Annotated in this window: 55 protein-coding genes and 1 other annotated feature (1 of these 56 only partly in view); of the genes, 20 read left to right on the forward strand and 35 right to left on the reverse strand. The window is 71.3% G+C overall.

Annotated elements, in window-relative coordinates:
- Positions 1 to 370: 370 nt before the first annotated feature.
- From ABD297_RS06500 to fabG, 3 genes are all read right to left on the reverse strand, one after another.
- Entirely contained in the window at positions 371 to 2,632 is a 2,262-nt protein-coding gene (locus tag ABD297_RS06500) for a tetratricopeptide repeat protein (protein ID WP_344254020.1), read from the reverse strand.
- Between the two features lie 39 nt (positions 2,633 to 2,671).
- On the reverse strand, positions 2,672 to 3,433 hold the full coding sequence (gene fabI / locus ABD297_RS06505) for an enoyl-ACP reductase FabI (RefSeq protein ID WP_344254021.1): 762 nt from the start codon (positions 3,431 to 3,433) through the stop codon (positions 2,672 to 2,674).
- 80 nt (positions 3,434 to 3,513) lie between these two features.
- The gene (gene fabG, locus ABD297_RS06510) at positions 3,514 to 4,248 is read right to left on the reverse strand and encodes a beta-ketoacyl-ACP reductase (RefSeq protein ID WP_425581139.1); all 735 of its coding nucleotides are present in this window, start codon (positions 4,246 to 4,248) and stop codon (positions 3,514 to 3,516) included.
- Between the two features lie 115 nt (positions 4,249 to 4,363).
- Between fabG and ABD297_RS06515 the strand changes: the two genes are divergently transcribed.
- A complete protein-coding gene (locus tag ABD297_RS06515) occupies positions 4,364 to 4,654 on the forward strand; it encodes a DUF3099 domain-containing protein (RefSeq protein ID WP_344254023.1) in 291 nt (96 codons plus the stop codon).
- A complete protein-coding gene (locus ABD297_RS06520) occupies positions 4,651 to 4,899 on the forward strand; it encodes a hypothetical protein (RefSeq protein WP_344254024.1) in 249 nt (82 codons plus the stop codon). The genes ABD297_RS06515 and ABD297_RS06520 overlap by 4 nt, the downstream gene beginning before the upstream one ends.
- 48 nt (positions 4,900 to 4,947) lie before the next feature.
- On the opposite strand, the gene ABD297_RS06525 is transcribed toward ABD297_RS06520, so the two are convergent.
- Both ABD297_RS06525 and moaA read right to left on the reverse strand, forming a co-directional pair.
- Positions 4,948 to 6,420, reverse strand: a complete 1,473-nt coding sequence (locus ABD297_RS06525; RefSeq protein WP_344254025.1) for a carboxylesterase/lipase family protein — start codon at positions 6,418 to 6,420, stop codon at positions 4,948 to 4,950.
- Between the two features lie 68 nt (positions 6,421 to 6,488).
- Complete coding sequence (gene moaA, locus ABD297_RS06530; RefSeq protein ID WP_344254026.1) at positions 6,489 to 7,511, reverse strand: GTP 3',8-cyclase MoaA; 1,023 nt, start codon at positions 7,509 to 7,511, stop codon at positions 6,489 to 6,491.
- A 73-nt stretch (positions 7,512 to 7,584) separates the two neighbouring features.
- Between moaA and ABD297_RS06535 the strand changes: the two genes are divergently transcribed.
- Positions 7,585 to 8,466: a hypothetical protein gene (locus ABD297_RS06535; RefSeq protein WP_344254027.1), complete on the forward strand. Its 882-nt coding sequence runs from the start codon at positions 7,585 to 7,587 to the stop codon at positions 8,464 to 8,466.
- Positions 8,467 to 8,708: 242 nt separating this feature from the next.
- Here the strand turns inward: ABD297_RS06535 and ABD297_RS06540 are convergent, their stop codons facing one another.
- From ABD297_RS06540 to ABD297_RS06550, 3 genes are all read right to left on the reverse strand, one after another.
- Positions 8,709 to 8,918, reverse strand: coding sequence for a hypothetical protein (locus tag ABD297_RS06540; protein ID WP_344254028.1), 210 nt, complete (start codon positions 8,916 to 8,918; stop codon positions 8,709 to 8,711).
- Between the two features lie 182 nt (positions 8,919 to 9,100).
- Positions 9,101 to 9,409 (reverse strand): hypothetical protein, encoded by a 309-nt coding sequence (locus tag ABD297_RS06545; RefSeq protein WP_344254029.1) that lies wholly within the window; start codon positions 9,407 to 9,409, stop codon positions 9,101 to 9,103.
- A 48-nt stretch (positions 9,410 to 9,457) separates the two neighbouring features.
- Positions 9,458 to 9,748, reverse strand: a complete 291-nt coding sequence (locus ABD297_RS06550) for a hypothetical protein (protein ID WP_344254030.1) — start codon at positions 9,746 to 9,748, stop codon at positions 9,458 to 9,460.
- Between ABD297_RS06550 and ABD297_RS06555 the strand changes: the two genes are divergently transcribed.
- The 6 genes from ABD297_RS06555 to ABD297_RS06580 all read left to right on the forward strand — a co-directional run bounded on the left by ABD297_RS06555 (position 9,747) and on the right by ABD297_RS06580 (position 14,028).
- Complete coding sequence (locus ABD297_RS06555) at positions 9,747 to 9,914, forward strand: hypothetical protein (RefSeq protein WP_344254031.1); 168 nt, start codon at positions 9,747 to 9,749, stop codon at positions 9,912 to 9,914. The two genes, ABD297_RS06550 and ABD297_RS06555, sit on opposite strands and share 2 nt — an antisense overlap.
- Before the next feature lie 173 nt (positions 9,915 to 10,087).
- A complete protein-coding gene (locus ABD297_RS06560; protein ID WP_344254032.1) occupies positions 10,088 to 10,618 on the forward strand; it encodes a YdeI/OmpD-associated family protein in 531 nt (176 codons plus the stop codon).
- 255 nt (positions 10,619 to 10,873) lie between these two features.
- Positions 10,874 to 11,740 carry a class I SAM-dependent methyltransferase gene (locus ABD297_RS06565; protein WP_344254033.1) on the forward strand — a complete coding sequence of 289 codons (867 nt, stop codon included), beginning with the start codon at positions 10,874 to 10,876 and terminating at the stop codon, positions 11,738 to 11,740.
- Positions 11,737 to 12,267 carry a hypothetical protein gene (locus ABD297_RS06570; protein WP_344254034.1) on the forward strand — a complete coding sequence of 177 codons (531 nt, stop codon included), beginning with the start codon at positions 11,737 to 11,739 and terminating at the stop codon, positions 12,265 to 12,267. Before ABD297_RS06565 ends, ABD297_RS06570 begins: the two co-directional genes overlap by 4 nt.
- Before the next feature lie 96 nt (positions 12,268 to 12,363).
- Positions 12,364 to 13,149, forward strand: coding sequence for a polysaccharide deacetylase family protein (locus ABD297_RS06575; protein ID WP_344254035.1), 786 nt, complete (start codon positions 12,364 to 12,366; stop codon positions 13,147 to 13,149).
- Positions 13,150 to 13,233: 84 nt separating this feature from the next.
- Positions 13,234 to 14,028 carry an SURF1 family cytochrome oxidase biogenesis protein gene (locus ABD297_RS06580; RefSeq protein ID WP_344254036.1) on the forward strand — a complete coding sequence of 265 codons (795 nt, stop codon included), beginning with the start codon at positions 13,234 to 13,236 and terminating at the stop codon, positions 14,026 to 14,028.
- 61 nt (positions 14,029 to 14,089) lie between these two features.
- On the opposite strand, the gene ABD297_RS06585 is transcribed toward ABD297_RS06580, so the two are convergent.
- Positions 14,090 to 15,553: a wax ester/triacylglycerol synthase family O-acyltransferase gene (locus ABD297_RS06585; RefSeq protein WP_344254037.1), complete on the reverse strand. Its 1,464-nt coding sequence runs from the start codon at positions 15,551 to 15,553 to the stop codon at positions 14,090 to 14,092.
- A 166-nt stretch (positions 15,554 to 15,719) separates the two neighbouring features.
- Here ABD297_RS06585 and ABD297_RS06590 point away from each other — a divergent pair, with 166 nt between their 5' ends.
- The gene (locus ABD297_RS06590; protein ID WP_344254038.1) at positions 15,720 to 16,085 is read left to right on the forward strand and encodes a VOC family protein; all 366 of its coding nucleotides are present in this window, start codon (positions 15,720 to 15,722) and stop codon (positions 16,083 to 16,085) included.
- A gap of 51 nt (positions 16,086 to 16,136) precedes the next feature.
- Here the strand turns inward: ABD297_RS06590 and ABD297_RS06595 are convergent, their stop codons facing one another.
- The 7 genes from ABD297_RS06595 to ABD297_RS06625 form a co-directional block, all read right to left on the reverse strand.
- On the reverse strand, positions 16,137 to 18,074 hold the full coding sequence (locus ABD297_RS06595; protein ID WP_344254039.1) for an ABC transporter ATP-binding protein: 1,938 nt from the start codon (positions 18,072 to 18,074) through the stop codon (positions 16,137 to 16,139).
- Between the two features lie 130 nt (positions 18,075 to 18,204).
- The gene (locus ABD297_RS06600) at positions 18,205 to 18,978 is read right to left on the reverse strand and encodes an enoyl-CoA hydratase/isomerase family protein (RefSeq protein WP_344254040.1); all 774 of its coding nucleotides are present in this window, start codon (positions 18,976 to 18,978) and stop codon (positions 18,205 to 18,207) included.
- A gap of 42 nt (positions 18,979 to 19,020) precedes the next feature.
- A complete protein-coding gene (locus ABD297_RS06605; protein WP_344254041.1) occupies positions 19,021 to 19,221 on the reverse strand; it encodes a hypothetical protein in 201 nt (66 codons plus the stop codon).
- A gap of 90 nt (positions 19,222 to 19,311) precedes the next feature.
- Positions 19,312 to 20,025: a hypothetical protein gene (locus tag ABD297_RS06610; RefSeq protein WP_344254042.1), complete on the reverse strand. Its 714-nt coding sequence runs from the start codon at positions 20,023 to 20,025 to the stop codon at positions 19,312 to 19,314.
- 38 nt (positions 20,026 to 20,063) lie between these two features.
- Positions 20,064 to 21,662 (reverse strand): ABC-F family ATP-binding cassette domain-containing protein, encoded by a 1,599-nt coding sequence (locus ABD297_RS06615; RefSeq protein WP_344254044.1) that lies wholly within the window; start codon positions 21,660 to 21,662, stop codon positions 20,064 to 20,066.
- A 29-nt stretch (positions 21,663 to 21,691) separates the two neighbouring features.
- Positions 21,692 to 22,012 (reverse strand): hypothetical protein, encoded by a 321-nt coding sequence (locus ABD297_RS06620; protein ID WP_344254045.1) that lies wholly within the window; start codon positions 22,010 to 22,012, stop codon positions 21,692 to 21,694.
- Positions 22,009 to 23,124, reverse strand: coding sequence for a DNA polymerase III subunit beta family protein (locus ABD297_RS06625; protein WP_344254046.1), 1,116 nt, complete (start codon positions 23,122 to 23,124; stop codon positions 22,009 to 22,011). Before ABD297_RS06625 ends, ABD297_RS06620 begins: the two co-directional genes overlap by 4 nt.
- Before the next feature lie 81 nt (positions 23,125 to 23,205).
- Here ABD297_RS06625 and ABD297_RS06630 point away from each other — a divergent pair, with 81 nt between their 5' ends.
- The 4 genes from ABD297_RS06630 (at position 23,206) to uvrA (ending at position 30,797) form a co-directional block, all read left to right on the forward strand.
- Positions 23,206 to 25,899 carry an MGH1-like glycoside hydrolase domain-containing protein gene (locus tag ABD297_RS06630; protein WP_344254047.1) on the forward strand — a complete coding sequence of 898 codons (2,694 nt, stop codon included), beginning with the start codon at positions 23,206 to 23,208 and terminating at the stop codon, positions 25,897 to 25,899.
- 120 nt (positions 25,900 to 26,019) lie between these two features.
- Entirely contained in the window at positions 26,020 to 27,138 is a 1,119-nt protein-coding gene (locus tag ABD297_RS06635) for a lipid II:glycine glycyltransferase FemX (RefSeq protein ID WP_344254048.1), read from the forward strand.
- A gap of 6 nt (positions 27,139 to 27,144) precedes the next feature.
- The gene (locus ABD297_RS06640) at positions 27,145 to 28,161 is read left to right on the forward strand and encodes an alanine racemase (RefSeq protein WP_344254049.1); all 1,017 of its coding nucleotides are present in this window, start codon (positions 27,145 to 27,147) and stop codon (positions 28,159 to 28,161) included.
- Between the two features lie 131 nt (positions 28,162 to 28,292).
- Positions 28,293 to 30,797 (forward strand): excinuclease ABC subunit UvrA, encoded by a 2,505-nt coding sequence (uvrA, locus tag ABD297_RS06645; RefSeq protein WP_344254050.1) that lies wholly within the window; start codon positions 28,293 to 28,295, stop codon positions 30,795 to 30,797.
- Here the strand turns inward: uvrA and ABD297_RS06650 are convergent.
- The 4 genes from ABD297_RS06650 to ABD297_RS06665 form a co-directional block, all read right to left on the reverse strand.
- Positions 30,791 to 31,690: a universal stress protein gene (locus tag ABD297_RS06650; protein WP_344254051.1), complete on the reverse strand. Its 900-nt coding sequence runs from the start codon at positions 31,688 to 31,690 to the stop codon at positions 30,791 to 30,793. The two genes, uvrA and ABD297_RS06650, sit on opposite strands and share 7 nt — an antisense overlap.
- 3 nt (positions 31,691 to 31,693) lie before the next feature.
- Positions 31,694 to 33,511 (reverse strand): amino acid permease, encoded by a 1,818-nt coding sequence (locus tag ABD297_RS06655; protein WP_344254052.1) that lies wholly within the window; start codon positions 33,509 to 33,511, stop codon positions 31,694 to 31,696.
- A gap of 351 nt (positions 33,512 to 33,862) precedes the next feature.
- Positions 33,863 to 34,447, reverse strand: coding sequence for a dihydrofolate reductase family protein (locus ABD297_RS06660; protein WP_344254053.1), 585 nt, complete (start codon positions 34,445 to 34,447; stop codon positions 33,863 to 33,865).
- Between the two features lie 208 nt (positions 34,448 to 34,655).
- Positions 34,656 to 35,273: a maleylpyruvate isomerase family mycothiol-dependent enzyme gene (locus ABD297_RS06665; RefSeq protein ID WP_344254054.1), complete on the reverse strand. Its 618-nt coding sequence runs from the start codon at positions 35,271 to 35,273 to the stop codon at positions 34,656 to 34,658.
- A gap of 413 nt (positions 35,274 to 35,686) precedes the next feature.
- On the opposite strand from ABD297_RS06665, the gene ABD297_RS06670 reads away from it, so the two are divergent.
- On the forward strand, positions 35,687 to 36,157 hold the full coding sequence (locus ABD297_RS06670; RefSeq protein WP_344254055.1) for a UPF0158 family protein: 471 nt from the start codon (positions 35,687 to 35,689) through the stop codon (positions 36,155 to 36,157).
- Positions 36,158 to 36,470: 313 nt separating this feature from the next.
- Positions 36,471 to 37,747, forward strand: a protein-coding gene (locus ABD297_RS06675; RefSeq protein WP_344254056.1) for an IS3 family transposase whose coding sequence is annotated in 2 segments (ribosomal slippage) — positions 36,471 to 36,759 and positions 36,759 to 37,747 — 1,278 coding nt in all. Because the reading frame shifts where the segments join, the coding sequence is not laid out codon by codon here.
- Positions 36,749 to 36,904: a sequence feature (AL1L pseudoknot), on the forward strand. It overlaps the preceding gene by 156 nt.
- A gap of 45 nt (positions 37,748 to 37,792) precedes the next feature.
- Here the strand turns inward: ABD297_RS06675 and ABD297_RS06680 are convergent.
- The 5 genes from ABD297_RS06680 to ABD297_RS06700 all read right to left on the reverse strand — a co-directional run bounded on the left by ABD297_RS06680 (position 37,793) and on the right by ABD297_RS06700 (position 42,374).
- Entirely contained in the window at positions 37,793 to 37,978 is a 186-nt protein-coding gene (locus ABD297_RS06680; protein WP_344254057.1) for a hypothetical protein, read from the reverse strand.
- A gap of 348 nt (positions 37,979 to 38,326) precedes the next feature.
- The gene (locus ABD297_RS06685) at positions 38,327 to 39,109 is read right to left on the reverse strand and encodes an alpha/beta fold hydrolase (RefSeq protein ID WP_344254058.1); all 783 of its coding nucleotides are present in this window, start codon (positions 39,107 to 39,109) and stop codon (positions 38,327 to 38,329) included.
- A gap of 103 nt (positions 39,110 to 39,212) precedes the next feature.
- Complete coding sequence (locus tag ABD297_RS06690) at positions 39,213 to 39,530, reverse strand: hypothetical protein (RefSeq protein ID WP_344254059.1); 318 nt, start codon at positions 39,528 to 39,530, stop codon at positions 39,213 to 39,215.
- A gap of 336 nt (positions 39,531 to 39,866) precedes the next feature.
- On the reverse strand, positions 39,867 to 41,177 hold the full coding sequence (gene dctA / locus ABD297_RS06695; protein WP_344254060.1) for a C4-dicarboxylate transporter DctA: 1,311 nt from the start codon (positions 41,175 to 41,177) through the stop codon (positions 39,867 to 39,869).
- 63 nt (positions 41,178 to 41,240) lie between these two features.
- Positions 41,241 to 42,374, reverse strand: a complete 1,134-nt coding sequence (locus ABD297_RS06700; protein ID WP_344254061.1) for a PrpF domain-containing protein — start codon at positions 42,372 to 42,374, stop codon at positions 41,241 to 41,243.
- Positions 42,375 to 42,493: 119 nt separating this feature from the next.
- Here ABD297_RS06700 and ABD297_RS06705 point away from each other — a divergent pair, with 119 nt between their 5' ends.
- Positions 42,494 to 43,405: a LysR family transcriptional regulator gene (locus ABD297_RS06705; RefSeq protein WP_344254063.1), complete on the forward strand. Its 912-nt coding sequence runs from the start codon at positions 42,494 to 42,496 to the stop codon at positions 43,403 to 43,405.
- Between the two features lie 272 nt (positions 43,406 to 43,677).
- On the opposite strand, the gene ABD297_RS06710 is transcribed toward ABD297_RS06705, so the two are convergent.
- The gene (locus ABD297_RS06710) at positions 43,678 to 44,463 is read right to left on the reverse strand and encodes an oxidoreductase (RefSeq protein ID WP_344254064.1); all 786 of its coding nucleotides are present in this window, start codon (positions 44,461 to 44,463) and stop codon (positions 43,678 to 43,680) included.
- Positions 44,464 to 44,465: 2 nt separating this feature from the next.
- The gene (locus tag ABD297_RS06715; RefSeq protein WP_344254066.1) at positions 44,466 to 45,266 is read right to left on the reverse strand and encodes an alpha/beta hydrolase; all 801 of its coding nucleotides are present in this window, start codon (positions 45,264 to 45,266) and stop codon (positions 44,466 to 44,468) included.
- 214 nt (positions 45,267 to 45,480) lie between these two features.
- Here ABD297_RS06715 and ABD297_RS06720 point away from each other — a divergent pair, with 214 nt between their 5' ends.
- Positions 45,481 to 46,491 (forward strand): LysR family transcriptional regulator, encoded by a 1,011-nt coding sequence (locus tag ABD297_RS06720; protein ID WP_344254067.1) that lies wholly within the window; start codon positions 45,481 to 45,483, stop codon positions 46,489 to 46,491.
- 9 nt (positions 46,492 to 46,500) lie between these two features.
- Here ABD297_RS06720 and ABD297_RS06725 read toward each other — a convergent pair whose 3' ends face one another.
- Together ABD297_RS06725 and ABD297_RS06730 are read right to left on the reverse strand one after the other, a co-directional pair.
- Positions 46,501 to 47,415, reverse strand: a complete 915-nt coding sequence (locus ABD297_RS06725) for a hypothetical protein (RefSeq protein ID WP_344254068.1) — start codon at positions 47,413 to 47,415, stop codon at positions 46,501 to 46,503.
- Positions 47,416 to 47,535: 120 nt separating this feature from the next.
- Entirely contained in the window at positions 47,536 to 48,798 is a 1,263-nt protein-coding gene (locus tag ABD297_RS06730; protein WP_344254069.1) for an amidohydrolase, read from the reverse strand.
- 117 nt (positions 48,799 to 48,915) lie between these two features.
- On the opposite strand from ABD297_RS06730, the gene ABD297_RS06735 reads away from it, so the two are divergent.
- Both ABD297_RS06735 and ypfJ read left to right on the forward strand, forming a co-directional pair.
- Positions 48,916 to 50,019, forward strand: a complete 1,104-nt coding sequence (locus ABD297_RS06735; protein WP_344254070.1) for a helix-turn-helix transcriptional regulator — start codon at positions 48,916 to 48,918, stop codon at positions 50,017 to 50,019.
- A gap of 45 nt (positions 50,020 to 50,064) precedes the next feature.
- Positions 50,065 to 51,012 carry a KPN_02809 family neutral zinc metallopeptidase gene (ypfJ, locus tag ABD297_RS06740; protein ID WP_344254071.1) on the forward strand — a complete coding sequence of 316 codons (948 nt, stop codon included), beginning with the start codon at positions 50,065 to 50,067 and terminating at the stop codon, positions 51,010 to 51,012.
- On the opposite strand, the gene ABD297_RS06745 is transcribed toward ypfJ, so the two are convergent.
- The 6 genes in view from ABD297_RS06745 to sufD are tightly spaced (at most 16 nt apart) and all read right to left on the reverse strand, a layout consistent with a single transcriptional unit that may run on beyond the window.
- A complete protein-coding gene (locus ABD297_RS06745) occupies positions 51,005 to 51,637 on the reverse strand; it encodes an acVLRF1 family peptidyl-tRNA hydrolase (protein ID WP_344254072.1) in 633 nt (210 codons plus the stop codon). The two genes, ypfJ and ABD297_RS06745, sit on opposite strands and share 8 nt — an antisense overlap.
- Before the next feature lie 16 nt (positions 51,638 to 51,653).
- Positions 51,654 to 51,980 (reverse strand): metal-sulfur cluster assembly factor, encoded by a 327-nt coding sequence (locus ABD297_RS06750; protein ID WP_344254074.1) that lies wholly within the window; start codon positions 51,978 to 51,980, stop codon positions 51,654 to 51,656.
- Entirely contained in the window at positions 51,977 to 52,459 is a 483-nt protein-coding gene (sufU, locus tag ABD297_RS06755) for a Fe-S cluster assembly sulfur transfer protein SufU (RefSeq protein ID WP_344254075.1), read from the reverse strand. Before sufU ends, ABD297_RS06750 begins: the two co-directional genes overlap by 4 nt.
- Positions 52,459 to 53,763, reverse strand: a complete 1,305-nt coding sequence (locus ABD297_RS06760) for a SufS family cysteine desulfurase (protein ID WP_344254076.1) — start codon at positions 53,761 to 53,763, stop codon at positions 52,459 to 52,461. The genes sufU and ABD297_RS06760 overlap by 1 nt, the downstream gene beginning before the upstream one ends.
- Positions 53,764 to 53,768: 5 nt before the next feature.
- Positions 53,769 to 54,545 (reverse strand): Fe-S cluster assembly ATPase SufC, encoded by a 777-nt coding sequence (gene sufC / locus ABD297_RS06765; protein WP_344254077.1) that lies wholly within the window; start codon positions 54,543 to 54,545, stop codon positions 53,769 to 53,771.
- Between the two features lie 3 nt (positions 54,546 to 54,548).
- Positions 54,549 to 55,425 carry the 3' portion of a Fe-S cluster assembly protein SufD gene (sufD, locus tag ABD297_RS06770; protein WP_425581140.1) on the reverse strand. The gene runs 422 nt beyond the window's last position, so the window shows 877 of its 1,299 coding nt (coding positions 423–1,299); its start codon lies beyond the right edge, outside the window; the stop codon is at positions 54,549 to 54,551.

Raw genomic sequence — 55,425 nt, forward strand, 5'->3', positions numbered from 1 at the left:
TCATCGTGATGATTCCGTTCGAGAGATCTGTGGAAGGTGAACTCGAAGGATCACGCGGTGGCCGCTCCTACGTCCACGACCGGGACGAACTCGGCGACCGCGCTACACCACTATCGGGGACTTAACTGTCGACTGGTACAACCACAACCGGCTGCACTCCTGGTGCGGCGACGTTCCCCCGGCCGAGTACGAGGAGCATTACTACCGTCAGAACACCGACACGGACACCGCCGAGTCGGCACAACCCAGCCTCCACTAAACCCGGAGCGGTTCACCCCAGTGCGCCAGCGCGCCAACTCGGCCCCGGCGAGACTCGCGCGCCCCGACCCCGATGCGCCAGCGCGCCAGCTCAGCCCGGGGGGGATCGACGTCAGTCGGCGGCGGGTGCGAGCTCGTCGGCGTAGGCCCGCAGGGCGCGACGGTAGGCCTGGGTGTCGACGTCGGTCGTTGCCTCGAGCGTGCCTCTGATGAGGTCGGCGACCGCCTGACGCTCCTGACCGAGGTCGGCCTGCACCAGGGCGCGCAGCATCAGCGCGGCGGTGTTGTGCGGCCGGGCCTCCAGCACGTCGGCGAGGAGGGCCTGGGCCTCGGCGGCGCGTCCCACGACGCGCAGGCTCGAGGCGAGCTGGAGCTGGGCGCGGTGCCGGTGCGGCTCGCGAAGGCCGCCCGCAAGGGCCTCCTCGTAGAGGCCGATGGCGCCCTGCTCGTCGCCCATGGCGTCCTTGGCGCCGGCCAGCTCGAAGACGAGCCGGGCATCACCGGGGTGGTCGTCGACGAGCTGCTGGGCGGCCCCGAGCCGGGCTGCCTCGTCGGTGGTCTCCCACAGCGCCGCGATCTCCGCCTCGAGCTCGTGCTCTCCGCGTGCGGCGACGACCTTGCGGCGGATCGCCCGGGCGTCGTCGACCTTGCCGCCGTGGTCGCGGATCCAGGCGTCCACCTGCGTCCGCTCCGCGTGGCACATCAGGGCGATGACGTCGCCCTCGAGCGCGTGCGGCACGAGGGCCTCGAGGGCCTCGAGCTCAGTGCCGTAGCCGGGCACGTCGAGGACGCCGACCTTGGCGAGCCCCTCGCGGAACAGCGCGAGCAGGTCGTCGGCCTCGCGACCGCGCAGGTAGTGCTCGGCGACCTTGAGGGCGACCTCCTCGGCGCCCCGTCCGGCGATCTCTCCCATCGCGACGATGGCCTCGTCGGCGCGGTCACCGGCGCAGCCGAGGCCGAGCCGGACGGCGCCGCCGGGGGCGGCCAGTCCGCGCGAGACCTCGAGCAGCGCCTCGAGCCCGGCCTCGTTGTGGGCCATGTCCATGATGACCGTGGCCTTGCCGCCACTCGCGAGGGGCAGCGAGTAGGTGTTGAGGCGTCCCCAGTTGTGCTCCGGGTCGGGCGCGAAGGTGCGCAGTCCCTCGACGACCGCCGAGCGGGGCACACCGAGGCCGAGCGCAGCGGCCGCGCCGGTCAGGGCGTTGGCGATGTTGTTGTGCGACAGGCCGCTCAGGGTCATGGGGACGTCGACGATCTTGACGAGCCGGTCGGGGTCGCCGTTGGGCGAGAGCACGACGATCTCGCCGTCGAGGACGGTGATGCCGCGGCCGCCGGAGTTGATCGACTCCCACAGCGCGGGTGATGCCGGGTCGAGGCTGAAGGCCCACGGCTTGGCCTTGATGCCGAAGCGCATGGCCCACACGCGCGGGTCGTCGCCGTTGAGCACGACCCAGCCCTGGGGCTTGGTGACCGTCGTGACGATGGCCTTGACCTCGGCGAGCTGGTCGAGGGTGTCGATGCCCTGCAGCCCGAGGTGGTCGGCGCTGACGTTGGTGACGACGCTGACGTCGTTGGCCGTGACGCCCATGCCCTTGAGCAGCATGCCGCCGCGGGCGGTCTCGAGGATGCCGATGTCGAGGCCCGGCGTCTCGAGGACCCCGCGAGCTCCGGCAGGCCCGGAGAAGTCGCCCTCCTCCTTGGTCTCGCCCATGACGACGACGCCGTCGGTCGAGCTCCACGCCGTCGTCAGACCGGCGCTCATGCACATGTGGGCCATGAGCCGGGTCGTCGTCGTCTTGCCGTTGGTGCCGGTGACGGACGCGACGGGCACCGTCGGCGTGATGACGCTGGGGCCCGGACCGTCCGGCGCCGCGAGGATGACGGCAGCAGCCGCCTCGATGACCTCGTCGGCGCGCCGGGACGGGTCGAGCAGACCTGCCATGACGGCGCCGAGCTGCTCCCCCGCCACCCGGCCGCGGGTGCGGTGCACCCAGGGGAAGGCCAGCACGACGTCCTCGACGGTCTGACCGGCCCGAACGCGTACGCCCAGGCGTCCGGCCCCGATCTCGGTGCCCACCCGACGGGTGACCGTGCGGATGACCCGCATGACGAAACGCTGGCGCAGCGCCGTGCCGCGCTTGCCGGGGCGCGCCGACCGCATGCCCAGCCTGCGGGCCAGGGCCTCGGCGTCGGTGCGCTTGAGGTCGAGGTAGCCGGGGACGTGCAGAATGACCTTGATCGTCGGGCGCGCGAAGTAGAGGTTGGGCCCGTCGAGCACCCTCACCTCGTCGACCCGTACCTGGGCCACGGGGGCCGTGGCGTCAGCCGGGTCGGTCGGCGTCAGGGGGCTGGACTCGGTCCCGGCGTGAGGCATGGGGAGGACTCTAGCGAGAGCGGCGGAGGCCCTGCGACGTCACTGCCCCATGGCGTGTACGCCGCCGTCGACGTGGACGATCTCCCCTGTCGTGGCAGGGAACCAGTCCGACAGCAGGGCCGCGCAGGCCTTGGCCGCGGGTACCGGGTCGTTGACGTCCCAGCCGAGCGGGGCGCGGTCGTCCCAGACCTTCTCGAACTGCTCGAAGCCGGGGATCGACTTCGCCGCGGTCGTGCGGATCGGACCGGCGGCGACGAGGTTGCAGCGCACGTCCTTCGGCCCGAGGTCGCGCGCGAGGTAGCGGTTGGTCGACTCGAAGGCCGCCTTGGCGACGCCCATCCAGTCGTAGACCGGCCAGGCGAACTTGGCGTCGAAGGTCAGCCCGACGACGCTGCCGCCCTCGGTCATCAGGGGCAGGGTCGCCACGGCCAGGGACTTGAGGCTGTAGGCGGAGATCTGCAGGGCCGTCGAGACGTCCTCCCACGTGCCCTCGAGGAAGTTGAAGGCCCCCTGCGGCGCGAAACCGATCGAGTGCAGGACGCCGTCGAGCCCGTCGACGTGCTCCCGCAGGCGGTCGGCGAGGGTGTCGAGGTGCTCCTGGTCGGACACGTCCAGCTCGATCACGACAGGCGTCTCGGGCAGCCGCTTGGCGATGGTCTGGGTGATCTTCATCGTCCGGCCGAAGGAGGTCAGCACGACGGTCGCGCCCTCCTGCTGGGCGATCTTCGCCACGTGGAACGCGATCGAGCTGTCCATGAGGACACCGGTGATGAGGAGCTTCTTGCCTTCGAGGATTCCCATGCCTGCGACTTTCTCGAGTGGGTGGGGAGGCTTGCTGCACAAGGGGTTACGCGGCATACGTTGGTATGCCGTGGGTGGGGTCAGTGCCCCATGCCGAGGCCGCCGTCGACGGGGATCACTGCGCCCGTGATGTAGGCGGCGTCGTCGCTCGCGACGAAGCGCACGACCGACGCGACCTCCTCGGGGGTGGCGAAACGGCCCGCCGGGATGTTGGCGAGGTAGGCCTTCTTCTGCTCGTCCGGGAGGACGGCGGTCATCTCGGTGTCGATGAAGCCGGGGGCCACGACGTTGGCCGTGATGCCGCGGCCGCCGAGCTCGCGCGAGATGGAGCGGGCGAGGCCGACGAGGCCCGACTTGGACGCGGCGTAGTTGGCCTGTCCCGGGGACCCGTAGAGCCCGACGACGCTGCTGATGAGCACGATGCGGCCCCGGCGCTTGCGGATCATGCCGGTCGCGGCGCGACGGGCGCACCGGAAGGCGCCGGCCAGGTTGGTGTCGATGACGGAGTCGAACTCGTCGTCGCTCATGCGCATCAGGAGCGTGTCGCGGGTGATGCCGGCGTTGGCCACGAGCACCTCGACGGGACCGCCGAAGATCTCCTCGGCAGCCGTGAAGGCGGCGTCGACGGAGGCCGAGTCGGTCACCTCGCAGGTGACGCCCTGCAGGCCCTCCGGCGGCTCTCCCGAGCGGTACGTGATGACCACGTTGTCGCCGGCGTCGGCGAAGGCCCGGGCGATCGCCAGGCCGATGCCGCGGTTGCCTCCGGTCACGAGTACGTTGCGCGCCTCGGTCGTTGACACAGTGCGTTCCTCCATCCGTCCGGCCGTGGCCGGGTCGCTTCCGGGTCGCTGCCCTGCCCCGAAACCTAACGGACTACCGAAGGGTAGACAGCACGGCGGCACGCGGCTCGGACAGGCTTATGGTTGATGGGTGCCAAGAGCCAAGAACGACCCCGTGGTGCACACCGTCACCTCGGCCTCGACGTCATCCACGGACGACCAGGACCAGCGCGTCCGGCGCTACCTCACGATGATGGGCATCCGCGTCGCGTGCTTCGGCCTCGTCTTCGTCACCTCGGGCTGGGTGCGGTGGACCGCCGTCGTCGCCGCCGTCTTCATCCCCTACGTCGCCGTCGTCCTCGCGAATGCCGTGAGCCCCCGTCAGCCCGGCAGCATCCAGTCGGTCGTGCCGCGGGACGACACGCAGCGCCTCGAGCGGTGAGCGGGCCGCTCTCGGCCGCACCGCAGGGCGGCACCGACCTCGACCACGTGTGCAGCGCCAAGGGGTGCCGGGCAGCCGCCGTGCACGCGGTCGTCTGGAACAACCCCAAGCTCCACACCGCCGATCGGCGGAAGGTCTGGCTGGCCTGCAACGACCACCAGAAGTCCCTCGCCGACTTCGTGGCCCTGCGCGGCTTCCTCATCGAGGTCGTCCCCGTCGGGCAGCTGGCCGACACCGACGGCTGAGCCTGCCTTCGCGGCCGGCGCGGCTCGCCCACGGCACTGGGCCTGACCTCAGCCCCAGAGCGCGAGCTCGTCCGCCCGAGGCCCCTCGACGACCGAGGACTCGACGTCGAAGGTCATGACCGTGGGCCGCTCGGGCGTCCACGCCGGCCACCCGGCGTCGCCGGTGCTGCCGAAGCGGACCCAGGCCCGATGCATCTGCGTCGCGAGAGCGGCCGGAGCGGCGTCGCCCACCATGGCTCTCGCACCGTCGAGCATGTCGAAGACGAAGCCCAGCTCGAGGGCATGACAGGCGCCCAGACCGGCGACGGGCGTCTGCCAGCCGAACTCGTAGACCTGGACCGGGCCACCGGCAGCGTGCTGGGCGGCCGCGAGACGGGCCGCGGGCGCCCGGAAGCCGGCGTCGGTGAGGATCGCAGACGCCACGTGGCCGGGTGCTGCGGCCGGCCGGTTCGCGGCATACGTCTCGACGGCGTGCTCGGGCCAGCCGTAGCGCTGGGCGAGGAGCGGCAGGACCTGCGCGGTGACGCCGGCGGCGACGCCGGTGGGCACGAGGAAGAGCCGGAACTCCTCCCGCGTGGTGCCGATGAGCAGGGGTATGCCGGCTGCCGAGCCCGCGCGGACGAGGTCCTCGGGCACCCCCGGAACGATGTCGCCGTCGATGACCGGGAAGAGGCTCATGATCCCGAGACCGCCGCGCAGCACCGACGCACCCCAGCGCTTCGGGTCGGGGTCGGACTGGATGGCCAGGCCCACCGCGGACTGCGCGGCCACCACGGCCTCGGGGTCGAGCGCGGCGAACGCCTCGGCGGTCGCGGGCACGCCGAGGTGCGCGGCGATCTCGGCGCTGACGCGGCGCGCGTCCTCGAGCGTGCAGACGGCCGTGCCGCCGCCGCTCTGGATCGCAGCCCGGTGGAACAGCCCGCGGGCGGCAGGCGAGGCCATGAGAGCGGCGACGCTCATGCCGCCGGCCGACTCACCGAAGATCGTGACGTCGTCGGGACGTCCCCCGAAGGCGGCCGCGTTGTCCCGGACCCACTCCAGGGCGGCGACCTGGTCACGCAGCCCCAGGTTGGTCGGGGCGCCGTCGAGCACCGCGAAGCCCGGCACCCCGAGTCGGTAGTTGATGCCGACGACCACGACGCCGTCGCGCGCGAAGGCCGCGCCGTCGTAGGTGGGGACGGAGTTGGCGCCGCGCACGAAGGCACCCCCGTGGATCCAGACCATGACCGGCAGCCCGCTCGCCCCCTCGGGGGCCCACACGCTGACGTTGAGGTAGTCGTCCCCGGGCGAGACGGAGCTCGGCAGCACGGTGTCCATCGGCGCGGGGTAGGCCGACTGCGCCGCCGTCGGGCCGTGCTCGGTCGCAGGGCGCTCCCCCGTCCAGGGGACGACGGGCTGGGGGGCCCGGTAGCGGTCCGCTCCCACTGCCGGTGCGGCATACGGCATCCCGAGGAAGGCGTTGACGCCGTCCCGGTTCACGCCACGGACAGAGCCACCAGAGACACGCACCACGGGGTCCATGGCCTCATCAAACCAGTCGCGGGCGACCCGATCCGCGCCGGGGCGGCGTGGGCCCGCGGCCGCCGCTCTCAGCCGCCGATGGCGGACATCGGGCGGTCGGGCTGGACGAAGTCGGGGTCGCCGATGCCGTGCCCGCGCCGCTTGCGCCACATCTCGCCCCGCATGAGGCCGAGCAGCTCGTCGTCGGTCGCGCCCTCGCGCAGCGGGCCGCGCAGGTCGGTCTCGGTCGTCGAGAACAGGCAGTTGCGCACCTGCCCGTCGGCGGTGAGGCGGGTGCGGTCGCACGCGGCGCAGAACGGGGAGCTGACGCTCGCGATGATGCCGACCGTCTGGGGTCCGCCGTCGACGAGGAATCGCTCGGCCGGGGCGCTGCCGCGGTCGGCCGCGGGCAGCGGGGTCAGCTCCCAACGCTGCGAGAGGCGCTCGCGGATCTCGTCGGCGGAGATCATCTGGCTGCGGTCCCAGGCGTGCTGCGCGTCGAGCGGCATCTGCTCGATGAACCGCAGCTCGTAGCCGCGCTCGAGGCACCACGCGAGGACGTCGGCGACCGAGTCGTCGTTGATGCCGCGCATCGCGACGGCGTTGACCTTGACGGGAGTCAGGCCGGCGTCGGCCGCGGCCTTGAGGCCCGCCTCCACGTCGGCGAGCCGGTCACGTCGGGTCAGCTGCGTGAAGGTGTCGGAGTCGATGGTGTCGAGGCTGACGTTGACGCGGTCGAGCCCGGCCTCCTTGAGGCCGATGGCGACGCGCTCGAGGCCGACGCCGTTCGTCGTCATGGCGATCCGCGGTCGCGGCTCCAGGGCGGCGATGCCGGCGACGAGGTCGACCAGGGAGCGACGAAGCAGAGGCTCGCCCCCGGTGAGGCGCACCTGGGTGATGCCGTCGCGGACGAAGAGGCCGATGATCCGTAGCATCTCCTCGTCCGTCAGCATCTCGGCCTTGGGCATCCACGGCAGACCTTCGGCCGGCATGCAGTAGGTGCAGCGAAGGTTGCAGCGGTCGGTGACCGAGACCCGGAGGTCGCGGGCCCGCCGGCCGAACTGGTCGGCCAGGCCTGCCGGTCGGACGCTCGGGTCGGGAAGGCGGGTCATGCGCTCCACTCTAGGCCGGTCGCGCGTGGACCCGGCCCGGCCCGCCGGACACGACCGGCGAGGAGTTGGGACGATGACCACTGTGGACGAGGTTCTTTCTGACGTACGTGTGCCTGCGCGGCAGCGGAGCGCGATCGAGTGGCTCGCGGCGTGGTGCTCCAGCCGAGCGGACGTGTCGTCGCTGTCCGTGGGCTGTTCGATCGGTCGCGGGGTCGCCGACGAGCTGTCCGACGTCGACGCGGCGATCGGTGTCGTGTCTCCGACCGGGCGCCCCGGACGAGACGTGGTCGAGCGCGTGGAGACCGCGCTCGTCGCCTCGTTCGGTGAGGCCGGTGACGTCGTCGACGTGCTGCGGGACGGCTCCACCTCGGACGACTTCGTGATCCGGCGCGTCTTCGTCCAGTACGCGGACCGGCTGCAGCTGGACCTTGCCGTGATCGCCGAGGAGGACGTGCGCCGCGGTGATGCCGCGCCGGACTTCGTCCCGGTCTACCGGGCCGGCGTCACGCCTTCGCCGGTGCACGCGCAGCGATCCGCGTACGCGGTGTCGGCCGAGCAGGTCCACGAGTGGGTGTTCCGCGGATGGCGTGCCTTGCTCGACGCCGACAAGTACCTGCGGCGAGGGTCGCTGTGGGAGGCGCATGGCCGGTTGCACGAGGCGCGAGCCTTCATCTGGCAGGTGCGGGCTGCCGCGCAGGGCACGTCGTATCCACAGCACGGGCTGCCACAGGTCCTCGACGACAGCCCCGATGACCTGCCGCCGGGCATCGAGGACACGGTGGCCGGACTCGACGCCGTCGAGCTGCGACACGCCCTCTCGGCGGCGAGCACGGTGCTCACCGCCTGCACCAGTGCGTGCTCCCAGCGGTTCGGCTCCGAGCCCCGGATGGCCGCGTACGCCCGAACGGTCCTTGACGATCCTGGGCGGGTCGAGGGCTCACTGCCGCCGCGCTGAACCCGAAGGCCCCGTGACGACTCGGACCCGGCCACGGCGACGGCGCGCTCACCAGGGGCACGGTGGCAACACCGGACCCTGTCGCACTGAACGTCATTCTGCGCCGCGAAGGGGCTCCACCCCGAGGACGGTCAGCTACTGACGGAGGCGAGCTCGCGATCGGCGCGAGTGAGACACGCGAGCGCCCGGACGCTCTCATACGAACCAGCCTTGGTCCCCGCTGCCTCAGCGTGAGCGGCCTCCTAGAGCGCAGCGCTCTCGGAGAGTCCTCTGGCACCGGCTTCGATCGCCAGCAGCGCCAACGCCTCGACGCTCTCCCACGAACCCGCTCGAAGACCCGCCGCCGCGTCGAGGGCGCGTTGCAGAGGGGGTCGTCCGTCCAGCTGCTTTCCCATCCGGCTGATCTCCTTCGTAGCCTGGCCGACCGGCGCCCACCGGCGCTCGACGCTCATGGTGCCGTACTCGAGCGTCGGGGCATCACATCCCGAACATTCCGACACGCGCGTATGCCGCAGACGACCCCTCGAGTGGGCTCCCCACGGGACCCGTCGAGCTGTCGAGGTGGCATCGAGTCACGGGGACGTCCCTCCCTGCCGCTCGTCCGACGATGCCTGCCCGTGCCGCCGCGGCAGGCTCACGGCGCGGGGTGTGGGCCGCCAGGTGGCGGAGGGCCGTTCAGCGCTGTGACGATCAGCTGACCGAGCTCGGCAACCTCCTCGTCAAGGGTCTTCAGCGGGTCTTGGCGCAGGTCCAGGGCGCTGGGGGCGCTGACCGGACGGCCGGACGTGCGCCGGATGGCGAGGGAGGCGCCCGGAGGGAAGAGCGTGAGGTTCCACGTGACCCCGTCGTAGTCGGCCGCAGACGTTCGGCGCCCGTGCACGAGGACCAGTGTGGGCTCAGCGGACTCGACGCGCGGCCGGGCCGTCGTGCTCCCCAGTCGCATGGCCCGATCATGGCGCACTGCAGACGATGCCGCCGCATCACGACCGTGTCAGGACGCAAAACGCTGACGTGGAATCGCCGGCGCATGCCGCCACTGGCGCTCGCCGACGCCTACTGTGACGCCTGAGCGCCCCCGTGCCGCGGCCACCACCACCCTTGGAGACGCCATGACCACACCATCGAACCCGCCGGCCAGCAGCCCTGAGTCCTCGCGGAACCCGAACCCGGCGCGGCTGTCGACCGGGGTCATCATCATGCTGCTCATCACCATGTTCGCCTCGTGCTCGGCAGCCAGCAGCGCGCGGGACGCCGCCGACAACGCCGCAAACAACCAACCCATGACCGACACCTCCGGACTGGCCACCACGCAGGAGATCCAGGCCATGTGCCGTCTGCTGGGCGCCGTCGCGAGCAAACAGGGCACGGACGTGACCGCGCTGTTCAAGGACAACCAGACGGGGACCATGTGCGAGCAGGCCGCCATCGAGTCCAGCGCTCCCCGCTGACCGCCTGGCAACGGGTACACCAGGGCAGCTGCAGCACGCGACCGAACCGCACGAGTCGACCGAACCGCAGGACCTCACCCCGACGAGTCGAGCGCCGCATACGCACCACGGCGTGTCTTCCGGTCGACAGGTCGATCCGGACGCCCGATGCCGCGGGCCCAGAGCAGAACCGCGTGGCCGGGCGGCCGGTGACCCACCGTGGCCTTGTCCTCCTGCCGTCGAAGGAGCAAGTGATGACCACTGCTGGGCCCAAGAGCGCGACCTTTGAGACCACGTTGACCGCTAGCGGCAACAACACCGGCATCGTGGTGCCGGACAGCGTCATCGAGCAGCTGGGCGCCGGCAGGCGTCCTCCGGTGCTGGTGGACGTGAACGGCCATGAGTACCGCAGCACCGTGGCCGTCATGGGAGGCCAGCACCTCATCGGTGTCAGCTCGGCCATACGCGCGGCAACCGGACTGGCGGCCGGTGATGCGATCCGGGTGACCCTGACGGTCGCAGACTCTCCGCGCACCGTCGAGGTGCCTGCGGACCTGGCAGCCGCTCTGGACGAGCACGAGGGGACCCGCCAGTTCTTCGACGCGCTGTCCAACAGCCTTCAGCGCTACCACGTGGACACCATCAACGCGGCGAAGTCCCCCGACACGCGGCAGCGACGCATCGACAAGGCGATCAGCCTCTTCCAGGAGGGCAAGCGCCGATAGCCGGCAGCGGCCGAGTCATCGCGCGACCTCCCCACAGCCCGCAGGCAGCGCCACCGGTTCAGCACCACCATGCAGACGCACATCGTCGTGCCGGCGGACGTCCAACTGCTTCCCCTCCGTCACGAGCACAGAGTCGGTCACGGAGCCGTCGCACACTCGCACCTGCCCCTGTCGTGCTCCGAACGTTTGGAACCGACTCCGTGTCCACGGCAGCAAATGCACCGGCAGCGCCGCCCGACTCTGTTGACTGTGCTCATGCGGTCAGGGGAACTCGAGATCACCGATCTGCTGTGGCCGTTGGATGAAGCGGGTGCGCGGCTGCCCGTCGTCCAGGCGGAGGCGGTGTCCCTCCTGTCGGACCGCGGTCAGCACGGCGCCGCGCGCATTCTCGCCCGGATGCCCAGCCGGGACGGTTGCGTCGACGAGGCGTATCTCGACGCGCTGGCGGTGCGGGTCCATCACGAGCTGCAGAGGTTGGGCGAGGAGCTGCAGATGGACCGCCGCGTGGCCGCGTTGCTGGAGGGGCCGCTCCGTCTCCTCCAGGCCTCCGGCACAGGTCCCGTGCGCGTCGTCGACGTCGGATGCGGCACCGGTCACGTCGTCCGCGCGGTGGCCGCCCACCGGCACTTCTCCCCCGACGTCGAGCTCGTCGGGGTGGACCTGAACCCGGTCCTGATCGACGAGGCCCGCCGCCTCGCCAGGCTCGAGAGCCTCGACTGTGAGTTCGTGACCGGCGACGCGTTCGCACCGGGCATCGCCATCACCGATCCCGCGCGGACCATCGTCATCTCCACCGGCCTCCTGCACCATCTCGGCGAAGCGGACCTGACCGAGCTGTTCACGGTCCAGGCTCGACTGGGCGTGGCCGGGTTCGCGCACTGGGACATCGCCCCCTGCATGTGGTCGACGGTTGGCGCCTGGCTCTTCCACCAGGCTCGCATGCGCGAGCCCGTCTCGCGCCACGACGGCGTCCTGTCGGCACGACGGGCCCACTCGGCTCAGACCCTCCTGGCTGCCGCCCGCGCCGCCGCGGCCGGCTACGCCCCGACGGTCCTCGAGGGGCCACGCTGGTACCCGCGCGCGCTCGACGTGCTGCGCCCCATCGTCGGGACGCTCTCGTGACGGCCCTCGTGCTGACGGCCCTCGCCGCGCTCGCCCTCGTGGACGGAGCCTGCAGCGGGTTCCGATCCGCGCTCGGCCGGACCGGGCTGGTCGACCACGCGGCACTCGACCGGAGAGCCACGCTCCTGGGTGTCCGCACGGTGCTCCTCTGCCTGCCTGCCTGCTCGGTCTTCGCCGTCGACGTGGTGGGGGCCGGAACCCCCGTCGAGACGTACGCCGTCGCCGGCGAGGTCATGCTCATCGTGCTCGTCCCGTACGCGGTGGTCGTCCTGCTCGCCCTCGGCGCGTATGCCGTCCTGGGCTGGAGGCAGAAGTACGTGGCGATGGCGCTCGTCCTCGGTCCGTTCACCCTCGTGCGACCGCTCGTTGCGGTCGGCGCCGCCGTGGCCGGGGCGTACGCCGCCCCGTCATCAGCAGTGGTCGCCACCATCGCGCTGGCGACCGTCGCCGTCCTCCTCGTCGAGCCCGTGGCGGGGCGCGGGTGGGCGGGAGGGGCTGGACGGGTGACTGCAGGGGCCGGGTTCTGACCGCCGACCGCACGAGCCTTCCGGCGACCCTTGCGGCGGCCCTTCGCGGCGCGCGGTCACAGGGGATCCTCACGAACGCGTCGTAGCGTCGCCGGCGTGGAACGCCGTGTCTTCCTCGCCTCCATCGCTGCGGCTGTCGCCGCCGGCCTGGCTGCCTGCAGCACCGATTCGCCGCCCGCCGCGCAGCCGTCCACCGGTGCCGGGTCGTCAGGAGCCCTCGGCGCCGGTCCACGTTTCGCCGCGCCCCGCGGGCTGACGCGGGTCCCCGTCCCGCACGGCACGCTCTTCCGCCTGCCCGGTGACTCGAAGACCGTGGCGCTGACGGTCGACGACGGCACCAGCTCGAAGGTCATCGAGGGCTACGCGACGCTCGCTCGCGACACCGGCCTGCGCCTGACCTTCTTCTGCAACGGGGTCAACTCGGGCTGGACGACGCACTCGGACCTGCTGCGCCCGCTGCACGACGACAACCAGATCTTCATCGCCAACCACACCTGGTCGCACCCGAACCTGCTGCGTCTGTCGTCCGCCGAGGTCACGGACCAGGTGCGTCGCAACGAGGTCTTCCTCCAGAACACCTACGGCACGTTGGGCCGGCCCTTCCTCCGGCCTCCCTACGGCTACCACGACCAGCGTCTCGACGCCCAGCTCGCCGACCTCGGCTACCCGGCCGTGACCATGTGGCTCGGCAGCCTCGGCGACTCGACGGTCGTGACGCCCCAGGCCATCGTCGCCAACGCGAAGCAGTGGCTCCTGCCGGACCACATCGTCATCGGGCACGCCAACCACCTGCCCGTGACGAAGGTGTACGGACAGCTCGTCGAGATCATCCGCGCCCGGGGACTCCAGCCCGTGCACCTCGGGGACATCTACCAGGTGTGAGCTGCGAGGGTGGGCTCGCTCGCTGCCGCAGGTCCACATCGGGCCGATGCCCGGGTGCGCCGCGCAGGCGGGTACCGTCGATGCGTGGTTCGACTCTGGTTGACGCGGCGCTGGCTGCTCGGGACCCTCGTCGCGGTCCTCTTCGGGGTCGCCTGCTTCTACCTCGGCCTGTGGCAGTGGCACCGGCACGTCGAGCAGCGCACCAAGGTCGATGCCATCGCCACGAACTACGGCGCGGCCCCGGTCCCGCTGAAGCCCTCCCTCGTCGAGTCACCGCTCCCCGCCGAGCAGCAGTGGACGCGGGTGTCCTTCACGGGGACGTATGCCGTGGGGACCGACCTGCTCGTGCGCAACCGGACGATCGACGCGACCGTGGGCTTCGAGGTGCTGACCCCGATGCAGACGGAGGGCCTGACGCTGCTCGTCGACCGGGGCTGGGTACCTAACGCCGCGGATGCCGAGACGAGCCCGCCCGTCGACCCGGCGCCGTCGGGCCCGGTCCAGGTCACGGGCTGGCTGCGCACGGGCGAGGTGAGCCTCGGCCGCGACCTGCCGCCGCCGCAGCTCGCGAGCGTCAGCCTCGCCGACGCCCGGGCCCGGGTGCCGGAGCTGAGCGCCGTGGACACCTACGTCGTCCTGGGTGCCCAGCAGCCGTCCGCCGTCACGGGTGCCCACCCCCTGCGCCTGCTGCCCAAGCCCGAGGAGGACCTGGGACCGCACCAGGCGTACGCCTACCAGTGGTGGCTCTTCATGCCGGGTGGCCTCGTCTTCATCGTCTTCGCGCTCCGTCGCGAGGCGGCTGCCGTCCGGGCGGCCGGACCGGACGCCCCTCCGGCGCGGGTCAAGAAGGTGCGGATCTGGGACGAGGAGGACGCCTGAGCCGCAGCGGCGGGGCGAGCCGCGGTTCCTGGGCCCGCCGGCCACACCCCCGGCAGCCTGCTCACGGCCGGGAGGCCACGGCCTCGACCGGAGGCGCCAGCAGGCACTCGAGCTCACCACCCACGGCCTCGACGAGGCGGTCCGCGTCGGGCAGCGCGTCGTCGTCGGCGGTGACGGCGATCGTCAGGCAACCGGCATACGACACCATCGCCGTGCAGGAGCGGATCTCCTGCGCCGTCGGCACGTAGGGCAGCATCGCCAGGACCCGGCGCCCGGCGAGGTAGCCGACGGTCGACGGCCCCTGCAGGTTGGTGGCCACGACGTTGACGCGCCCCTGGCCCGCCCGTCCGTAGCGGCGCGCGCCCCAGGCGAAGAGCGGCGCCGGGATGTGGTCGGCCGCCCGCAGCAGGGCGGCTGTGGCCCGTGGCACCCCCTCGGCCTTCTGGGCCGCGGTCCGCGCAGCGACCAGGCGCAGACGGGCGTCGGTCTCCGGGACGTCGACCGGGAGCTCGACGAAGAGTGCCGAGGCCAGGTTGCCGAGCCGGGCGGGACGGCGCAGCGACCGGTTCGAGACGGGCACGATCGCCCGCAGACCCACGTCGGTCAGCGCGTCGCCCCGGCCGAGGAGGAAGCGTCGGTAGCCACCGGCCAGGGCCGCGAGGTAGAGGTCGTTGACGGTGCAGTGCGCAGCCCGGGAGGCCTGCACGGCCCGCGCCAGGTCGGCCTCGACCCAGCCCCACGACCGTCTGGCGGAGAGCGGTCCGCTGAGCACCGACGGAGGCAGGTCGGGGCGCAGGACCTGGGCCAGACCGAGGCGCAGCTCGGCGGCCCGCCGCCGCGTCTCGCCCGGCCTGGCGACGACCTGCAGGAGGAGACGGACACCGCGAACGGGCAGGTGGACGAGCCAGGACGCGAGATCGGCCAGCAGCGCAGTCCTCGACGGGACGCGGTGGGGAGCGCCCTGCACCGCGTCACGCGAGAGGGCGTCCTCGGCGTCCACGACGTCTCCGGGCTCGCTGGCGTCTCCGGCGGTCCCGGCGTCCGAGGCGTCCGGGGACTCGGTGAGCAGCCGCCGGACGAGGTCGGCGCCGGTGCGTCCGTCCACCATCGTGTGGTGCGCCTTGAGGACGACCGCCCAGCGCCCGGCCGACAGGCCGTCGACCTGCCACAGCTCCCAGAGCGGACGGCGGGGGTCCATGGACGCCGCCATGATCCGGACCACCTCGGCGCTGAGCTCGGACTCCCCTCCGGGGGCTTCGAGGACGACGTGGTGGAGGTGCTCCTCAGGACGCAGCTCACCGGCGTCGACCCAGATGGGCCGGCCGAGGTCGAGCGGCATGCGCATCACCCTGCTGCGAGCGACCGGAGCGGCAGACAGCCTCGCGACGACCCGGTCGCGGAGCTGCTGGGGGTCCGGTGAGGGACCTTCGAGGACGAGCACGGACCCGACGTGCAGGGACTGCGCCGCCGTCTCCATCGGCAGGAAGATCGAGTCGAGCGCACTGAGCCGACCGGCCCTGGTCACAGGACCAGTCTCGCAGCCGCCCCGGCGTCACGAGGGCGCTTCGGCGCGTTGGAGGTGCGTGCCACGCAGCGACGGTGAGAGGCTCGGGGTCCGGCGTCGCTGCCCGTCAGCCACCGCGGCCGGACGCCTCCGGAAGGAGGCCCCATCCCCCAACGAGGAGCACTGCATGGACATGCGCCTGGAGCTCGTCCCGCTGCCGACGACGGACGTCGACCGGAGCAAGGCCTTCTACACCGAGGGTCTGGGCTTCGTCCTCGACCACGACGTGGAGCCCGGCAACGGCATGCGGGTCGTGCAGCTGACGCCTCCCGGGTCGAGCTGCTCCATCGTCATCGGGGTCGGCATGAGCTCTCCCGATGCGCCCCGCGTGCAGAACCTGCACCTCGTCGTGGACGACATCGAGCAGGCTCGCGCGATGGTGGTGGGCAACGGCGTCGAGGTCTCGGCCGTGCAGGACATGGGCGGCGTGAAGTACGCCCACCTCAGCGACCCGGACGGCAACACCTGGGCGCTGCAGCAGCTCTCGCGTTGACAGCCCCCGAGGGGCTGCCCAGAACGTGTCGCTGTCGTCGACCGCTCCGGCTCAGACGCGTCCGAGCAGCTCGCTGTCCTCCGTGGCCTCGTCGGCCTCGTCCGTCGCGTCGACCACTCGGTCGTCCAGGCGCTCGGCGCGCTCGACGGCCTTCTCGTCGAACTGGGTCGCGTGCAGGTCGGCGTACAGCCCTCCGGCAGCGAGCAGCTCGGCGTGGCGGCCGGTCTCGACGACACGACCGTGCTCGAGCACGACGATGAGGTCGGCCTGACGGATCGTCGAGAGACGGTGCGCGATGACGATGGAGGTGCGGCCCTCGAGGGCGGCGTCGAGGGCACGCTGCACCTTCACCTCCGACTCGGAGTCGAGGTGGGCGGTCGCCTCGTCGAGCACGACGACGTCGGGTGCCTTGAGCAACAGGCGGGCGATCGCGAGCCGCTGCTTCTCGCCGCCGCTGAGGCGGTGGCCGCGGTCGCCGACCACGGTGTCGAGGCCCTCGGGCAGCTCGGCGACGAGGTCGCTGATCTGCGCCGCCTGCAGGGCCGCGTGGATCTCGGCGTCCGTCGCGTCGGGCCGGGCGTAGAGCAGGTTGGCGCGGATCGTGTCGTGGAAGAGGTGCGCCTCCTGCGTGACGACCCCGACCCGGTCGCGCAGGGACGTCATCGTGACGTCGCGCAGGTCGAGACCGCCGACGCGCACCGTGCCCTCGCTCGGGTCGTAGAGCCGCGAGACGAGCGAGGTGAGGGTCGTCTTGCCGGCCCCGGACGGCCCGACGAGTGCGACGAGGTGCCCGGCCGGGGCGTCGACGGTGATGTCGTGCAGCACGACACCGCTGCCGCGCCGGTCGCCTGAGGCCACCGACTCGAGGGAGGCCAGGGAGACCTCGTCGGCCGAGGGGTAGCGGAACGACACGTGGTCGAGCTCGACCCCGAGCGGACCGGCCGGGAGGGAGACGGCGCCGGGCCGCTCCTTGACGAGCGGCTGGAGGTCGAGCACCTCGAAGACGCGCTCGAAGGAGATGAGCGCCGTCATGATGTCGACGCGGACGTTGGACAGCGACGTCAGCGGTCCGTAGAGCCGGGCCAGCAGCGCCGCGAGGGCGAGCAGGGTGCCGACCGAGAGCGTGCCGTTGACGGCCATGACACCGCCGAAGCCGTAGACCATCGCCGTCGCGAGCGCCGCGACGAGCGTCAGCGCCGCCATGAAGATGGTGCGGTTGAGCGCGATCTGGATGCCGATGTCACGCACCCGGCCGGCACGCTCGGCGTACTCGGCCTCCTCGCGGGCCGGCTGCCCGAAGAGCTTGACGAGCAGCGCGCCGGCGACGTTGAAGCGCTCGGTCATGCGGGTGCCCATGTCGGCGTTGAGCGTCATCTGGCGGTGGGCCAGGCTCGCCAGCCGCTTGCCCATGAGCTTGGCCGGCACGAGGAACAGCGGGACGAGCAGCAGCGAGCCGAGCGTCAGCTGCCAGGACAGGGCGAGCATCGCCCCGACGACGAGCACGACCGAGACGACGTTGGACACCACGTTGGACAGCACCGACGTAAACGCCTGCTGCGCCCCCACGACGTCGTTGTTGAGGCGGGAGACGAGCGAACCGGTCTGGGCTCGCGTGAAGAACGCGATGGGCTGACGCAGCACGTGCCCGAACACCTGGGTGCGCAGGTCGTTGATGAGGCCCTCGCCGATGCGCGAGGAGTACCACCGCGACACGACGGTCAGGCCGGCGTCGACGACGGCGATGGCGGCGACCACGAGCGAGAGACGCACGACGACCGACGAGTCCTTGGGGATGACGCCGTCGTCGACGAGGCTCTTGAGCAGCAGGGGCACGGTGACCACGAGCACCGAGTCGAGGACCACGACCGCGAGGAAGGTGACGATGGCCCGGCGGTAGGGCCGGGCATAGGTGAGGACCCGACGCCGGGTGCCCGGCGACAGGCTCCGCTCGGCCACTGACGAGTCGCGCGACATCGATCGCATCGCCATCCACGGCTGCATGCCCAAGGTGAGACCTCCTGTAGTCCCTTGATCCAACCGCGAGGGACCGACAGCGATTCCCCGAGGCCTGGGGAACCCGGGGGTGCGCCTGCCGCAGACCCCTGCCGTCGCGGGCCGGTCAGTCGCCGGGGCGCCCCAGCATGGTCTGGAGCAGACCTGTCTGGGCCTCACGCTCGCGAGCGAGCTGGGCACCCCGGTCGGCGTCGACCGCGCCCCTCAGCAGCGGCTTGAGGGCGCGCAGCGCCGCGGCCGGCGCAGCGAGCAGGGCGTCCACGAGCGAGCCCGTCGCCTCGTCGAGGTCCGCGGCCGGTGCGAGGGAGCCCACGAGTCCGATGCTCTGCGCCTCCGGGGCCGAGACCTTGCGTCCCGTCGCGCAGATCTCCAGGGCGCGGGCGTAACCGACGAGGTGGACGAGCGGACCGGTGCCGGCGAGGTCGGGCACGAGCCCGAGGCTCGTCTCACGCATCGCGAACCACGCGTCGAGCGCCGCCACCCGGAGGTCCGCGGCGAGGGCGAGCTGGAAGCCGGCGCCGATGGCGTAGCCGTGGACCTGTGCGACGACGACGGCCGGACACTCGCCCCACGCGGTGAAGCCCTCCTGGTAGGCCGCGATGCCGCGCTGGATATCCTCCGCCCCTCCGGCCGCGAGCTGGGCCACGCTCTCCTCCCCCGGCACCCCCTCGGGAGTGAACATGGCGGTGTCGATCCCGGCGGAGAAGGCGTCACCGGCCCCCTTGAGGATCACGACGCGTACGTCCTCGGGGACAGCCCGGGCCTCCTCGGCGAGCGCGGCCCAGAGGGAGGGTGTCTGCGCGTTGCGCTTCTCCGGGTGGTCGAGCGTGAGGGTGCGGACGGGCCCGTCGGTCTCGACGAGGAGGTGCGGATGCGTCATGCCCGCAGGCTACCCGCGGGTCACCGGGTCGTCCCGTGGGACTCAGGCGGCTGCCGACACTCCCGCCGGGGTGGGCAGGACGACCCGCAGGACGCCCCACCCGCTGACCGAGGCCGGCTGCACCAGCTCGACGCGGAAGACCCGGGCACAGTCCAGGCACGACCACGCGGAGGTGGGGTCGGGGAACGGCGTCACGTCGTCGCCCGCGCAGAACGGGCAGCTGAGGTGGTGGTCGGTGGGCATGTCGTCGAGTGTCCCGACCGGGACACCTGAAAGCAATAACCCTCCATTATGTGGATAGACACCTTTGATTATGAATGCCGTGCTCTTCCGTCACTGCCCCAGGGCGCCGATCGCGCGCGCGACGACGAGGAGCGAGGTCAGCAGGGCCGCCGTGGCCTCGAGGCCCATGAGCGCCTTGGCACGCCCGGTCAGGGGCATCGTGTCGGTGGGGCTGAAGGCACTCGAGTTGGTCAGCGACACGTAGAGGTAGTCGATGAACTCGGGGCGCCAGTTGCTGCGCACGCTCGACGTGGCCGAGACCTCGAGCACCGCGTCCTGGTTCTCGTCCTGGGAGAAGCGCCAGTCGGCCGTCGGCATCCGGTCGCGGGCGACCGTGTGGCGCGCGACCGGGCCACCCCGGTCGATCTCCCAGAACAGCAGGCCGAAACCGATGACGTTCGTGAGCCACACCTGCATGCCGGCCAGCAGCAGGGGCATCCCGTCCGGCTTGCCGGAGGTCAGCGCGCGCACGAGCATCGCGAGCGCGACGAGGTTGGTGGCGATGACGAGGCAGGCCAGCGTGATCGACGTGCCACGCGACCAGCGGGTCTGGCGGACCAGGCGGCGGGGGTTGGTGACGAGCAGCGCCCCGAGCAGCACGAGCTCGACGGCGGGGATGGCCAGGCGGGGTCCCACGAGCAGGCTGTCGGGCAGGACGGCATACGCCAGGGCGGCGACGACGACGGCGAGCGCGGGCCACAGGCGGTTCTCCCCCGCGCCCGAGCGGGTCTCGTGCCGGCTTCTCCGCGGCCTGCTGCCTGCCATGGCGTCAACGTACCCACCCGGAGGCGGCTCCACGGGGCTCAGGCGAGGGAGATGAGGTCCTTGTAGTCGGGGCCCCACAGGTCCTCGACGCCGTCGGGCAGGAGCAGGATGCGCTCGGGCTCGAGCGCGTCGACGGCCCCCTCGTCGTGGGTCACGAGCACCACGGCACCCTCGTAGGTCTTGAGCGCGCCGAGGATCTCCTCGCGCGAGGCCGGGTCGAGGTTGTTGGTGGGCTCGTCGAGCAGCAGGACGTTGGCCGCCGACACGACGAGCAGCGCCAGCGATAGCCGCGTCTTCTCGCCACCGGACAGCACGCCCGCCGGCTTCTGCACGTCGTCACCGGAGAAGAGGAACGAGCCGAGCACCTTGCGCACCTCGGTCTCGCCGAGCTCGGGCGCCGCCGACTTCATGTTCTCGAGGACCGAGCGGGTCACGTCGAGGTTCTCGTGCTCCTGGGCGTAGTAGCCGAGCCGCAGGCCGTGGCCCGGCTCGACCTCACCCGTGTCGGGGGTGTCGACGCCGGCGAGCATCCGCAGCAGGGTCGTCTTGCCGGCGCCGTTGAGCCCGAGCACGACGACCTTGCTGCCGCGGTCGATGGCGAGGTCGACGTCGGTGAAGACCTCGAGCGAGCCGTAGGAGCGGGACAGGCCGGAGGCGCGCAGCGGCGTCTTGCCGCAGGCGGCCGGCTTGGGGAAGCGCAGCTTGGCGACCTTGTCCTGGACCCGCTCGCCCTCGACCCCGGCGAGGAGGCGCTCGGCTCGCTTGGCCATGTTCTGGGCGGCCGTCGCCTTGGTGGCCTTGGCGCGCATCTTGTCGGCCTGGGCGAGCAGGGCGCCGGCCTTCTTCTGGGCGTTCTGCAGCTCGCGGCGGCGGCGCTTCTCGTCGGTCTCGCGCGACTGGAGGTAGGTCTTCCAGTTGACGTTGTAGACGTCGAGCGCCGAGCGGTTGGCGTCGAGGTGGTAGACCTTGTTGACGACGGCGTCGAGCATCTCGGCGTCGTGGCTGATGATGATGAGCCCGCCCTTGTAGGCGCGGAGGTACTCCCTCAGCCAGACGATCGAGTCGGCGTCGAGGTGGTTGGTCGGCTCGTCGAGGAGCAGGGTCTCGTTGCCGGAGAAGAGGATCCGCGAGAGCTCGACCCTACGGCGCTGACCACCGGAGAGCGTCTTGAGCGGTTGGCCGAGAATGCGCTCGTCGAGGCCGAGCGCGCTCGCGATCGAGGCGGCCTCCGACTCGGCGGCGTAGCCGCCCTGCGCCTCGAACTCGGTCTCGAGCCGGGCGTACTTGCGCATCGCCTTGTCGCGGACCTTCTCGTCGTCGCTGCCCATCCGGGTCTCGGCCTCGGACCGCTCGCGGACGATGGTGTCGAGGCCGCGCGCCGACAGGATGCGGTCGCGGGCGAGGATCTCGAGGTCGCCGGTGCGCGGGTCCTGCGGGAGGTAGCCGACGGCACCGGTGCGGGTCACCGTGCCCGCGGCGGGCTGGCCCTCGCCGGCGAGCACCTTGGTCAGGGTCGTCTTGCCGGCACCGTTGCGGCCGACGAGGCCGATGCGGTCGCCGGAGTCGATCCTGAAGCTGGCGTCCTCGACGAGCAGGCGCGCTCCCGCACGCAGCTCGATCCCGGTGGCGACGATCACGGCATTCCTCCTATCGGTGCCGCACTACGTCAGCGGCCGGACAACCCCACCAGTCTAGGAGCCGCGGAGGGGTGCTCTCGACGCGATATCGCCTGGGCGGCCTCGTGGCACTGCGCGCAGTCGCACGTGCGGGACGCGTGCGTCGTGCCCGTGTTGCGCTGGGTGCCCGGCTCCCACAACGGCTCGCGAATGCCGTGTGGCGAGCTGAACGTCGGCAGCAGGGTCGGTGCGGGGTCGGGGTCAGCGGTCCCGGCGCGGCAGCACCGGCACGGCGTGTAGCCGCCGTTGCCGCCCTGGTGCCACGCGGTCTGGTGCGTGCACCCGCCGCAGAGGTGGACGAGCACGCTCACGGCCGCAGGCCGTCCGGCGCCACCGGCATGAGCACGGAGAAGCCGGCGCCGTCGCCGCGGATGGCGAGGGGCCGGTGCGGGCCGTCGAGCACGAGGGTCGGCCGGGCCCCGGCGACGGCGAGCGCCTCGTGGAGGAACGTCGGGTCGACGAGCACGTCGGCGACGGCCGCGTCGTCCGGCGCGGCGAGCTGCACGCGGCCGTCCAGGACGACGAGGCCCACCGACTCCGTCCCGAGCGGCAGCTGCGACCGCAGTCCTCCGGCGTCGGCAGCGCCCCGGTCGGGACCGCCACCGACGACCGCCCGGTAGTCCGGGAACGACCCCGGCACCACGGCGGTCGCGAACAGCTCGCCACCCACGCGCGCACCGAGCTGGCCGGCGTCCACGTCGAGCACCACCTCGGTGTCGGCAGCACAGGCCCGGCACGCGGCCGCGACACGGTCGGCCCAGTCCACGGGGACGACGGCCGCGAGCCGGTCGCCCACCGGCACCGAGGAGGCGATCACCCGGGATCCCACGACCGGAGCCCAGCCGACCGCGAGCCGGTAGCGGTCCGAGGCGACACAGCGCACCTCGCCGTCGCCCACCTCGACGAGCATCCCGGTCAGCACGCTGAGGTCCGGGCCGCCGGGGGCACCGGCGACCGGCTCCCCCGGTGCCACCGCGAAGCGGACCGCCCCGATCGCCGCTGCGAGCTCACCGGCCCGCACGCCGACCCGCCGCGACGCGCCGACGGCGCCGTCCCGCTCTGCGAGCAGGGCCAGAGTGCGGCGGATCTCCGCCCGCGCGTCGGCGAGACCGTCGACGAGCCGCTGCTCGTGCGCGGCGACGACGTCGGCGGCAGCGCCCGACGCACCGCGGGCGTCCTCGTCGAGCACGAGCGCGACCTCGGCGAGCGGCATGCCGACCCGGCGCAGCGACGCGAGGAGACGGGCCGCCCTGACCTGCGACACGGCATACCTCCGGTAGCCCGTCAGGGCGTCGACGTCGGCGGGCACGAGCACGCCCTCACGGTCGTAGAAGCGCAGGGCGCTCGCGGTCAGCCCGCTGCGGCGGGCGACCTCTCCGATGGTCAGCAGGCGGTCCGGCTCGGACGGGGCGGGGTCAGGCATGGGGAGAAGACTGGGCCCTCGACCGGGTCGAAGGTCAAGACCCGTAACGACGTCGACACATCGATGCAGCACCATGTCCCCATGAACAGCCCCCTCCCCCCGGGTGAACCGCTCGGTGCTGAGCACGCGCGGCTCCTCGACTCCCCCGGCCACGACGCCCCGTGGCGCCTCTGGGGGCCCTACCTCTCGGGCCGGCAGTGGGGCACGGTCCGCGAGGACTACTCGGCCGAGGGCAACGCGTGGTCCGAGTTCCCCTTCGACCAGGCCGTCTCGCGCGCCTACCGGTGGGGCGAGGACGGGCTCGGCGGCATCAGCGACCGGTTCGGCTTCCTCAACTTCTCGGTGGCCCTGTGGAACGGCAGGGACCCGATCCTCAAGGAGCGCCTCTTCGGGCTGACCAACGAGGAGGGCAACCACGGCGAGGACGCCAAGGAGTACTGGTGGGCCCTCGACGGCACGCCGACCCACTCGTGGATGCAGTGGCTCTACCGCTACCCGCAAGCCGAGTTCCCCTACGAGCAGCTGCGCCGCGAGAACCGCGAGCGCACCCGTGACGAGAGGGAGTTCGAGCTCGGCGACACCGGCATCCTCGACGCCAACGAGTTCTTCGACGTCACGATGACGTATGCCAAGGCCGGCCCCGACGACATGTGCATCCGCATCTCGGCGACCAACCACGGCCCGGCCGCCGCACCGCTGCACGTCCTGCCGACCGTGTGGCTGCGCAACACGTGGAGCTGGGGCGTCGACGACCGCGTCACCGAGCTGCGCGAGATCCGCCGCAACGGCCGGCCGCCCCGCGGCTACCGGGCCGCCGAGGTGAGCCACGGCTTCCTCGGCCGCTACGTCCTCGCCGCGTCCGGCGCGCCGACGGCACTCTTCTGCGACAACGAGACCAACGCCCGGGCCGTCTTCGGCGAGGCGGCCCACGCCGGGCACTCGCTCTACCCGAAGGACTCGATCAACCAGCGCGTCGTCCACGGCCGCCGGCACGCGGTCAACCCCGGTGGCTACGGCAGCAAGTGCTCGTTCTGGTACCGCTGGGACTCCGTCGAGCCCGGCGAGACCGTGAGCGTCGACCTGCGGCTCGCCCCGGGCGACCCGTCGCTCGAGTGGTTCGGCGAGCCGTTCGAGGAGGTGCTCGGCGCCCGCGCGGCCGAGGCCGACGAGTTCTACGGCCACGTCATCGACGCCTCCCTCGACGAGGCGGACCGGCACGTCGCCCGACGGGCGTATGCCGGGCTGCTCTGGGGCAAGCAGCTCTACCGCTACGACGTGCGCCAGTGGATGGAGGGTGACCCGGTGGGGCCCGCCGTCGCCGAGTCGCGCAGACACGGGCGCAACGAGCACTGGAAGCACCTCGCGCTCGCCGACGTCATCTCGATGCCGGACGAGTGGGAGTACCCGTGGTTCGCCGCGTGGGACCTCGCCTTCCACACCATCCCGCTCGCCCACGTCGACCCCGAGTTCGCCAAGGAGCAGCTGCTCCTCATGTGCCGCGAGTGGGCCATGGCCCCCAACGGCCAGCTGCCCGCCTACGAGTGGGAGTTCGGCGACGTCAACCCGCCGGTGCACGCGTGGGCGGCGTGGCACGTCTACCGGATCGACGGCTACCGCGACCGAGAGTTCCTGACCCGGGTCTTCACCAAGCTGCTGCTCAACTTCGCGTGGTGGGTCAACCGCAAGGACGCCAACGGCTCCAACCTCTTCGAGGGCGGCTTCCTCGGGATGGACAACATCGGGCTGTTCAACCGGTCCGCTCCCCTGCCGCCGGGCTTCCGGCTGGAGCAGTCCGACGCGACGAGCTGGATGGCCTTCTACTGCCAGCAGATGCTGAAGATCGCGCTCGAGCTCGCCCGCACCGAGAAGGCCTGGGACGACGTGGCGACGAAGTTTCTCGAGCACTTCCTGTCCATCGCCCAGGCGATGCGCCACTTCGGCTCGAGCGACAAGAGCCTGTGGCACGAGGAGGACGGCTTCTACTACGACGTCCTCGTCCAGCCCGACGGCCGCGCCCCGCACATGCGGGTGCGCTCGATGGTCGGCCTGCTGCCGATCCTCGGCGCCACCGAGATCCCCTCGTGGGTCGTCGACGAGTGCCCCGACGTGACGAGCCGCTTCCAGTGGCTGCAACAGCGCCGCCCCGAGCTCGTCAAGCCGCTCCTGGCCCGCGACGACGGCAAGATGCTGCTGACCCTCGTGCCGCCGAAGCGGCTGCGCCGCATCCTCGAGCGGATGTTCGACTCCGAGGAGTTCCTCTCGCCGTACGGCATCCGCTCGCTGTCGGCGGCGACGCGGCAGGCGGTGACGGCGACGCTCGGCGGCGAGACCGTCTCGATCGAGTACGAGCCCGGCGAGTCGCGCACCGGCATGTTCGGCGGCAACTCCAACTGGCGCGGGCCCGTCTGGTTCCCCACCAACGTGCTGCTCGCCGACAAGCTGCGCACCTACGGCCGCTACTTCGGCGACGACTTCCGCATCGAGATCCCGACCGGCTCCGGCGACTGGCGCACCCTCGACGAGGCCGCCGACGTCATCGACGGTGGCCTCACGGCGCTCTTCCGTCCCGTCGACGGCCGACGCCCCTCCGACGGCAAGCGCATCGAGGCCTCGCCCGACCCGCTGTGGTCGGAGCACCCGACGTTCTCCGAGTTCTTCGACGGAGACACCGGGGAGGGCCTCGGGGCGACGCACCAGACGGGCTGGACCGCCCTCGTCGCACACCTGCTCAACCCGAGACTTCCCCCTGACCCACGCACGATGGGCTGGGCGTGAGCGACACGGCATGCGCGCTCGCGGGGGCGTCGTGGCGTGCTCGCGGCACCCGAGGGCGTATGCCGCGTGGCGGGCGAGGCGTGTCGGGTGACCGGTCACGCTCCGGTAGCGTGAGCCAGCGTGAACTCGCCCATCTCCGTCCGTGACATCAGTGCCGCCGAGCACCTCGCGTGGCTGCGCACCCAGCCGTCGGCGAGCTTCCTGCAGACACCGGCCTGGGCCGACGTCAAGAAGGAGTGGCGCGCCGAGTCGGTCGGCTGGTTCGAGGGCGAGCAGATGGTCGGCGCCGCGCTCGTGCTGCACCGGTCGCTGCCGAGGATCAAGCGGTCGCTCGCCTACGTGCCCGAGGGGCCGTGCATCGACTGGTCCTCGCCGCGGCTCGTCGAGCTCCTCCGCGCCCTGCGTGACCACCTGAGGTCGAAGGGCGCGTTCGCGCTGCGGATCGGGCCGCCCGTGGCCACGCACCGCTGGCGCACCGCGACGATCAAGGCCGCCATCGCCGACCCCGCCGTGCGCCGCTACGACGAGGCGACGCCCGACGTCGTCGAGCCGGTGGGGACGGCCGTCGTGGCGCAGCTGCAGCGGCTGGGGTTCAAGCACCTCAGCCCGGACGACGGCTTCGCCGCCGGGCAGCCGGAGTACGTCTTCCAGGTGCCGCTCGCGGGCCGCACCGAGGCCGACGTGCTCGCCGGCATGAACCAGCTGTGGCGGCGCAACATCAAGAAGACCGTCAAGAACGGCGTCACGGTCCGCGTCGGCGACGTATCGGACCTGCCGGCCTTCCACCGCACCTACGTCGAGACCGCCGAGCGGGACCGCTTCACGCCGCGGGGCCTCGCCTACTTCCAGCAGATGTATGCCGCGCTGTCGGCCGAGGACCCCGAGCGGATCCGCGTCTACCTCGCCGAGCACGAGGGCGACGTCCTCGCGGCGACGGTCTTCATCCGCGTCGGCGAGCACGCCTGGTACTCCTACGGCGCGTCGACCGCGGCCAAGCGCGAGCTGCAGGGGTCGACGGCCATCCAGTGGCGGATGATGCAGGACTCGCTCGCTGCGGGCGCGAGCGTCTACGACCTGCGCGGCATCACCAACACCGTCGACGAGACCAACCCCCACATCGGCCTGATCCGGTTCAAGGTCGGCACCGGCGGCGAGGCCGTGCGACTCGCCGGCGAATGGGACCTGCCGCTGAACCGCTTGCTCTACAAGGCTTTCGACCTCTACATGAAGCGGCGGTGATCGATCGTGTCCTTCGTCCTGCACGTCGACGGTGAGCGCTGGCGCGCCGGTCACGACCGGTTCGTCGCCGACCACCCGGGCATCGTCCCCGTCATCAAGGGCAACGGCTACGGCTTCGGTCGTGACCTGCTCTGTGCCGAGTCCGCACGCTTGGGCGTGCCGATGGTCGCCATCGGCACGTATGTCGAGCTGCCTTCTGCGTTGGAGGCCTTCGGCGGTGACGTGCTCGTCATGGAGCCCTACCGAGCAGCCGTCCACGCCGACCTGCCCGACCTGGCGAACCGGCACGTCGTGCACACCGTGACGACCGAGTCCGACCTCGCGAGCCTGCGCGCCGTGCTCTCCGACGCACGCGTCGTCGTCGAGGGGCTCACGTCGATGAACCGCTACGGGACTCCCGTCAACGACGTCGCCGCCCTGGCGGGAGCCGCGGACGCCGTCGGCGTGACGCTGCACCTGCCGCTCGGGACCGGCCACGTCGAGGAGATCTCACGCTTCATCGCCGCCGTCCCCGGTGAGCTCACGTGGTACGTCTCGCACGTGTCCGCGGCCGAGCTGTCCACTCTCGCAGCGCGATTCCCCGAGCACGAGTTCCGCCCACGCATCGGGACCGACCTCTGGTACGCCGACAAGGGCTCCTACGAGGTGCGTGCCCACGTGCTCGACGTGCGACCCGTGGCCAAGGGCACCCGGGTCGGCTACCGGCAGCGGGCCGTCGCGGCGGGCCACATCGTCGTCGTCAGCGGGGGCACGTCGCACGGCGTCGCGATGGAGAGCCCGTCGTCGGCCGCGACCGCGCGGTCGCGGGCCATCGCCGTCACCGAGGGCGTCCTCGAGGCCGCCCACCGGGTGCGGTCCCCGTTCACCGTCTCGGGCGTCATGCCGCGCTTCGCCGAGCCGCCCCACATGCAGTGCAGCCTGCTGGTGCTGCCCGCCGGTGTCGCTCCGCCGAGGGTGGGCGACGAGGTGCCGGTGCGGATGCGACTGACCACGACGACCCCGGACGCCGTCGTCGTGGCCTGAGCCGGGGACCGGCGAAGACCAGCGCAGCCGAGTCCTCGAGGTCGGGGACGGCATACGCGAGGTGACGACGCTCGTCGGGCCGGAGGCACCCCGATGGTGCTCTCGGGCCCGGGAGCGACTAGACAGGTCAGGTGCAGAGCGAGCCGACCGACCACTTCGTCCACGTCCGCGGCGCCGCGGAGCACAACCTCAAGACCGTGGACGTCGACCTCCCGCGAGATGCGATGGTCGCGTTCACCGGCGTCTCCGGCTCGGGCAAGTCGTCCCTCGCGTTCGGGACGCTCTACGCCGAGGCGCAGCGCCGCTACTTCGAGTCGGTGGCGCCGTATGCGCGCCGCCTGCTCCAGCAGGTCGGTGCGCCGCACGTCCAGGAGCTCACCGGGCTGCCGCCCGCGGTGGCCCTGCAGCAGCGCCGCGGCGCCCCGAGCTCTCGCTCGACCGTCGGCACCCTGACGACGCTGTCGAACCTGCTGCGGATGCTCTACTCCCGCGCCGGCCGCTACCCCGACGGCATGCAGAGACTCGAGGCGGAGGCCTTCTCCCCCAACACCGCAGCCGGCGCCTGCCCCGAGTGCCACGGCCTGGGCGAGGCGCACGACGTCGCGGAGGACCTGCTCGTGCCCGACCCGTCGCTCACGGTCCGCGAGGGAGCCATCGCAGCGTGGCCGGGTGCCTGGCAGGGCAAGAACCTCGTGCGGGTCACCCGGACGGTCGGCATCGACATCGACGTACCGTGGCGCGACCTGCCGAAGAAGGACCGCGACTGGCTGCTCTACACCGACGAGCAGCCGCGAGTGCTCATCGACCGCAAGGGCGAGCCCGACGACTCGACGGGCCGTGACTACTTCGGCACCTTCTGGAGCGCCCGCAAGCACATCCGGCACACGCTGGCCGACACCAAGAGCCAGATGATGCGCGACAAGGCGCTCCGCTTCGTCCGCAGCGTGCGGTGCCCGGCCTGCGGCGGCACGGGCCTGCGCGCGGACGCACTCACCGTGACCTTCCGCGGGCTGAGCATCGCCGAGGCGAACGCGCTGTCGTTCACGGACCTCTCGGCGCACCTGCGGCCGGTCGCCGAGCTCACCGAGGCCGGGGCGGCGACGTCGTCCGCCACCTCGGGCGAGGCGACCGAGGTGGCCGTGCGCCTCAGCGCCGACCTCGTGGAGCGCATCGCGGTGCTGCTCGACCTCGGCCTCGGCTACCTCTCGCTGGGCCGCCGGTCGACGACCCTCTCCCCCGGCGAGGCGCAGCGCCTGCGCATCGCGACGCAGCTGCGCTCCGGGCTCTTCGGCGTCGTCTACGTGCTCGACGAACCGTCGGCGGGCCTGCACCCGGCCGACGCCGAGCCACTCCTCGACGTGCTCGACGCCCTCAAGCGCTCGGGCAACTCGCTCTTCGTCGTCGAGCACGACCTTGACATCGTGCGCCGCGCCGACTGGGTCGTCGACATCGGCCCGGGTGCCGGCGAGCAGGGCGGTCAGGTGCTCTACTCCGGCCCGGTCGAGGGGCTCGAGCACGTCACCGAGTCAGTCACGGGCGCGCACCTCTTCGGCCGCGCCGACGTGATGCAGCCGCACGGTCGCTCGCCGCAGGGGTGGCTGCACCTGCGCGGCGTGAGCCGGCACAACCTCGACGGGCTCTCGGTCGACGTGCCGCTCTGCGTCCTCACCGCCGTCACCGGCGTCTCGGGGTCGGGCAAGTCGACGCTCGTGACGCAGGTGCTCGCCGAGCTCGTGCGCCGCCACCTCGGCCAGGCCCCCGAGGACGCCGAGGAGAGCGAGCTCGAGATAGACGTCGACGACGCGACCGGGCTCGAGTCGTTCGACCGGCTCGTGCGGGTCGACCAGCGCCCGATCGGCCGCACGCCGCGCTCCAACCTCGCGACCTACACCGGCCTCTTCGACGCGGTGCGAAGGTTGTATGCCGCCACGCCCGAGGCGCGTGAGCGCGGTTACGGGCCGGGCCGCTTCTCCTTCAACGTCGCCGAGGGCCGCTGCGAGACCTGCCAGGGTGAGGGGTTCGTGTCGGTCGAGCTGCTCTTCCTCCCGGGCACGTACTCGCCGTGCCCCACGTGCCACGGCGCGCGCTACAACGCCGAGACGCTCGAGATCACCTACGACGGCAAGAGCATCGCCGACGTGCTCGGTCTCACCGTCGACGAGGCGGCCGACTTCCTCGCCGACGTGGCCGCCGCCGCGCGCAGCCTGCTCACGCTGCGCGAGGTCGGCCTCGGCTACCTGCGCCTCGGCCAGCCGGCGACCGAACTGAGCGGCGGCGAGGCGCAACGGATCAAGCTCGCGACCGAGCTGCAGCGGGCCAGGCGGGGCCACGCGCTCTACCTGCTCGACGAGCCGACCTCGGGACTGCACGCCGCCGACGTCGCGCTGCTGCTGCGGCAGCTGCACGCCCTCGTCGACGCCGGCAACACCGTCGTGCTCGTCGAGCACCACCTCGACACGATCGCCAGTGCCGACTGGGTCATCGACCTCGGGCCCGGTGGCGGCGACGAGGGCGGCCGAGTCGTCGCGGCGGGCACGCCCGAGCAGGTGGCCGAGACCGACCGAGGCGCCACCGCGCCGCACCTCGCGAAGCGTCTGGCTGCGAGGGCCGCGGTCCGGGCCGACGCAGGTCAGTGACGACGCGGCGCCGGCTCGAGGTAGACCGGCACGGGTGCCGACCGGACGATCTTCGACGCACGCGACCCGAGGAAGATCCGGGCGGCCGGGGCCGACGAGCTCGGTCCGACGACGAGCAGGTCGCCGTCGGCCCACTCGACGTCCCAGATCGCGTGGGCCCACGAGACGCCGTCGCCGACGACGAGCGACCGGGCCAGCCGCTCACCGAGCCGCCCGGCGTCGATCTCCTTGACCTGCCTGGTGATCGCGTCCTTCATCCGGGTGACCCACCGGTCGATGACGAGCTCGTCGGCGGACTCCTCGACCCCGCCGAAGAAACGTCTGGGCGGCCGCACCGCGAAGGTGACGACGCGGACGGCTGCGCCGAGCGCCTCGGCCAGCCTGGCCCCGGCGACGGCGACGTGACCGCCCTCCTTCGACCCGCCGTAGCCGATGCTGACCCGGCGGATGCGCGCCGACGGACCGGCGCGGTAGCCGAGCGGGGCGAGCAGCACGGGCAGCGGTGCTGAGTGCACGAGCCGGTCGGTGACGCTGCCGAGCGAGATGCGTCCGAGCGGACCCTTGCTGGAGGATCCGATGACGAGTGCGGAGGCCGTGGTGCGAGAGGCGAGCTCGAGCAGACCGCCCGGGATGGACGACGCGCGGACGACCTCGAACGACGCGGCGACACCGGCCGGCATACGCTCCCGGGCGGCGTCGAGCACCCGCTCGGCCCACTCCGTCAGGGGGGCGAGGTAGTCGCCGTCGACGAACTCGGGCGCGCCGGCGGCGTGCGGGGTCGTGATGACGACGGCGACGACCAGGGGGTCACCGGTCGAGCGGGACAGGACGCTGGCGAGCTCGAGGGCGGAGGTGCCGCTGTCACCCTCCGTGTAGGCGACGACGATCGACATGGCTCACACCGCGCCGACGAGCGAGGCCGCCTCGACGTGCGTCACCGGGAGGCCGAGCTCCGCCGCACGGTCGACCACCTCGAACCTCTGCCAGATCGACTCTGCCGCAGGGAGCGTCACGATGACGATCTGGTCGGGGTCGAACTCCTGCACGGCGGCACGGAGGGCCCGGAGCGGCCGTTGGTCGCCGACGGCGCCGGTGGCGTCGAGCTGGTGCGCGGTCAGGGTCTCGAGCGCGCGCTCGAGCCGGCGCTGCGCGGCCTCGGTCGTCGCGTCCTTCACGGAGACGGCGCCGTGGGTCGCGGCGGTGCCGGTCTCGACGGGACTCGCCGGCACGCACACGTAGTAGGTGGCCGCCCCTTGGGCGTCGATGCGCTGCAGCTCGGAGACGAGCTCGTCGGACTCGAGGGTCTGGTTGGCGAGGACGAGCACCCGACGGGCCTCGCCGGTGAGCTCGGGGGCGACGCGGGCAGGCAGGCGCGCGATGCGGGCCCTGTTGATGAAGAAGAGGACCAGCACGATGCCGAACGAGACGAGACTCAGCACGAGCTGGATGCGGACGTCGGCGGTCAGGCCCATCTGGATGAGCACGAGCACGATGCCGAGCGTCGTGATGACCGACAGCGTCGGGAAGAGCCACATCTTCACCTTGAGCGTCGCCGGGTCGGCACGGCGGCGCAGGATGATCTGCGAGATCGCGATGAGCAGGTAGACGAAGAGGATGACGGCGCCGGAGGAGTTGAGCAGGAACGAGAAGACCGTGTCGGGAGAGACCGCCGCCATGATGACGGCGAGGAAGCCGACGACCGACGACGAGAGGATCGCGACCATCGGCACGCCGCGCGAGTTGACCGACACCATCGACGCCGGCGCCTCGCGCCTGGCGGCGAGGACGAAGAGCATGCGCGAGGCCGTGTAGAGGCCGGAGTTGAGGCACGACAGCACGGCCGTCAGCACGACGGCGTTCATGACGTGGTCGGCGTACGGGATGCCCATCTTCTGGAACGCCGCGACGTAGGGAGAGGCCTCGAGCGTCGAGGAGTTCCACGGCAGGATGACCGCGAGCAGGAAGATCGAGCCGACGAAGAAGATCGCGATGCGCGTGATGACGGAGTTGGCGGCCTTGCTCACCGCACGCTCGGGGTCGTTCGACTCGGCGGCCGCGATCGTCGCGATCTCGGCGCCGACCATGGAGAAGATGACCGTGACCACGCCTGCGGTGACGGCGAGTCCGCCGTTCGGGAAGAACCCGCCGTGGGCGGTGAGGTTGCTGAAGTCGAGCTTCGCGTTGGGCCAGATGCCGAAGACGAAGAGGCCGCCGCAGACGAGGAAGACGATGATCGCCCCGACCTTGATGCCGGCGAACCAGAACTCGAACTCGCCGAAGGACGACACCGAGATGAGGTTGGTGCCGGTCATGAGGAGCATGAGCACGAGGCTGAGCGCCCACGTGGGCACGCCGGGCAGCCAGAAGTTGAGGACCTTGGCCCCCGCCACCGCCTCGAAGCCGACGACGATCACCCAGAAGTACCAGTAGAGCCAGCCGACCGAGAAGCCCGCCCAGTCGCCGAGCGCCTTGCGGGAGTAGTCGGCGAACGAGCCCGTCGACGGGTTGGCCACCGCCATCTCGGCGAGCATCCGCATCACCATGATGATGAGCACGCCGCAGAGCGCGTAGGTCAGGAAGGCGCCAGGCCCGGTGGCCTTGATGACGGTGCCCGAGCCGACGAACAGGCCGGCGCCGATCACACCGCCCATCGCGATCATCGTCAGCTGGCGCTGGTTGAGCGCCTTCTTCAGCTCCGGACCGGTGCCAGACATCTCAGGCCTCCTGGCAGGGGATGGACGGGCGGTGGGTCAGCACGTGACGAGACATGAGCTCATCCCTCTCGATCGGCTCGAAAGGGATGAACTCCCCTCCGACGATCCTCCGAAAGTAGTAGCGGCCGGGTCCCCTGTCCACGCGGACTGTCGGGGCGGCGCGGCCCTCGCCCTGCCTGACAAGCACGGCAGCAGATCGGGGCGAACCACGCATCGGGTCGCTCACCGGGCGACGCGGAACCGGACCGTCTCGCCCGCAGAGACGCGTCACCCCGCCGCGAGACGGGCGTCTCTCAACTGTGCCGTGCGCGGACGTTCTCGGTATCCCGCGGCGACGCGCGGCGCGGTCATTTACGCGATGGCGGTCGGTTTGGTGGTTCCAGGCGGCCCGGACAGCACCTTCGGGATGTACTCGAGGAGCTGGATGCGACCATCGAAGGTGCGACTCTCGACCAGGTCGAGGGCCACGTCGGGGTAGCCGTCGTAGATCCAGTCCGTCCCGGTGCTGCCCGTGATGACGGGGAAGATGCCCACGCGAAAACGATCCACCAGGCCAGCCTTGAGCAGAGCACGGCAGAGGGTCAGGCTGCCCAAGGTCGTCAACGGCCGGTTGCCCGAGGCCTTCATCTCACGAACAGCCGCCACCGGGTCGCGGGAAACCAGCTCCGTGCTCGGCCAGGCCAGCGGCTCGATCAAGGTGGTCGAGAAGACGACCTTCGGCCGTCCCGCGAGGACCTCCGTCCCGGGCTCACCCCCGCTGGCCAGCTCAGACATGAGCCGGTAGGTGGTCGCACCCATGAGCACGATGGAGTCGTCCGACTGCTGCTGCAGCCAAGCGAGGTACTCGGGCCCTTCCAGCCCCCACCAGCCGGGCCAGCCCTCGGCGGCCCCGTAGCCGCCGAGTGAGGCGATGAAGTCGACGAGCAGTTCCTGCATGGTGTCCCCTCTGCCAGGTCAGTGAGTGGCGGTCCGGTGCTCGACCGACTTCCAGAGTGCCAACGCGCACCTCGTGGCGCCAGTGACCGCCACCTTCTCCAGGTACCTAGTTGAGTCTTACCGCCGCCTGTCGGTCCGCGACCGAGGCGTGTGTGACGTCCTCAGCACAGCCGGCGGGAGCCGGCGGAAGTCGTCATTCCTGGTGGACTCAGCGAGCGAGTCGTCCGGCGACCACTGCTACTCCGGGACCGTGCAACTCCCCGAGGGCACTCGCCCGACCGGTGATGGCCATCAGGACGGCTTCGGCCGGTCCGGCGACCTCTGGTCCGGAACCATGGCTCCAGTCGAGGTCAGTGGGCTTGAGCCGTACACCTCGGGCAAGGCGTCGTCCCGGCAACTCGGGGCTCAGCAGGGCATCGTGCAGCACACAGCGCAGCCGCTCAGCCGGGATCTGGCGTGGCTTGCCAAGCGGGCGACGGATGTCTTGGTGGTGGATCGTGACATCGAGCAGGGCGAGCCTGCCCCGGAAGGTCGTGGCCAGCCCCGTGGGCCGCAGACGAGCCCTCAGCCTGTCGAGGAGCTGTGCGGTATCCAGCGATGCGAGTTGGTCCACACCCACCTGGTTGATGTCAGTGAACCGGGCCTCTACGGCACGGCGGAGCATGCCCAGCAGACTGAGGTCGTCGAAGCTCATGACGTGCGCGACCACATCCCGTACCCGCCAGCCCTCACACAACGAGTTCACCTGCCACTGCTCGGGCTCAAGGTCCGCCAGGAAGTCGGCAAGGTCGGTTCGCTCGGCCGTGGTCATCTCCAGACCGTTCACCCCCACCAGTCTGCTCCTATCGTCTCGAGAGATGGAAGTTTCGGGCGACGTCCCAGGCCCGCTCAAGTAAGAGCACGTTCGTGGTGCCGTGCGGGCTGCAATTGCATATCCACAGTGAAAGCGCCAGCCTGCCGTCGCGCGGCCAGCTGTCGAAGTTCCAGCAACGGCCCAGGCCCAGACGCCTTCCCAAGGCTCGCGAAAGCGGTTCGGGACAAGCGCTCGACCATGGCCCCAATCGGAGCATCCTTTCCGAGCAGGAACCCACGAGCGCATTGCATCTGATCCGGTGAACGTTTCATGCGAGCCGCATCGCTCGCACTCAGCCGACGCGCGTTTAACCGCCGCGAGTTCGGCGCAGTTGGCTGCGGGGCCTCACGGGCCGACGCGCCCCACGCGAGTTCTACGCTGAGTGGGTGCTCGACCTGGACAGCATCGACGTCGAGGAGATCGCTGCCGCACTGGCGGACCAGGTGGGTTATGACCATCGCTGGCTGATCGATCCGCTCACGGGCGAGGTCGTGTTCTGGACCAGCGACACCGGCATCGACGGTGAGAACCCCGTCGAGGTCGACCAGCTGGACCTCATCGCCGTCGATCCTCTCCCGTCCTACGTCTGGTATCAGGACATGGTCGACTTCGCCGAGGGCATCAGCGACAGGGCCGCTGGACGACGCCTGAGCGCGTCGTTGCAGGGGAAGGGAGCGTTCCGGCGGTTCAAGAACGAGGTGTACGGCCACCACCCCGAGCTGATCTCGGCCTGGCAGGCGATGCGTGATGCCAGGGCCCGAGTCCGGGCGGTCCAGTGGCTGGTGGACGAGGGGCTGGTCGACGACGAAGCCGGCCAGCGGTTCATCAGCGACAACCCGGAGCCTGACCTCCCGTGAACGCCACTGCACCCAGAGGTGGCCATGCGACCCGGCTGGTCGGTGTCCACCGTGAGTCACACCGCCGCGTGGTCCCTTTCATGCCTAACGGAGGGTTCAACGCCCCGGCGCTCCGAGAGTGAGACTGACCGGCTGCAGGGCGTGACCCCCGTGGGGTGTCTGGGTGTCTGAGCGCGGGCCGGGGAGCCGTCGGTGGGATGATCCAAAGGTGACAGCTGACCGCGCCAGCTCCTCGCCGCGGCCCTATGACGTCTGGGACATTGTCCCGTTCCGGGTCTGATGGAGGCTCTCATTCCACGGAAGGATGAGAGTCATGGCAGCACCGAGGAAGTACCCGGAGGAGCTTCGGGAGCGAGCGATCAGGATGGCCGTCGATCTGCGGCGTGACCCAGACACCAAGGCGGGCGCGGTGAAGCGGGTCGGCGACCAGCTCGGGATCAACCCCGACACGTTGCGCAACTGGGTCCAGCAGGCCGAGGTCGACGAGGGCCACCGCCCCGGGGTGACGAGCGCGGAGGCGAAGCGGATCGCCGAGCTCGAGCGGGAGGTCAAGGAGCTGCGCCGGGCGAACGAGATCCTGCGGACGGCGTCCGCGTTTTTCGCGGCGGCGGAGCTCGACCGCAAGCTGAAGTAGGCACCGCTGTGCCGACTGCGGTGCTCGTCGAGTACATCGACGAGCACCGCGACCGGTTCGGGGTCGAGCCGATCTGCACGGTCCTGTCGGGGGCCGGCATGCAGATCGCCCCGAGCACGTACTACGCGGCCAAGAAGCGCGCCCCGTCGGCACGATCGGTGAGTGACGCCGCGACGCTGGCCAAGATCGTGACGATCCACGCCGAGAACTACGGCGTGTACGGCATCCGGAAGGTTCATGCGGAGCTACGCCGACAGGGCCATCCGGTGGCTCGCTGCACGACGCACCGGTTGATGAGATCCGTTGGGCTGCACGGCGTCAGCCGGGCGAAGGGGCCACGCACCACGATCCCGGGCAGCGGACCGGACACCCGCCCGGACCTGGTGCAGCGGGCGTTCACCGCGACGGCACCGGACCAGCTGTGGGTCGCGGACATCACCTACTGCCGCACCTTCGCCGGGTGGGTGTACGCCGCGTTCGTCATCGACGTCTACTCCCGCCGGGTCGTCGGCTGGCAGCTGTCGAAGAACCTGCGCACCGACCTGGCGCTGGACGCCCTCGAGATGGGGTTGTGGGACCGTGCCCGCGCCGGCCAGGACACGACCGGCCTGATTCATCACTCCGACAAGGGAGTTCAATACGTCGCCGTCCGCTACACCCAGCGCCTGGCCGACGCCGGTGCGGTCGCCTCGGTCGGGTCCACCGGTGACTCGTACGACAACGCCCTGGCCGAGGCGTTCAACTCGCTGTTCAAGGCCGAACTGATCCGCAACCGAGGTCCGTGGCGCTCGATCGATGACCTCGAGATCGCCGTCGCGGAGTACATCGACTGGTTCAACCACCGACGCCTCCACGGCGAGATCGGGCTCGTCCCGCCCGTCGAGTTCGAAGACCAGCACTACCGGCAGAATCCCGTGGCGGCTACCGTCGTCGCGTCAGTTCCGAGCCTCCACTAAACCCGGAACGGGACAATGGCCCTCTGAGTCACCTAGCCCGGGCGGTCAGGCCTCGTCCGGCGTCTGGGTGGACTCGTCCCGAGTGCGCTCCGGGTTCTCGGTGCGCTCCTCTGACTCGGCGAGTATCGCGCGGGCCTGCATCTCGGGGTCATCGCTGCCTGCCGCCTGTTCCTCCGGCAAGAGCTCAGCACGCGTCTGAATGTGGTCCTCAGAATGATGTCCTTGGCTCATCGCCCGACGATACCCGCGCACACGCCGTCGATGCGGCGGTCGCCTGTGGGGGCACCGCCCCTGACGGGACACGGTCCGCCTCTGGGAACGGGTTCAGCTTCGCCGGGGAGGTCCGCCTGACGCGGCACCGCCGCAGCTTCCGCCTTGCCGCCACTCGAACGCACGGTCCCGCTGCGTTCCACTCGAGCAAGCAAGGGGTCGCCGGAGGGGTGGCTACCCGCCGCCAGTCGGCGCACCCGAGATTCGGGTCATGGGTTCTCGCGAACGTCGCCGCGATCGCAGCCTGATGCCGCCCCAGCCCTTCCGCACGAGACGAGTGCTGTTGTCGACCGGGTGGAGGCGCGAACCTCAGTCGGTGTTCTCCAAGATCAGTCGGATCGCCTCGTTCGGTGCGTCCCACTGCGGAAAGTGGCCACACCGCTCGAACCAGTGCAGCTCGGCGTCGGGAAACAGCTCCGTGGCACGTGCGGCCTGTTTCGGCAGTGTCACCCGGTCACGCCGCCCCCACCCGATGGTGACCCGGCCAGGCACGGTGCCCACGGGGGCGCCTTGTTGCTTGGGCCCCTTGGTCAGAGCGTCCATCGCGGCGCCAGTCGACGGGGCTTCGGCCAGGCCGACCACGTCCGGCAGGCAGGTCTCACGCGAGAGCGCCCATGGTCGCGCCGACAACTGTGCCAGCAGCAACGTCCGCCCCGCGGGCGTGCCGAGCAGCGAGGGCAACATGCCGCGCAGCGCTCGGACCAGAGTGATCGAAGGCCGCAGCGTGGCGCCGAACACGGCGAGCTCGCGGTCGCTCCAGAAACCGCCCGGGTCCAGCGCCACGGTGTCGCCGCCGACTCCCCGCCGGGCGAGCTCGAGCACGATCCGTCCACCCATCGACTGCCCGGCAGTCGCGACCCCGTCCAAACCCTGTTCACGGATGAAGTCCGCGACGGAGTAGGTCAGGGACGCGATCGAGACCTCGCCCGTCAACGAAGGGGTATCACCGAATCCCGGCAGGTCGACAGCGATGACCTCCCGGCGCTCCGCAAGTTGCTCGATGATCGCGGCCCACGACCGCCATCCCGCGCCCAGACCGTGCACGAGCAACAGCGGCCTGCCGCGTCCCCGTCGAATGTAGTTGAGCGTCATTCCCGCGACGCTATCTCACGCGGATCCCCGCGTTGCCGAGGCAGTCGCGCCCCTGGTGAGCACCGCTCGCATCCACCGCAGCCCACCGCGCTGGCCGGGCGTGTCAGTCAGCAGCTTCGGAGTTGAAGGCGCGTGGTGTCATGACCGCGGCTGGCTCGAACTCGACCGGCGCGGGTTGAGGGCCGTCCATGGTCAGGCCGGCCCGTGACATGGCCTTCGGGAACACGTCGCGGTTGAAGGCATCCAGCTGACCCTTCGACTCCCACACCTCGGTCAGGTCGAAGCCCTGCTCCGTCGGATAGGCGAAGTGCACCAGCAGCCCGTCGCCTCCACCGTCCTCGGACAAGGTGTCGAGGACCGCCTTGTGCATGGCCAGGTAGGCGTCGATGGGCGCCGGGAAGTGGAGCACGTATCCGTACATCGCCAACCTCCATCTCGTCCTTCGATGGGACGGCACAGGTTCGGCACCTGTCAAGCGTCATGACAGGTGAGTGCAAGCTGGGCCACCAGTGGGACTGTCGTCGGTGACGAGGTGTGACGCATCGCCCACGTGCGAGGACTCGCAGCGCACGGCATACCGCCCCGGGCTGCGCCAGGCGAGCGTCGCGGACAGCGCGTCGTCGACGACCGTTCTGTCGGAGAGGCTTGCCGCCCTCGTATGCCATGTGGCCCGGCATGGACGCAAGGACGCCATCGCCCCCGTCCCGCGACCGACGTGTCGCGGGACGGGGGCGTGCGAGCGCACCGCTGGGGCGCCTCAGTGGGTGGGCACGGCGGCCGCCAGCGCCCGCCGCTCGGCCGGCGAGGGGACGAACCCGGAGGACAGCTCGGCCCGCAAGGTCTGGGTGTCCAGGGCTCCCTGCCACCGGGCCACCGCGATGCAGCAGACGATGTTGCAGATGGTGCTCGTCAGGGCGCGGGCCTCGCTCATGAAGCGGTCGATGCCGACGATGAGGGCGACTCCCGCGACGGGCACGTTGGGCATGACGGTGAGGGTGGCGACGAGGGCCACGAACCCGCTGCCGGTGACGCCGGCAGCGCCCTTGGAGGTCAGGAGCATCATGCCGACCATCAGCAGGATCTGGCTCCAGCCCAGGTGGATGTCGCAGGCCTGGGCGATGAACATGGACGCCAGGGTGAGGTAGACGGCCGTGCCCGTGAGGTTGAAGGAGTAGCCGGTCGGTACGACCAGCCCGACCACCCCACGGTCGCAGCCGAGTCGCTCGAGCTTGGCGAGCAGGCGGGGAAGCACCGGCTCGCTGGACGAGGTGGACAGCACGATGAGGATCTCGTCACGGAAGTACTTGAGCACCTGCAGCAGGCTGAAGCCCGTGAACTTCGCGACCGTGCCCAGGCCGACGAGGACGAAGGCGAGGCACGCTGCGTAGAACGCGACGATGAGCATCCCGAGGTTCCCGATGGAGTGGGCCCCGTACTTGCCGACGGTGAACGCCATGGCGCCGAACGCACCGATCGGAGCGACCTTCATGAGGTAGCCGAAGACGACGAAGAGCACCCGGTTGAAGCTGGTGATCACGTCGAGGGCGACCTGGCCGGCGCTCCCGAGCTTGGTGAAGGCGAAGCCGCACAGGGTCGCGATGAGCAGCACCGGCAGGATGGCCCCGTCGGCGAAGGCGCCGACGAAGGTGGTGGGGATGAGCCCGAGGAGGAAGTCGGCGACGCTGTTGTGGCTTGCCTCGGTGGAGTACTTCGCCGTGACGCTCGCGTCGAGGTGGGCCGGGTCGACGTGCATGCCGGTGCCCGGGTGCAGGAGCAGGACCGCGGCGAGCCCGAGCGCGAGGGCCAGGGCCGTGAGGGCGTAGAAGAGGCCGAGCGAGCGTAGGAGGGTGGGGCCGACGCGCTTGACGTCGGACATCGAGGTGATGCCGCTGACGATGGTGCCGAAGACGATCGGGGCGATCATGAACCTGACCAGCTTGACGAACGCGTCGCCCAGCGGCTTGAGGTGGGCGCCCAGATCTGGCCACAAGGCTCCGACGAGGATTCCGAGCGCGACACCGATGAGGACCTGCACGTACAGGTGCCCGAGGATGGTTTTGATCTTCATTGAAAAAACTTCCTGGGTCGGCCCAGCTCTGATGAGAGGGCATGGTCATTGAAGCGGTGTTGCTCACGCCACGGTTCGAGCGACCTCGATGTGGGCGGTGGCGAGCTGACGGGCGGCGCGGTCGAGGACGACTTCCACGACGTTGCCGGCCGGGTCGGTGACGACCTCGGTCGTGACCACGCCTGCCGGCGTGCCGATCCGCAGCCGACGGTCGGGGCCTGATGTCGACTGCCGGGTGAGGCTGTCTGCGACGACCGAACCGGTGACGCCGGCGGCGACAGAGACCGCCACGGCAGAGGTCAGGCCGATAGCGGGATGCGGCGCCAGCATCGAGAGCATCCGCACCCGCAGGTCGTGGCTGTCCTCCGGGAGGACGGTTCCGTCGGAGGCGGTGTAGGTGCCTGCGGGCGCGACGAGGCCGACCTTGGGAATCGCGTTCTGCGGAGGAGCCCCGGGGGGTCGCAGCCCCATGGCCACTCCCGCTGCTGCGCGCACCTCGAGGAGCAGGGGAAGTGCTTCCGTCAGGCTGTCCGTCATCGAGGACAGGTCGACTCCCAGGTCATCCGCCCGGGCGAAGACGGCCGGTGCTCCGGCATCGACCATCGTGGCGGCCAGCGACCGACCTCCGGCCGTGACGGTGAGCCGGTCGGCAGCCGAGCCGGTCGGGAGCAGGCGGCCGGTCGACTGCCCCCACGGCGCCTGGAACGACAGGCGGACCGGGACGCCCGGGGCAGCGCTGCCCGGAACCCGAGCCTGGCCGGACGTCGGGACCCGTCGGAGGGGCGTCGCGATCGTCCCGGTGAGAACCGCGCCGGTGTTGAGGTTGCGCATCGTGACGCGGGTGGCCATCTCCCCGGCGGGCACGATGCCGGCCTGCACGGCATACAGGGCGATGGCCGTGGCGCAGTTGCCGCAGTTGGACCCAAGCTCCACGGCGGTGTCACCGATGCCCACCTGCGCGAAGAGGTACTCGAGGTCCGCCGGACCGTCCGGCGTCGCGGTGACGATGGCGGCCTTCGAGGTCGTCGAGGTGCCACCGCCGACCCCGTCGAGCTGACGCGCGTCGGCAGCGCCGAACGCATCGGCCAGCAGCTGGAGCATCTCCTCGTGGGTGCTCGCGTGGCGGGCGACGTCGTCGGCATCGAAGAGCCAGCACTTGCTCGTCCCGCCCCGATACCAGTGACCGCGAAGCTGCACGGTCGCCTCCTCTCTCAGAGGGGCCCGCATCGGCCCCACTCCGCCAACGATCCCGATCCAGAGGCTTCAGCACAATCAGAGAAAAGTTGAGGAGTATCGACTTTTGCTAAAGTCGACGCATGCTCGACCTCGACCTCCGACGGCTCCGCTTGTTACGCGAAGTCAGCCGGCTCGGTTCGCTCACGGCGGCTGCGGCTGAGCTGTCCTTCACCACCTCGGCCGTGTCCCAGCAGATGACGAAGCTCGAGCACGAGATGGGGGTGGCACTGCTCGAGCGGCATCCGCGCGGGGCCGTGCTGACCGAGGCCGGGCGGGCACTGCTGCGCTACGCCGACGACATCGACCGGATCATCGAGGCGGCCCGTGCCGAGATGGACGAGTTCGCGGGGCTGCGCCGCGGCCAGCTGCGCATGGGCACCTTCCCCACGGTCGGTGCCTCGCTCATGCCCGACGTCGTGCTGGCCTTCCGTGCCCGCCACCCCGAGGTGACCGTCACCGTCGTCAGCGCCCGGCGCGCCGGCCTCGTGGACCGGCTGAAGCGTCGCGACATCGAGCTGACGCTGCTGTGGGACTACCCGTGGCAGCGGATCAAGGACGAGGAGCTGACCACCGTCACGCTGATGAACGACCCGACGCTGCTGCTCCTGCCTCGCGAGCACAAGCTCGCCCACGCCCCCGCCGTACGCGCAGAGGCCCTCCATGACGAGAACTGGATCGTCCGCGATGAGCACCCGGTTGCCGACGTCCTGCGCCGCGTCTGCCGGGCCGCGGGATTCGAACCCAGCGTTGCGTTCGCGGCGAACGACTACCAGGAGACCCAGGGCATGGTCGCGGCCGGCATCGGGATCGCCCTCGCTCCCCAGCTGGCCTTGAGCGCTCTGCGCCCCGACGTGGTCGCCGTTCCGCTCGAGAACGCGCCCAGCCGCCGGATCCTGCTGGCCCACCTCAGCGGTCGACACCTCAGCCCGTCAGCCCGGCAGGCGACGGAGGTATGCCGATCCATCGCGAGTGCGCACCTGGCGAGTACGTGACGCTCCGGCGACGGCTCGAAGCGTGTACGCGGGCGGTACCGCTCGTGCGGTCGCGAGGCGGCGCTGACCGGCAGATCCGGTAGACCGGTAGACCTACGAATCCCTGCACGTGAGCGGCCCCAGCAAAGTGCCCTGGACGTGGTCGGTCTTCTCGCCGCCAATGGGCGAGGCACACCCGCAGGGAAGCGGCGGGCCCTGGCCCGCTTGACGCACCACGCAGACACGGCGTGCCGTGCCTGCGTGGTGATCGGGTAGGTCCGGCGCTGCCGCGCTCAGGTGGTGGGGATGAGCCCACCGTCGATCGTGACGTCGGTCCCGGTGATGTTGCCGGCGACGTCGCTGGCGAGGAAGGCGACGAGTCGGCCCACCTCGTCGGGGTGGGTGAAACGACCGGTGACCGAGTCGCGGGCAGCCGCTGCGGCGACAGCCGACGGGTCACTCCCCTGCCGGGCCGCGACGGCCGCCGCGACGCCGTCGCGTCCGAGCCACAGGTCGGTCGAGACAGGACCCGGGCTGACGGTGTTGACCCGGATGCCCTGAGGCCCGAGCTCCTTGGACAGGGACTTGCTGAAGCTGCGCAGAGCCGCCTTGGCTGCGCTGTAGTCGATGACCGACGGATCGGCCAGGGTCGCGTTGACCGAGCACGTCGAGACGATCACCCCTCGACCGCGAGCGAGCATCAACGGCAGGGCCGCTCGCGTGGTGCGGACGGCCGCCATGAGGTTGAGGGTGTACGACGTGCTCCACTGCTCGTCCGTGACCGCCAGGAAGCCATCCAGCCGAGGCGACACGGCTCCGACGTTGTTGACGAGGATGTCGAGGCGTCCCAGTCCGGCGGCCGCGTCGACGACGTGCGCCGCGCCGTCCGGGTCGCCGAGGTCGACGGCCACGAAGGTGACGCTGCCCGAACGGCTCAAGGCGTCGAGCTCGGCAGAGGCATCACGTGCACTCGCGACGACCGCGACCCCCTCGTCGACGAGCACCCTGGTGATGGCGAGCCCGATGCCCTTGCTCGCTCCGGTGACGATGGCGACCTTCCCGGCCAGACCGAGGTCCACGGTCAGAGCCCGCGCTCGTCGAGCCAGCCCAGCACGGCCTTGGCGACCTCGCTCCAGCCGTCGTCGATGGTGAGCGAGTGGCCCCGACCCTCGAACTGCTTCAGCTCCGTCAGGGCGGTCGAGCTGCGGTACTGCTTGAGGGTCGAGCGGGTCACGACGTCCGGGACGGTGTGGTCCTCGAGCCCGGAGATGAGCAGCAGGGGACCGCGGGTGCTGTTGTCGGTGTCGACCGCCGCCTCGGAGTGCAGCGAGAAGTTGGCTGCGGCCGCCTGGAAGAGGGGCCTGGCCGGCGACGGGATGGTCCACCTCTCGAAGAGCGCGTCCGACTCCTCCTCGCTGACCGCGTTGCCGAACCCGAAGCGGAACTCCTTGGCGGTCAAGGAGACCGCCCGGTTGCGGTTCGCCGGGTTGCCGAGCGCCGGCAGTCCGGAGCGGAGCTGGGCGAGCGGCAACGGCAGGACGCCCTTGATCTGCGCGGGGTCGATGGCGACCGCCGCGGCGGCCTTGCCCTGCCCAAGCAGCTTCTCGGCGATGAGCCCTCCGAAGGAGTGGCCGACGAGGACCGGCGCCTCCGGGAGGCCCTCGATGATCGCCGCGTAGTGGTTCGTCACGTCGTCGATGCCGAGTCCGGCGACGTCGTCCGCCCGCTCCCGGGCCGCCTCGACGGTGTCGGCCTCCCGAGGCCAGCCCGGGGCGACGGGCGCGTAGCCCGCCTCGCGGAAGAGCTCGACCCAGGGGTCCCAGCTCGTGGCATGGAGCCAGAGGCCGTGGATGAAGACGACGGGACGCTGGTGCGCGGTCATGAGCTGCCTCTCTCCGGGTCCGCACGGACGCGGACCGTGGCGTCGCGATGGGCGACCTCCCAAGGCTGGCCGCCTGCGGCACCCCGCGTCCAAGACCCTTTGAGGACCGATCGATAACCGCGAGGAGTTCCGCCCGGCGGGCCGGGTCACTACCGTGGTGAGCCCAGGCGGGAGATGGCCCCGACTGACCAATGACGCGCCGCGGGGAGACCTGATGGAGCTGGACCTGCGCCTGGTGCGCTATTTCGTCGCGGTGGCCGACGAGCTGCACTTCGGCAGGGCCGCCGCCCAGCTCTACGTGAGCCAGCCGGCGCTCTCCCGGCAGATCCGCAAGCTCGAGGACCAGCTCGGCGAGACCCTCCTCGTGCGCGACAGCCGCCACGTCACCTTGACGGCCCGGGGGCAGCAGTTCCTCCAGGACGCCCGGCGCCTGCTCGACCTGGCCGAGAGCATGACCCAGCGCACGGCCCAGCCCGGTGTCAGCACCGCCCACGTCTTCGAGCTCTCGACGAGCCGGATGGTCGCCGACGCCTTCACCCGCGCCGAGCCGGACATCCCTCTCCGAGAGCACGCGATGGACAGCATCACGCAGCTCAACGCCCTCCTGCACGGGCGGCTCGACGTCGCGATCCTCCGGGTCACGCCGCGCATGCTGCTCGCCCACCCGAGCGGGTGGCGCCACCGGCTGCTGCGGCTGGAGCCGCTCGTGCTCATCGAGTCGGGCACCGACGCGGGCGACCTTCACGACGGCCGACCCGCCGGGGCACCGGTCGCCTCGCTGCGCGAGCGCCCCTTGCACGTCTTCGCCGACCCGCCCGACTCCGGCACCTACAGCGCCCACGGCCAGTACGTCACCGCCCTGGAGGAGCGGCTGGGTCTGCAGATGCAGTGGCTCGGCACCCCCGGCGCCTTCAGCCTGTGCGTCGCCCACGTGCAGCGCGGCCCGGTCGACGTGCGCTACCTCGAGTTCCTCAGCTATGCCGAGAAGTACGCCGAGGTGGGGATGCGCATGTCGTGGCCGCAGGAGATCCAGCCCTACTACCCGTGGTCCCTCGCGTGGCGCACCGACGACGTCGCTGCCGCGACGACCCGCCTCGTCGAGGTGGCCCTCGGAGTGGCCGACGACCACGCGTGGCTCGCCGGTGCCGAGGACCCCGAGCGGGCTCCCGCATGGATGCCCGAGGACGACCCGGCGTGGCGGGAGGTCCTCCCCCGCAGTCGGTGACGGAGCCTCTCAGGGAGCCATCGCGGCATACCCGGCGGCGCTGTGGATCGCGATCCCGGCGTACGAGGCGTAGGTCGACGCCCCCGTCTCGACCTGCGCGAGCTGCGACTCCATCGCCGTGCGGGTCCAGCCGAAGAAGGTCTGCTTCACCTCGGCGGCCGTGTCGCCGAGGTACGTCGTCTCCTGGCCGATGCGCACCGGCTTGCCCAGGGCCGAGCCGGCGGTGAGCGCGGCCGTCGCGATGTCGACGGTGCCGTCCGTGCCGGCAGCGGTGTTTCGGTAGGCCATCACGGTCACTCCCGCCGTGCGACGCATGATCTCGCGGTCCAGCGTCGACGCACCGCCAGTGGCGGTCTTGGCAGGGATCTCGTTGAACCAGAAGGGGATGTCGGCCTCGATGGGCGACGTGCCGGCGTTCGCCCGGAGCTTGTCGAGCAGTGACAGGTACTTCGCGACGACCGTCGACTGGCTCGTGGTCCACGCCGCGGTCGTGTAGGGCTCGACGTCGGTGTGGATGCCGGTGAAGAGGCCGGTGCTGCGGGCGGGCTTGAGCCAGTAGGTGACGACCCAGCTCGGGTTGTCGACCCAGCCGGGGTCGCCCCCGAGCGCGTCCACCCGGATCCCAGCCGCTCGCGCCCGCTCGGACAGCGTGCGCAGGTTGGCCAGCTGGGGCGACGTCGTGACGTTGGGCGGGACGGCGACGAAGAGCTGGCCGACGCCCGAGGCCACGGCGAGGTCGACGGTGGCCACGGGGGTGCTCGTGTCCCACACCCACATCGCCCGGGCGCTCGTCCCGGACGGGCTCGTCGCGGCGGCCGCACCGGGGGCCAGAGCCAGGGCCGCGCCCACGACCCCGGTGACCGCGAGCAGCGACACGAGGAGTCGGGCACGGCCCGTACGGGTACGACGGGGAGCGAGGCGCATGGGAGAACTTCCGGGACGGCGGATGACGACAGGGTCAATTGTCCGAAAAGCGCCAGTTGTTCGCAGGGTTTCCGCAAGATCCGCGCAAGTCGCCCGTGGCGTGTTGCGACGGGGTGCCTGTCAGGCCTTGCCCAGCCAAGTCCCGGCCGCGCCGACGAGCGCCCGGACGCCGATCTCGAGGGTCGGGTCGATGACGGGTGCGTAGAGGGGTGAGTGGTTCGACGGCACCGTGGCCATGACCGCGAGGATCCCCTCGAGGTCGTCGGCCGCGGCGAACAGCGCAGGGTCTGCACCACCGAGCAACCAGAAGACACAGGGCGCCCCGGCGGAGGTCGCCAGCACCCCGACGTCCTCACTGCCCGTGACGGGCCCGGGGTCGAGCACCCGGCCCGCACCGACGACGGCCTCCAGGGCCGGCTTGGTGCGTTCGGCGCCGGCCACGTCGTTGACGACCGCGGGCGCCTGCTCGAACGTCTCGATGACCGGCGGGCGAGGTGCGCCGGCCGCGGCCGCCTCACCCTCGACGATGCGGGTCACGGCTCCGAGCACCCGGTCGCGCACCCGGGGGTCGTAGGTCCGCAGGTTGAGGAGCAGCACGGCCTCGTCCGGGATGATGTTGGACTTCGTCCCCGCCTGCAGGGAGCCGACGGTCAGCACCGCGGTGTCGGTGCCCGCGACCTCGCGCGAGACGATCGTCTGCAGGCGCATCACCGTGGACGCCGCCATGACGACGGGGTCGACGGTGGCCTCGGGCCTGGACCCGTGGCCGCCCGAGCCGTAGAGGGTGACCTTCAGGCTGTCGGTGGCCGCGAAGGCCGGACCGGGACGCAGCCCAATGACACCGGCCGGGATGGGCGCGACGTGCTGGCCGAGGACGACGTCGGGGCGCGGCACGCGGTCGTAGAGTCCATCCTCGACCATGGCGCGGGCGCCCTTCCCGAGCTCCTCGGCCGGCTGGAGCACGGCGACGACCGTGCCGGCCCAGGAGCTGTCGGCCGCGAGGACGGACAGTGCGCCGAGCAGGCAGGTGACGTGCACGTCGTGACCGCAGGCGTGCATGACGGGGACGTCGCGACCCTCGGGGTCGACACCGCGGGCACTCGAGGCATACGCGAGCCCCGTGGCCTCGGCCACGGGCAGACCGTCCATGTCGGCGCGCAGCAGCACGACCGGACCGTCGCCGCGGCGCAGCAGCCCGGTCACTCCGGTCACACCGACGCCCTCGACGACCGTCATGCCGAGCTCGCGCATCCACGCCGCCGCGACACCCGCCGTGCGGTGCTCGGCGAAGGACAGCTCGGGGTGCTCGTGGAGGTCGCGGTAGACGGAACGGATCCGGGGCAACAGTGAGTCGAGGGCGCTCGCGCTCGCGGTGAGGGTCATGACCTGAACGTAGTGACGTGCCGCGACCTCCCTCCAGACTTCTGTCCAATGCTGGGTGGCGTCACTGCCCGGCGGTACGGTCGTGCCGTACGCCGGGCGTTCGGGGAGGTGAATCGGGTGCGCTACGACACGAGCCCGACCGCGCGTGCCCTGCTCGCGCTCGAGGCGATCCAGGACTGCCCCGGCATCACGGCCCAGCGCCTCGGTGACCACCTCGGTGTCACGGAGCGGGCGGCCCGGCGCTACGTGGCCATCCTGAGGGAGGCCGACCTGCCCATCGAGTCGGTCACCGGACCGCACGGCGGCTACCGCGTCGGCCGAGGCCTGCGCCTGCCGCCGCTGATGTTCACGGCCGCCGAGGCCCTCGGCCTCGTCATGGCCGTGCTCGAAGGGCACCGCGGAGCGGCCGACCCGACCGAGCTGGTCGGGGCCGCCCTCTCCAAGATCCTGCGCGCGCTCCCCCAGCAGGTCGCCGAGCCCGTCCGAGCCGTCCGTCGGGCCAGCGGTCCCCCGCCCGACCCCGGCCTGCGCGTGGACCCCGCCCTGACGGCTCGGCTCGTCGAGGCCTGCACGTCGTCGCGTCGGGTGCGGCTCGACTACCGCCTCGAGGACGGCCGCGAGCGGTCTATGGAGGTCGACCCGTGGGCCGTCGTGCTGCGCCACGGCCGGTGGTACCTCCTGTGCTGGTCGCACTCGGCCGACGCGCTGCGCGCCCTGCGCGTCGACCGGGTCCGCTCCGTCTTCGTCACGTCCGTGCCCTTCGGGCCGCCCGACGACCTCGATGCCCTGCGCGTCCTCGAGGAGCACCTCTCCCAGGGCTGGCGCCACGACGTCGACGTGCTGCTGCGCGCCGACCTCGCCGAGGCGTCACGATGGCTCCCCCGCAGCCTCGGGCGGCTCGAGGAGGTCGAGGGCGGCATCCGGCTGCGGGCCACGACCGACGACCCCGACTGGTACGCGCGCCAGCTCGCCGTCACCCCCCTGACCTACGAGGTCATCGGGTCTCCGGCACTCGTGCAGGCCACCGAGGACCTCGCCGCGCGGCTCGTCAAGGCGGCGGGTCGCTCGGGCGACTCGGTCGACTCAGGCCACCCGGGCGACTCATGCGACGAGGGCGGCCCGGGCGGGATGGCTCGTCCCACCGGATCGGGTACGACGCCGGAGCAGCAGCTGCACCCGCTGCAGCAGCAGACGAACACCGGTCCCCGCGCACTAGGGTGATCACGACCGGACCGGGGCTCCTCGGTCCCGACCGAGGAGCGGCAGATGAGCTTCAACGACAACGCCCAGCTCGACACCTCGCAGGTGCAGAGCGGCGGCAGCGGTGGGGGCGGCGGAGGCTTCCCCGGCGGCATCCAGGTCGGTGGCGGCATCGGCGGGCTCATCCTGCTCGTGCTCATGCTCATCTTCGGCGGCGGCAAGATCCTCGGCGGCGGTGACTCCGGCAGCAGCGCCGGCGGCCTGCCCTCGCAGCAGCTCCAGAGCGACCAGGTCGCCGCGGCCGGCCAGGTCGACCAGGGACAGTTCTCCCAGTGCAAGACCGGGGCCGACGCCAACAAGAACGACGTGTGCCTCATCGTCGCGACCGTCAACAGCGTGCAGGACTACTGGACCAAGGCGCTGCCGAAGTACCAGATGAACTACGAGCCGGTGAAGACCGTGATCTACCAGGGCCAGACGCCCTCGGGCTGCGGCACGGCCAACTCGCAGGTGGGACCCTTCTACTGCCCGCTCGACAAGAAGGTCTACGTCGACGCGAGCTTCTTCCAGGAGCTGCAGAGCAAGTTCGGGGCCGACGGCGGCCAGCTCGCGAAGGAGTACGTCATCGCCCACGAGTACGGCCACCACGTGCAGGACCTCCTCGGCATCCTCGGCCGTGCCCAGCAGGACCCGCAGGGCGCCAACTCCGGCGCGGTGCGCATCGAGCTCATGGCCGACTGCCTCGCCGGCACGTGGGTCAAGCACGCGACCGAGACGACCGACGCCAGCGGCACCCCGCTGCTCAAGGCCATCACCGAGAGCGACATCAAGTCGGCGCTGTCGGCGGCCTCGGCCGTCGGTGACGACCGCATCCAGCAGAAGATGCAGGGGCGGGTGACGCCCGAGAACTGGACCCACGGGTCGGCCCAGGCCCGGATGAGCTGGTTCACGCAGGGCTACCAGACCGGTGACATCAACCAGTGCAACACCTTCGGCGTCGCCACCGTCAGCTGAGCCCGCCCGTCCGCGGCTCGGTCTCCGCCAGCGCGAGGCGGACGGCTCGCCCGCGCCGCAGCGCGCTCTGCAGCACGTCGCGCTTGGGATCGGGCAGGTCGTAGAGCTCACGCAGCGGCAGCCCGGCGAGGGCGCGCAACGGGCTCGCGTCGAGGACCTCGCGCACGAGGGTGCGGTCGCCACCGACGACCAGACCACGGGGTATGCCGTCCGCCCCCGTGCGCGGGCTCTCGTCGTCCCCGAGGAGCACCCGTCGGGCATGGCCGACGACGGCGTCGACGAGCTCGTCGGCCTGCTTGCCACGGCGGCGCGCGAAGCGCTGCTGCGACCAGCCGCCGGCGGCCGTGCGCGACTGCACGTGGCGGGTGCCGACCTTGGACGCGGCGAACGACGCCCCGACGGCCAGGCCGACGGCATACCCTCCTCGGCGGACCAGGACGACGCCGAGGGGGTCGTGGGCGAAGGGCGTCGCGACGACGGTGGACCCGTCTGCGGCGCGTGCGGACACGACGACGCCGCCGGGAGTGCTCTCCTCGGCGGCGTCGTAGGGGCCGTGTCGCTCGGCGAAGCCCGCCATCCACCGGTCGAACCGCTCGGGGTCGACCTCGATGACGCGCGTCGTCACGGGTGTCGGTGTCGGCTCAGAGGTTGAAGCCGAGGGCGCGCAACTGCTCGCGGCCGTCCTCGGTGATCTTGTCGGGACCCCACGGCGGCATCCACACCCAGTTGATCCGGTGCGTGGTGACGAGACCCTCGAGGGCCTGCGCCGTCTGGTCCTCGATGACGTCGGTGAGCGGGCACGCGGCCGAGGTGAGCGTCATGTCGATGACGGCGTGCGACTGCGCGTCGACGGTGATGCCGTAGACGAGACCGAGGTCGACGACGTTGATGCCGAGCTCGGGGTCGACGACGTCGCGCATGGCCTCCTCGACGTCGGCCACGTTGGGCGGGGTGGTGGTTGCGGTCATGACGGAACTCCTTGCGGGGAGGGCGAACTCGTGGAAGAGATGTCGACGCCGGCTCGGGCGAGGGCGTCGGTGAAGGCGGTCCAGCCGAGCAGGGCGCACTTGACGCGGGCGGGGTACTTCGAGACTCCGGCGAAGGCCACGCCGTCACCGATGACGGCCTCGTCGCCGGCGACCTGGCCCTTGGAGGTCAGCATCGCGCGCATGGCCTCGAACGTCTCGAGCGCCTCCGAGACCGGGTGGCCGATGACCTCCTCGGCGAGCACGGAGGTGCTGGCGACGGAGATCGAGCAGCCTTGGGCGGCATACGAGATGTCGGTGACGACGGCGTCGGGTCCGGTGCCGGTGACGTCGACGCGGAGGGTGACCTCGTCGCCGCACGTCGGGTTGATGTGGTGCACCTCGGCGTCGAACGGCTCGCGCAGGCCGGCGTGCTGCGGCCGCTTCGAGTGCTCGAGGATGAGCTCCTGGTAGAGGTCCATCAGCTGGCCTGCCTCTCGGTGTCGACGCCGAAGATGACCGGCACCCGGTCGAGCGCGGCGAGCAGCGCCTCGACGTCGGCGGGCGTGTTGTGGACGGCGAAGGAGGCGCGCGTCGTCGCCGCGGCCCCGAGGGCGCGGTGCAGCGGCCAGGCGCAGTGGTGACCCACCCGCACGGCCACTCCGGCGTCGTCGAGCACCTGCCCGACGTCGTGGGCGTGGACGCCGTCGACGACGAACGCGACGGCTCCCCCTCGAGGGCTGCCGACGGACGGGCCGACGACGCGGACCCACGGACGCTCGGCGAGGCTGCGCTGCAGCTGCTCGACGAGGGCGGCCTCGTGGGCGTGGATGCGATCGATGCCGATCGCCTCGACCCAGCGCACCGCCGCGGCGAGGCCCACGGCCTGTGCCGCGTTGGGGACGCCTGCCTCGAACTTCTGGGGCGCCGGTGCGTAGGTGGAACGCTCCATGGTGACGAGCTCGATCATCGACCCACCGGTCAGGAAAGGCGGCATGACCTCGAGCAGCTCGGCCCGGCCCCAGAGGACGCCGACCCCCATCGGGCCGTACATCTTGTGCCCGCTGAAGGCGATGAAGTCGGCGCCGAGCGTCGCCACGTCGACCGCGAGGTGCGGCACGGACTGGCAGGCGTCGACGACGACGAGCGCGCCCACGGCGTGGGCCCGCTCGGCCAGCTCCGTGACGGGGTTGACGGTGCCGAGCACGTTGGAGACGTGCGTGAAGGCGAAGACCTTGGTCCGCTCGGTGAGCAGGTCGCCCAGCCCCGACAGGTGGAGCGCGCCGTCGGCGCCGACCGGGACCCAGCGCAGGGTCGCGCCCGTGCGACGGGCGAGCTCCTGCCAGGGCACGAGGTTGGCGTGGTGCTCCATCTCGGTCACGAGGATCTCGTCACCGGGACCCAGCACGAAGCGCTCGTCCTTCGGCTCGTCGGTCGGGGCCGCGTTGGAGAAGGCGTAGGCCACGAGGTTGAGCGCCTCGGTCGCGTTCTTCGTGAAGACGACCTCGTCGGCGGGAGCCCCGATGAACGAGGCCACCGTCGCGCGGGCGGCCTCGAAGTCGTCGGTGGCCTCCTCGGCGAGCTGGTGCGCGCCGCGGTGGACCGCGGCGTTGTGCTGCTCGTAGAAGGCGCGCTCGGCGTCGAGCACGGTCGTCGGCTTGTGCGACGTCGCGCCCGAGTCGAGGTAGACGAGCGGCCGCCCGTCGCGCACGGTGCGCGCCAGGATGGGGAACTCACCGCGGATCGCGGCGAGCTCCCCCTCCGTCAGGGGCCGGACGTCGGCCATCTCGCTCAGACCTCCACCGTGGCGGCGGGGGCCGCGGTGAGGTAGCGGTCGTAGCCCTCGTCCTCGAGGCGGTCGGCCAGCTCGGGGCCGCCCTGCTCGACGACCTTGCCGTCGACGAAGACGTGGACGAAGTCGGGCTTGATGTAGCGCAGGATGCGCGTGTAGTGCGTGATGAGCAGCACGCCGAGGTCGCTCGAGTCCTTGGCGCGGTTGACGCCCTCGGAGACGATCTTGAGCGCGTCGACGTCGAGGCCGGAGTCGGTCTCGTCGAGGATGGCCACCTTCGGCTTGAGCAGCTCCATCTGGAGGATCTCGTGCCGCTTCTTCTCGCCGCCGGAGAAGCCCTCGTTGACGTTGCGCTCGGCGAACACGGGGTCCATGCGCAGGTTGCCCATGGCCTCCTTGACGTCCTTGACCCACGTGCGCAGCTTGGGCGCCTCGCCGTCGATGGCCGTCTTGGCCGTGCGCAGGAAGTTGCTGACCGTCACGCCGGGGACCTCGACGGGGTACTGCATCGCGAGGAAGAGGCCGGCGCGGGCGCGCTCGTCGACGCTCATGGCGAGGACGTCCTCACCGTCGAGCGTCACGGTGCCGCCGGTGACGGTGTACTTGGGGTGGCCGGCGATGCTGTAGGCCAGCGTCGACTTGCCGGAGCCGTTGGGCCCCATGATCGCGTGGGTCTCCCCCGACTTCACGGTGAGGTCGACCCCGCGCAGGATCTCCTTGGGGCCGTCCTCGGTCTCGACCGAGACCGTCAGTCCCTTGATCTCGAGCGTGCTCATGGGTCAGTTCTCCTTGTTGGTGCTGGGGATGCTGGGGGTCTGCTGGGTGGGAGCGGCGTATGCCGTCGACGCGAGCTCCTCCTCGATCGCCGCGGTGATCTCGTCGCGCAGGTCGGCGAGCGGGATCTCACGGATGATGTCGGCGAAGAAGCCGCGGACGACGAGCCGTTTGGCCTCGTCCTCGGTGATGCCGCGCGACTGCAGGTAGAACAGCTGGAGGTCGTCGAAACGGCCTGTCGCAGAGGCGTGCCCGGCGCCCTCGATCTCGCCGGTCTCGATCTCGAGGTTCGGCACCGAGTCGGCGCGGGCGCCGTCGGTCAGGACGAGGTTGCGGTTGAGCTCGTAGGTGTCGGTGCCCTCGGCCTCGGCGCGGATGAGCACGTCGCCGACCCACACGGTGCGCGCGGTCTCGCCCTGGAGCGCACCCTTGTAGGTGACGCGGCTCTTGCAGTGCGGCGCGTTGTGGTCGATGTACGAGCGGTGCTCGAGGTGCTGACCGGCGTCGGCGAAGTAGACGCCGAGCAGGGTCGCGTCCCCGCCGGGGCCGGCGTAGCGCACGTTGGCGTTGACGCGGACGACCTCGCCGCCGAGGCTGACCGAGAGGTGCTTGTAGTGCGCGTCGCGCCCGACGAGGGCGTCGTGCTGCGCGAGGTGCTGGGCGTCGTCGGCCCAGCGCTGCACGGACACGACCGTGAGGTCCGAGCCGTCGCCGGTCACGACCGAGACGAGCTGGGAGTAGCGCGCCGAGCCGGTGTGCTCGACGACGACCGTCGCCTTGGAGAAGCGCCCGGCCCGCACCACGAGGTGGCCGTGCACCGGCTCGCCGCCCTGGCCGACGAGCGAGAGCCGCACGGGCTCGTCGAGCTCGGCGTCGGCGGGG

This window comes from Terrabacter carboxydivorans (assembly GCF_039532035.1).
Taxonomy (GTDB): Bacteria; Actinomycetota; Actinomycetes; order Actinomycetales; family Dermatophilaceae; genus Terrabacter; species Terrabacter carboxydivorans.

What these genes read in the sequence shown, in the direction of transcription:
- ABD297_RS06500 (WP_344254020.1), bottom strand. Translation starts at nt 2,632, where the DNA reads ATGCCTCACGCCGGGACCGAGTCCAGCCCCCTGACGCCGACCGACCCG.
- fabI (WP_344254021.1), bottom strand. Translation starts at nt 3,433, where the DNA reads ATGGGAATCCTCGAAGGCAAGAAGCTCCTCATCACCGGTGTCCTCATG.
- fabG (WP_425581139.1), bottom strand. Translation starts at nt 4,248, where the DNA reads ATGGAGGAACGCACTGTGTCAACGACCGAGGCGCGCAACGTACTCGTG.
- ABD297_RS06525 (WP_344254025.1), bottom strand. Translation starts at nt 6,420, where the DNA reads ATGGACCCCGTGGTGCGTGTCTCTGGTGGCTCTGTCCGTGGCGTGAAC.
- moaA (WP_344254026.1), bottom strand. Translation starts at nt 7,511, where the DNA reads ATGACCCGCCTTCCCGACCCGAGCGTCCGACCGGCAGGCCTGGCCGAC.
- ABD297_RS06535 (WP_344254027.1), top strand. Translation starts at nt 7,585, where the DNA reads ATGACCACTGTGGACGAGGTTCTTTCTGACGTACGTGTGCCTGCGCGG.
- ABD297_RS06540 (WP_344254028.1), bottom strand. Translation starts at nt 8,918, where the DNA reads ATGAGCGTCGAGCGCCGGTGGGCGCCGGTCGGCCAGGCTACGAAGGAG.
- ABD297_RS06545 (WP_344254029.1), bottom strand. Translation starts at nt 9,409, where the DNA reads ATGCGACTGGGGAGCACGACGGCCCGGCCGCGCGTCGAGTCCGCTGAG.
- ABD297_RS06555 (WP_344254031.1), top strand. Translation starts at nt 9,747, where the DNA reads ATGACCGACACCTCCGGACTGGCCACCACGCAGGAGATCCAGGCCATG.
- ABD297_RS06550 (WP_344254030.1), bottom strand. Translation starts at nt 9,748, where the DNA reads ATGGGTTGGTTGTTTGCGGCGTTGTCGGCGGCGTCCCGCGCGCTGCTG.
- ABD297_RS06565 (WP_344254033.1), top strand. Translation starts at nt 10,874, where the DNA reads ATGCGGTCAGGGGAACTCGAGATCACCGATCTGCTGTGGCCGTTGGAT.
- ABD297_RS06590 (WP_344254038.1), top strand. Translation starts at nt 15,720, where the DNA reads ATGGACATGCGCCTGGAGCTCGTCCCGCTGCCGACGACGGACGTCGAC.
- ABD297_RS06595 (WP_344254039.1), bottom strand. Translation starts at nt 18,074, where the DNA reads ATGGCGATGCGATCGATGTCGCGCGACTCGTCAGTGGCCGAGCGGAGC.
- ABD297_RS06600 (WP_344254040.1), bottom strand. Translation starts at nt 18,978, where the DNA reads ATGACGCATCCGCACCTCCTCGTCGAGACCGACGGGCCCGTCCGCACC.
- ABD297_RS06605 (WP_344254041.1), bottom strand. Translation starts at nt 19,221, where the DNA reads ATGCCCACCGACCACCACCTCAGCTGCCCGTTCTGCGCGGGCGACGAC.
- ABD297_RS06610 (WP_344254042.1), bottom strand. Translation starts at nt 20,025, where the DNA reads ATGGCAGGCAGCAGGCCGCGGAGAAGCCGGCACGAGACCCGCTCGGGC.
- ABD297_RS06625 (WP_344254046.1), bottom strand. Translation starts at nt 23,124, where the DNA reads ATGCCTGACCCCGCCCCGTCCGAGCCGGACCGCCTGCTGACCATCGGA.
- ABD297_RS06630 (WP_344254047.1), top strand. Translation starts at nt 23,206, where the DNA reads ATGAACAGCCCCCTCCCCCCGGGTGAACCGCTCGGTGCTGAGCACGCG.
- ABD297_RS06650 (WP_344254051.1), bottom strand. Translation starts at nt 31,690, where the DNA reads ATGTCGATCGTCGTCGCCTACACGGAGGGTGACAGCGGCACCTCCGCC.
- ABD297_RS06655 (WP_344254052.1), bottom strand. Translation starts at nt 33,511, where the DNA reads ATGTCTGGCACCGGTCCGGAGCTGAAGAAGGCGCTCAACCAGCGCCAG.
- ABD297_RS06660 (WP_344254053.1), bottom strand. Translation starts at nt 34,447, where the DNA reads ATGCAGGAACTGCTCGTCGACTTCATCGCCTCACTCGGCGGCTACGGG.
- ABD297_RS06680 (WP_344254057.1), bottom strand. Translation starts at nt 37,978, where the DNA reads ATGAGCCAAGGACATCATTCTGAGGACCACATTCAGACGCGTGCTGAG.
- ABD297_RS06685 (WP_344254058.1), bottom strand. Translation starts at nt 39,109, where the DNA reads ATGACGCTCAACTACATTCGACGGGGACGCGGCAGGCCGCTGTTGCTC.
- ABD297_RS06690 (WP_344254059.1), bottom strand. Translation starts at nt 39,530, where the DNA reads ATGTACGGATACGTGCTCCACTTCCCGGCGCCCATCGACGCCTACCTG.
- dctA (WP_344254060.1), bottom strand. Translation starts at nt 41,177, where the DNA reads ATGAAGATCAAAACCATCCTCGGGCACCTGTACGTGCAGGTCCTCATC.
- ABD297_RS06705 (WP_344254063.1), top strand. Translation starts at nt 42,494, where the DNA reads ATGCTCGACCTCGACCTCCGACGGCTCCGCTTGTTACGCGAAGTCAGC.
- ABD297_RS06715 (WP_344254066.1), bottom strand. Translation starts at nt 45,266, where the DNA reads ATGACCGCGCACCAGCGTCCCGTCGTCTTCATCCACGGCCTCTGGCTC.
- ABD297_RS06720 (WP_344254067.1), top strand. Translation starts at nt 45,481, where the DNA reads ATGGAGCTGGACCTGCGCCTGGTGCGCTATTTCGTCGCGGTGGCCGAC.
- ABD297_RS06725 (WP_344254068.1), bottom strand. Translation starts at nt 47,415, where the DNA reads ATGCGCCTCGCTCCCCGTCGTACCCGTACGGGCCGTGCCCGACTCCTC.
- ABD297_RS06730 (WP_344254069.1), bottom strand. Translation starts at nt 48,798, where the DNA reads ATGACCCTCACCGCGAGCGCGAGCGCCCTCGACTCACTGTTGCCCCGG.
- ypfJ (WP_344254071.1), top strand. Translation starts at nt 50,065, where the DNA reads ATGAGCTTCAACGACAACGCCCAGCTCGACACCTCGCAGGTGCAGAGC.
- ABD297_RS06750 (WP_344254074.1), bottom strand. Translation starts at nt 51,980, where the DNA reads ATGACCGCAACCACCACCCCGCCCAACGTGGCCGACGTCGAGGAGGCC.
- sufU (WP_344254075.1), bottom strand. Translation starts at nt 52,459, where the DNA reads ATGGACCTCTACCAGGAGCTCATCCTCGAGCACTCGAAGCGGCCGCAG.
- ABD297_RS06760 (WP_344254076.1), bottom strand. Translation starts at nt 53,763, where the DNA reads ATGGCCGACGTCCGGCCCCTGACGGAGGGGGAGCTCGCCGCGATCCGC.
- sufC (WP_344254077.1), bottom strand. Translation starts at nt 54,545, where the DNA reads ATGAGCACGCTCGAGATCAAGGGACTGACGGTCTCGGTCGAGACCGAG.